56 protein-coding genes and 1 other RNA gene (2 of these 57 cut by a window edge) are annotated in these 56095 nt (G+C 54.8%); 32 read left to right on the top strand and 25 right to left on the bottom strand.

Annotated features, from left to right (window positions below):
- The 3 genes in view from pheS to N9C89_RS01975 are tightly spaced (at most 59 nt apart) and all read left to right on the top strand, a layout consistent with a single transcriptional unit that may run on beyond the window.
- Positions 1-639: the 3' portion of a phenylalanine--tRNA ligase subunit alpha gene (gene pheS, locus N9C89_RS01965; protein ID WP_263952151.1), read on the top strand. 435 nt of this gene lie to the left of the window's left edge; 639 of the gene's 1074 nt are visible here — the last part of the coding sequence; its start codon lies off the left edge, out of view; its stop codon occupies positions 637-639.
- Between the two features lie 49 nt (positions 640-688).
- Positions 689-3100 carry a phenylalanine--tRNA ligase subunit beta gene (gene pheT, locus N9C89_RS01970; protein WP_263952152.1) on the top strand — a complete coding sequence of 804 codons (2412 nt, stop codon included), beginning with the start codon at positions 689-691 and terminating at the stop codon, positions 3098-3100.
- 59 nt (positions 3101-3159) lie between these two features.
- Positions 3160-3609 carry a YtoQ family protein gene (locus N9C89_RS01975; RefSeq protein ID WP_263952153.1) on the top strand — a complete coding sequence of 150 codons (450 nt, stop codon included), beginning with the start codon at positions 3160-3162 and terminating at the stop codon, positions 3607-3609.
- 97 nt (positions 3610-3706) lie between these two features.
- Here the strand turns inward: N9C89_RS01975 and N9C89_RS01980 are convergent, their stop codons facing one another.
- Positions 3707-4906 (bottom strand): hypothetical protein, encoded by a 1200-nt coding sequence (locus N9C89_RS01980; protein ID WP_263952154.1) that lies wholly within the window; start codon positions 4904-4906, stop codon positions 3707-3709.
- Between the two features lie 198 nt (positions 4907-5104).
- Positions 5105-5833, bottom strand: a complete 729-nt coding sequence (locus tag N9C89_RS01985) for a glutathione S-transferase N-terminal domain-containing protein (protein ID WP_263952156.1) — start codon at positions 5831-5833, stop codon at positions 5105-5107.
- Positions 5834-5987: 154 nt separating this feature from the next.
- On the opposite strand from N9C89_RS01985, the gene mscL reads away from it, so the two are divergent.
- Positions 5988-6428 carry a large conductance mechanosensitive channel protein MscL gene (gene mscL / locus N9C89_RS01990; protein ID WP_263952157.1) on the top strand — a complete coding sequence of 147 codons (441 nt, stop codon included), beginning with the start codon at positions 5988-5990 and terminating at the stop codon, positions 6426-6428.
- 59 nt (positions 6429-6487) lie between these two features.
- Here the strand turns inward: mscL and ald are convergent, their stop codons facing one another.
- The gene (ald, locus tag N9C89_RS01995; protein ID WP_263952158.1) at positions 6488-7603 is read right to left on the bottom strand and encodes an alanine dehydrogenase; all 1116 of its coding nucleotides are present in this window, start codon (positions 7601-7603) and stop codon (positions 6488-6490) included.
- Between the two features lie 136 nt (positions 7604-7739).
- On the opposite strand from ald, the gene N9C89_RS02000 reads away from it, so the two are divergent.
- Together N9C89_RS02000 and N9C89_RS02005 are read left to right on the top strand one after the other, a co-directional pair.
- The gene (locus tag N9C89_RS02000) at positions 7740-8198 is read left to right on the top strand and encodes an Lrp/AsnC family transcriptional regulator (protein WP_263952159.1); all 459 of its coding nucleotides are present in this window, start codon (positions 7740-7742) and stop codon (positions 8196-8198) included.
- 62 nt (positions 8199-8260) lie between these two features.
- Positions 8261-8797 carry a hypothetical protein gene (locus N9C89_RS02005; protein WP_263952160.1) on the top strand — a complete coding sequence of 179 codons (537 nt, stop codon included), beginning with the start codon at positions 8261-8263 and terminating at the stop codon, positions 8795-8797.
- A gap of 92 nt (positions 8798-8889) precedes the next feature.
- Here N9C89_RS02005 and rpsU read toward each other — a convergent pair whose 3' ends face one another.
- On the bottom strand, positions 8890-9096 hold the full coding sequence (rpsU, locus tag N9C89_RS02010) for a 30S ribosomal protein S21 (RefSeq protein WP_263952161.1): 207 nt from the start codon (positions 9094-9096) through the stop codon (positions 8890-8892).
- Positions 9097-9210: 114 nt separating this feature from the next.
- On the opposite strand from rpsU, the gene N9C89_RS02015 reads away from it, so the two are divergent.
- Positions 9211-9915 carry a COQ9 family protein gene (locus N9C89_RS02015; RefSeq protein WP_263952162.1) on the top strand — a complete coding sequence of 235 codons (705 nt, stop codon included), beginning with the start codon at positions 9211-9213 and terminating at the stop codon, positions 9913-9915.
- Between the two features lie 15 nt (positions 9916-9930).
- Positions 9931-10920 carry an NAD(P)H-quinone oxidoreductase gene (locus tag N9C89_RS02020; protein ID WP_263953262.1) on the top strand — a complete coding sequence of 330 codons (990 nt, stop codon included), beginning with the start codon at positions 9931-9933 and terminating at the stop codon, positions 10918-10920.
- Here the strand turns inward: N9C89_RS02020 and N9C89_RS02025 are convergent.
- Positions 10913-11569: a ribonuclease T2 gene (locus N9C89_RS02025; RefSeq protein ID WP_263952163.1), complete on the bottom strand. Its 657-nt coding sequence runs from the start codon at positions 11567-11569 to the stop codon at positions 10913-10915. The two genes, N9C89_RS02020 and N9C89_RS02025, sit on opposite strands and share 8 nt — an antisense overlap.
- 139 nt (positions 11570-11708) lie before the next feature.
- On the opposite strand from N9C89_RS02025, the gene N9C89_RS02030 reads away from it, so the two are divergent.
- Positions 11709-12467 (top strand): DUF1013 domain-containing protein, encoded by a 759-nt coding sequence (locus N9C89_RS02030; protein WP_263952164.1) that lies wholly within the window; start codon positions 11709-11711, stop codon positions 12465-12467.
- 66 nt (positions 12468-12533) lie between these two features.
- On the opposite strand, the gene recR is transcribed toward N9C89_RS02030, so the two are convergent.
- From recR to N9C89_RS02060, 6 genes are all read right to left on the bottom strand, one after another.
- The gene (gene recR, locus N9C89_RS02035; RefSeq protein ID WP_263952165.1) at positions 12534-13130 is read right to left on the bottom strand and encodes a recombination mediator RecR; all 597 of its coding nucleotides are present in this window, start codon (positions 13128-13130) and stop codon (positions 12534-12536) included.
- Between the two features lie 3 nt (positions 13131-13133).
- Entirely contained in the window at positions 13134-13478 is a 345-nt protein-coding gene (locus N9C89_RS02040; protein ID WP_263952166.1) for a YbaB/EbfC family nucleoid-associated protein, read from the bottom strand.
- A gap of 58 nt (positions 13479-13536) precedes the next feature.
- A complete protein-coding gene (locus N9C89_RS02045) occupies positions 13537-15321 on the bottom strand; it encodes a DNA polymerase III subunit gamma/tau (protein ID WP_263952167.1) in 1785 nt (594 codons plus the stop codon).
- Between the two features lie 130 nt (positions 15322-15451).
- A complete protein-coding gene (gene rsgA, locus N9C89_RS02050; RefSeq protein WP_263952168.1) occupies positions 15452-16501 on the bottom strand; it encodes a ribosome small subunit-dependent GTPase A in 1050 nt (349 codons plus the stop codon).
- A gap of 167 nt (positions 16502-16668) precedes the next feature.
- Positions 16669-16767, bottom strand: an RNA gene (gene ffs / locus N9C89_RS02055) — signal recognition particle sRNA small type.
- Between the two features lie 103 nt (positions 16768-16870).
- A complete protein-coding gene (locus N9C89_RS02060; RefSeq protein WP_263952169.1) occupies positions 16871-18850 on the bottom strand; it encodes a bifunctional 2',3'-cyclic-nucleotide 2'-phosphodiesterase/3'-nucleotidase in 1980 nt (659 codons plus the stop codon).
- Between the two features lie 201 nt (positions 18851-19051).
- On the opposite strand from N9C89_RS02060, the gene nudC reads away from it, so the two are divergent.
- Together nudC and N9C89_RS02070 are read left to right on the top strand one after the other, a co-directional pair.
- The gene (gene nudC, locus N9C89_RS02065; RefSeq protein WP_263952170.1) at positions 19052-20014 is read left to right on the top strand and encodes an NAD(+) diphosphatase; all 963 of its coding nucleotides are present in this window, start codon (positions 19052-19054) and stop codon (positions 20012-20014) included.
- Positions 20015-20056: 42 nt separating this feature from the next.
- Entirely contained in the window at positions 20057-20533 is a 477-nt protein-coding gene (locus N9C89_RS02070; RefSeq protein ID WP_263952171.1) for an SRPBCC family protein, read from the top strand.
- Between the two features lie 29 nt (positions 20534-20562).
- Here the strand turns inward: N9C89_RS02070 and N9C89_RS02075 are convergent, their stop codons facing one another.
- Both N9C89_RS02075 and N9C89_RS02080 read right to left on the bottom strand, forming a co-directional pair.
- Positions 20563-20916 (bottom strand): VOC family protein, encoded by a 354-nt coding sequence (locus N9C89_RS02075; RefSeq protein WP_263952172.1) that lies wholly within the window; start codon positions 20914-20916, stop codon positions 20563-20565.
- A gap of 102 nt (positions 20917-21018) precedes the next feature.
- Positions 21019-21864 (bottom strand): prephenate dehydratase, encoded by an 846-nt coding sequence (locus tag N9C89_RS02080; protein ID WP_263952173.1) that lies wholly within the window; start codon positions 21862-21864, stop codon positions 21019-21021.
- A 120-nt stretch (positions 21865-21984) separates the two neighbouring features.
- Between N9C89_RS02080 and N9C89_RS02085 the strand changes: the two genes are divergently transcribed.
- The 5 genes from N9C89_RS02085 (at position 21985) to N9C89_RS02105 (ending at position 28394) form a co-directional block, all read left to right on the top strand.
- Positions 21985-22506 (top strand): c-type cytochrome, encoded by a 522-nt coding sequence (locus N9C89_RS02085; protein WP_263952174.1) that lies wholly within the window; start codon positions 21985-21987, stop codon positions 22504-22506.
- 170 nt (positions 22507-22676) lie between these two features.
- Positions 22677-24581 carry an extracellular solute-binding protein gene (locus N9C89_RS02090; RefSeq protein ID WP_263952175.1) on the top strand — a complete coding sequence of 635 codons (1905 nt, stop codon included), beginning with the start codon at positions 22677-22679 and terminating at the stop codon, positions 24579-24581.
- A 9-nt stretch (positions 24582-24590) separates the two neighbouring features.
- Entirely contained in the window at positions 24591-25688 is a 1098-nt protein-coding gene (locus N9C89_RS02095) for a microcin C ABC transporter permease YejB (RefSeq protein WP_263952177.1), read from the top strand.
- A gap of 1 nt (position 25689) precedes the next feature.
- Positions 25690-26796 (top strand): ABC transporter permease, encoded by a 1107-nt coding sequence (locus N9C89_RS02100; protein ID WP_263952178.1) that lies wholly within the window; start codon positions 25690-25692, stop codon positions 26794-26796.
- Positions 26793-28394, top strand: coding sequence for an ABC transporter ATP-binding protein (locus tag N9C89_RS02105; RefSeq protein WP_263952179.1), 1602 nt, complete (start codon positions 26793-26795; stop codon positions 28392-28394). The genes N9C89_RS02100 and N9C89_RS02105 overlap by 4 nt, the downstream gene beginning before the upstream one ends.
- Before the next feature lie 5 nt (positions 28395-28399).
- Here N9C89_RS02105 and hemN read toward each other — a convergent pair whose 3' ends face one another.
- A complete protein-coding gene (gene hemN / locus N9C89_RS02110; protein WP_263952180.1) occupies positions 28400-29755 on the bottom strand; it encodes an oxygen-independent coproporphyrinogen III oxidase in 1356 nt (451 codons plus the stop codon).
- Between the two features lie 64 nt (positions 29756-29819).
- Here hemN and fnrL point away from each other — a divergent pair, with 64 nt between their 5' ends.
- The gene (gene fnrL, locus N9C89_RS02115) at positions 29820-30566 is read left to right on the top strand and encodes a transcriptional regulator FnrL (RefSeq protein WP_263952181.1); all 747 of its coding nucleotides are present in this window, start codon (positions 29820-29822) and stop codon (positions 30564-30566) included.
- A 50-nt stretch (positions 30567-30616) separates the two neighbouring features.
- Here the strand turns inward: fnrL and N9C89_RS02120 are convergent, their stop codons facing one another.
- A complete protein-coding gene (locus N9C89_RS02120; RefSeq protein WP_263952182.1) occupies positions 30617-31456 on the bottom strand; it encodes a universal stress protein in 840 nt (279 codons plus the stop codon).
- Positions 31457-31642: 186 nt separating this feature from the next.
- On the opposite strand from N9C89_RS02120, the gene ccoN reads away from it, so the two are divergent.
- The 8 genes from ccoN to ccoS all read left to right on the top strand — a co-directional run bounded on the left by ccoN (position 31643) and on the right by ccoS (position 39556).
- A complete protein-coding gene (ccoN, locus tag N9C89_RS02125; RefSeq protein WP_263952183.1) occupies positions 31643-33238 on the top strand; it encodes a cytochrome-c oxidase, cbb3-type subunit I in 1596 nt (531 codons plus the stop codon).
- 13 nt (positions 33239-33251) lie between these two features.
- Complete coding sequence (ccoO, locus tag N9C89_RS02130) at positions 33252-33977, top strand: cytochrome-c oxidase, cbb3-type subunit II (protein ID WP_263952185.1); 726 nt, start codon at positions 33252-33254, stop codon at positions 33975-33977.
- 8 nt (positions 33978-33985) lie between these two features.
- A complete protein-coding gene (locus N9C89_RS02135; protein ID WP_263952187.1) occupies positions 33986-34180 on the top strand; it encodes a cbb3-type cytochrome c oxidase subunit 3 in 195 nt (64 codons plus the stop codon).
- Between the two features lie 2 nt (positions 34181-34182).
- On the top strand, positions 34183-35049 hold the full coding sequence (gene ccoP / locus N9C89_RS02140; protein WP_263952189.1) for a cytochrome-c oxidase, cbb3-type subunit III: 867 nt from the start codon (positions 34183-34185) through the stop codon (positions 35047-35049).
- A 258-nt stretch (positions 35050-35307) separates the two neighbouring features.
- Positions 35308-36741, top strand: coding sequence for a cytochrome c oxidase accessory protein CcoG (gene ccoG, locus N9C89_RS02145; RefSeq protein WP_263952191.1), 1434 nt, complete (start codon positions 35308-35310; stop codon positions 36739-36741).
- Entirely contained in the window at positions 36738-37205 is a 468-nt protein-coding gene (locus N9C89_RS02150) for a FixH family protein (protein WP_263952192.1), read from the top strand. Before ccoG ends, N9C89_RS02150 begins: the two co-directional genes overlap by 4 nt.
- Complete coding sequence (locus N9C89_RS02155) at positions 37202-39394, top strand: heavy metal translocating P-type ATPase (protein ID WP_263952194.1); 2193 nt, start codon at positions 37202-37204, stop codon at positions 39392-39394. Before N9C89_RS02150 ends, N9C89_RS02155 begins: the two co-directional genes overlap by 4 nt.
- A 3-nt stretch (positions 39395-39397) precedes the next feature.
- Positions 39398-39556 (top strand): cbb3-type cytochrome oxidase assembly protein CcoS, encoded by a 159-nt coding sequence (gene ccoS, locus N9C89_RS02160; protein ID WP_263952195.1) that lies wholly within the window; start codon positions 39398-39400, stop codon positions 39554-39556.
- A gap of 75 nt (positions 39557-39631) precedes the next feature.
- Here ccoS and N9C89_RS02165 read toward each other — a convergent pair whose 3' ends face one another.
- Positions 39632-41152, bottom strand: a complete 1521-nt coding sequence (locus N9C89_RS02165; protein ID WP_394358466.1) for a D-alanyl-D-alanine carboxypeptidase family protein — start codon at positions 41150-41152, stop codon at positions 39632-39634.
- Positions 41153-41519: 367 nt separating this feature from the next.
- Here N9C89_RS02165 and clpS point away from each other — a divergent pair, with 367 nt between their 5' ends.
- From clpS to hemF, 4 genes are read left to right on the top strand one after another with little or no spacing between them, the layout of a single operon-like run.
- Positions 41520-41864, top strand: coding sequence for an ATP-dependent Clp protease adapter ClpS (clpS, locus tag N9C89_RS02170; RefSeq protein WP_263952196.1), 345 nt, complete (start codon positions 41520-41522; stop codon positions 41862-41864).
- Positions 41865-41880: 16 nt separating this feature from the next.
- A complete protein-coding gene (locus tag N9C89_RS02175; protein WP_263952197.1) occupies positions 41881-42882 on the top strand; it encodes a class I SAM-dependent methyltransferase in 1002 nt (333 codons plus the stop codon).
- A 51-nt stretch (positions 42883-42933) separates the two neighbouring features.
- The gene (locus tag N9C89_RS02180; RefSeq protein ID WP_263952200.1) at positions 42934-43740 is read left to right on the top strand and encodes an SDR family NAD(P)-dependent oxidoreductase; all 807 of its coding nucleotides are present in this window, start codon (positions 42934-42936) and stop codon (positions 43738-43740) included.
- Positions 43741-43775: 35 nt separating this feature from the next.
- Positions 43776-44666 (top strand): oxygen-dependent coproporphyrinogen oxidase, encoded by an 891-nt coding sequence (gene hemF, locus N9C89_RS02185; protein WP_263952202.1) that lies wholly within the window; start codon positions 43776-43778, stop codon positions 44664-44666.
- Here the strand turns inward: hemF and hemE are convergent.
- Positions 44663-45694 carry a uroporphyrinogen decarboxylase gene (gene hemE, locus N9C89_RS02190; RefSeq protein ID WP_263952203.1) on the bottom strand — a complete coding sequence of 344 codons (1032 nt, stop codon included), beginning with the start codon at positions 45692-45694 and terminating at the stop codon, positions 44663-44665. The genes hemF and hemE overlap by 4 nt on opposite strands.
- Before the next feature lie 115 nt (positions 45695-45809).
- On the opposite strand from hemE, the gene hemC reads away from it, so the two are divergent.
- The gene (hemC, locus tag N9C89_RS02195; protein WP_263952204.1) at positions 45810-46757 is read left to right on the top strand and encodes a hydroxymethylbilane synthase; all 948 of its coding nucleotides are present in this window, start codon (positions 45810-45812) and stop codon (positions 46755-46757) included.
- On the opposite strand, the gene N9C89_RS02200 is transcribed toward hemC, so the two are convergent.
- Entirely contained in the window at positions 46754-48160 is a 1407-nt protein-coding gene (locus N9C89_RS02200; protein WP_263952205.1) for an FAD-binding oxidoreductase, read from the bottom strand. The genes hemC and N9C89_RS02200 overlap by 4 nt on opposite strands.
- A gap of 162 nt (positions 48161-48322) precedes the next feature.
- On the opposite strand from N9C89_RS02200, the gene N9C89_RS02205 reads away from it, so the two are divergent.
- A complete protein-coding gene (locus N9C89_RS02205; protein ID WP_263952206.1) occupies positions 48323-48991 on the top strand; it encodes a GntR family transcriptional regulator in 669 nt (222 codons plus the stop codon).
- A gap of 34 nt (positions 48992-49025) precedes the next feature.
- Here N9C89_RS02205 and N9C89_RS02210 read toward each other — a convergent pair whose 3' ends face one another.
- The 4 genes from N9C89_RS02210 to N9C89_RS02225 all read right to left on the bottom strand — a co-directional run bounded on the left by N9C89_RS02210 (position 49026) and on the right by N9C89_RS02225 (position 52761).
- A complete protein-coding gene (locus N9C89_RS02210) occupies positions 49026-50483 on the bottom strand; it encodes a TRAP transporter large permease (protein WP_263952207.1) in 1458 nt (485 codons plus the stop codon).
- Entirely contained in the window at positions 50483-51046 is a 564-nt protein-coding gene (locus tag N9C89_RS02215) for a TRAP transporter small permease subunit (protein WP_263952208.1), read from the bottom strand. Before N9C89_RS02215 ends, N9C89_RS02210 begins: the two co-directional genes overlap by 1 nt.
- Before the next feature lie 121 nt (positions 51047-51167).
- Complete coding sequence (locus N9C89_RS02220) at positions 51168-52196, bottom strand: TRAP transporter substrate-binding protein (protein ID WP_263952209.1); 1029 nt, start codon at positions 52194-52196, stop codon at positions 51168-51170.
- 151 nt (positions 52197-52347) lie between these two features.
- On the bottom strand, positions 52348-52761 hold the full coding sequence (locus N9C89_RS02225; protein WP_263952210.1) for an Hpt domain-containing protein: 414 nt from the start codon (positions 52759-52761) through the stop codon (positions 52348-52350).
- A gap of 248 nt (positions 52762-53009) precedes the next feature.
- On the opposite strand from N9C89_RS02225, the gene N9C89_RS02230 reads away from it, so the two are divergent.
- Positions 53010-53636, top strand: coding sequence for a response regulator (locus N9C89_RS02230; RefSeq protein ID WP_263952211.1), 627 nt, complete (start codon positions 53010-53012; stop codon positions 53634-53636).
- On the opposite strand, the gene urtE is transcribed toward N9C89_RS02230, so the two are convergent.
- The 3 genes in view from urtE to urtC are tightly spaced (at most 1 nt apart) and all read right to left on the bottom strand, a layout consistent with a single transcriptional unit that may run on beyond the window.
- Entirely contained in the window at positions 53633-54328 is a 696-nt protein-coding gene (urtE, locus tag N9C89_RS02235; RefSeq protein ID WP_263952212.1) for an urea ABC transporter ATP-binding subunit UrtE, read from the bottom strand. The genes N9C89_RS02230 and urtE overlap by 4 nt on opposite strands.
- Position 54329: 1 nt before the next feature.
- Positions 54330-55070 carry an urea ABC transporter ATP-binding protein UrtD gene (urtD, locus tag N9C89_RS02240; RefSeq protein ID WP_263952213.1) on the bottom strand — a complete coding sequence of 247 codons (741 nt, stop codon included), beginning with the start codon at positions 55068-55070 and terminating at the stop codon, positions 54330-54332.
- Positions 55067-56095: the 3' portion of an urea ABC transporter permease subunit UrtC gene (urtC, locus tag N9C89_RS02245; RefSeq protein ID WP_263952214.1), read on the bottom strand. It continues 204 nt past the right edge of the window; 1029 of the gene's 1233 nt are visible here — the last part of the coding sequence; its start codon lies beyond the right edge, outside the window — the gene reads right to left on this strand; its stop codon occupies positions 55067-55069. Before urtC ends, urtD begins: the two co-directional genes overlap by 4 nt.

Genomic DNA, 56095 nt, shown 5'->3' on the forward strand with positions numbered 1-56095 from the left:
CACCCCGCGCGGCAAGAGTTTGACACGTTCTATATGCACCGCGACGAGGGCGACAATCGCCCGCCGCATGTCCTGCGTACGCATACCAGCCCTGTGCAAATCCGCGCGATGGAGAAAACCGGCGCGCCGATCCGCGTTATTGCTCCGGGTCGCGTGTACCGCAGCGATTACGACCAGACCCACACCCCCATGTTCCACCAGATCGAAGGCCTTGCCATCGGCAAGGATATCTCGATGGCGAACCTGAAGTGGGTGCTTGAGGAATTCTTCTCGGCGTTCTTTGAGATCGACGGAATCAAAACTCGTTTCCGCGCGAGCCACTTCCCCTTCACAGAGCCATCCGCCGAAGTTGATATCCAGTGCAGCTGGGTCGATGGGCAGTTGCGCATTGGCGAAGGTGACGGCTGGATGGAAGTGCTTGGCTCCGGCATGGTTCACCCCAAGGTTCTTGAAGCTGCGGGCGTTGATCCGGAAGCGTGGCAGGGCTTTGCCTTTGGTATGGGGATCGACCGGATTGCGATGTTGAAATACGGCATCCCTGATCTTCGGGCCTTCTTTGAGAGCGACCTGCGCTGGCTTCGCCATTACGGGTTCTCGGCTCTTGATATGCCAACACTGGCAGGGGGGCTTTCCCGATGACATCTGCACAAACACCAATTTGCTTCGCATCTAACGGGAGCGCACGCGCATGAAGTTCACACTATCTTGGTTGAAAACCCATCTGGACACTGACGCCTCATTGGATGACATCCTCTATGCGCTGACCGATCTTGGCCTTGAGGTCGAGGAGGTTCATAACCCTGCTGAGCGGCTCGGCGATTTCACGATTGCCAAGGTTCTGAGTGCGGAGAAACATCCCGAGGCTGACCGCCTCAAGGTTTGTAATGTTCTGACCGATGAAGGCGAAAAGCAGATCGTCTGCGGCGCACCAAACGCACGCGAAGGCATCACCGTCGTTCTGGCAAAGCCGGGCATGTATATCCCCGGACTCGATATCACCATTTCTGTTGGCAAAATCCGTGGCGTTGAAAGCCATGGTATGATGGCCAGTGAGCGCGAAATGGAGCTTTCTGACGAGCATGATGGCATCATCGAGCTTCCAAGCGGTGAGGTTGGCGACCGTTTCGTTGATTATCTGGCCGAGCATGATCCCGCCAAAGTCGATGCGATGATCGAAATCGCGATCACACCAAACCGCCCCGACGCGCTTGGTGTTCGTGGTATCGCCCGCGATCTTGCCGCGCGTGGATTGGGTAAGCTGAAGCCCGCGCCCGAAGCTAAGGTTGAAGGCACGTTCAAAAGCCCGATTTCCGTAACAATCGATGAAGACACCCGCACTGACGGCTGTGAAGTCTTTATGGGACGGTTGATCAAAGGCGTGAAGAACGGTCCAAGCCCCCAGTGGCTTCAGGATTGGCTGACTGCGATTGGCCTTCGCCCGATTTCCGCACTGGTCGATATCACCAACTTCTTCACATATGATCAGAACCGCCCGCTCCACGTTTTTGACGCCGATAAGGTGAAGGGCAACCTTCGTGTACATCGCACAAAGGGCGGCGAGACTCTCATGGCGCTGGACGAGAAGGAATATACCTTCGACGCCGGAATGGTTGTGATCTCTGATGATGAAGGTGTCGAAAGTATCGGCGGTATCATGGGTGGTCTTGAAACAGGCTGCACAGAGGAAACCGTAAATGTCTTCCTTGAGGCCGCGGTTTGGGATGTTGTGCAGATTGCCAAAACCGGACGTGCGCTCAAGATCAATTCCGACGCGCGCTACCGCAACGAGCGCGGCATTGATCCCGCATTCAATCCAGTCGCTATCGAACTGGCAACTCAGATGATCCTTGATCTCTGTGGCGGCGAGCCAAGCGAGGTTGTCGTCGCGGGCGAAGTGCCGGACACAAACCGCGCCTATAAGCTTGATACTGACCGTGTTCAAAGCCTCGTGGGAATGGACATTCCAGCTGATACACAGCGTGAGACGTTGACAGCGCTTGGCTTCGAGCTTGATGGTGACATGGCGAGCGTTCCAAGCTGGCGGCCCGATGTTCAGGGGTCTGCTGACCTTGTGGAAGAGGTGGCGCGGGTTGCTTCGCTTACGAAGCTTGAAGGCCGTCCAATGGCGCGTGCGAGTGTTGGTGTTCCCGGTCCAATCCTGACGCCAATGCAGAAGCGCGAAAGCATCGCGCGGCGTACCGTAGCTGCACTTGGCTACAACGAATGCGTCACCTACAGCTTTATCGACAAAGATACCGCAGAGCTTTTTGCGGGCGGGTCGGACGCAACGATGTTGGCCAACCCGATTTCGTCGGAAATGAGCCATATGCGCCCCGATCTGCTGGCAGGGTTGCTTCAGGCTGCTGCGCGGAACCAAGCGCGTGGCGTTGCTGATCTTGCGCTCTTCGAAGTTGGCCCTGCTTTCCATGGCGGCGAGCCGGAAGAGCAGCATATTCAGGTCGCGGGCCTTCTTGTGGGCGCGACTGGCCCAAAGGATGTTCATGGTGAGCGTCGTACAGTTGATCTGTTCGATGCAAAGGCCGATGCCGAGGCTGTTCTGGCGGCTATCGGAGCGCCTGCCAAGGCTCAAATCCTACGCGGCAAGAACGCGTGGTGGCATCCTGGCCGCAACGGTAATATCTGTCTTGGACCCAAGAAAATCCTCGCGAGTTTTGGTGAAGTTCATCCGAAAACGCTGGAGAAAATGGGCGTCAAAGGCGCGGCTGTTGCCTTTACTGTCTACCTTGAGGAAGCACCGTTTAAGCGCAAATCCAAGGCCACACGTGCCGCTCTAGGTGCAAGTGATCTTCAAGCAGTTGAGCGCGATTTCGCCTTTGTGGTTGATACAGGTGTTGAGGCCGCAAGCGTGGTAAATGCGGCCGCTGGTGTGGATAAGAACCTCATCACAAACGTGCACCTCTTTGATCAGTTCACCGGAGAGACTGCGGAGCGTCAGATGGGCGAGGGCAAGAAATCCCTTGCGATCACCGTACGTCTTCAGCCGAAGGACAAAACGCTCAAAGAGAAAGACATCGAAGAGGTCTCTGCCAAGATTATCGCCAAGGTCGAGAAGGCTACGGGCGGCACACTTCGCGGCTAAACTAACTTCGGAATGCGCGGCACGGCGTTGCGCATTCCGCCAATGAGGGGGAAATCCAAATGATGCTAAACGTTTACCTATCCGGCGAGATTCACACTGATTGGCGCGATGAGATTATTGCAGGCGCCGAAGGGCTTGGCGTGACATTCAGTGCGCCTGTTACGGATCATGACGCCAGCGATGATTGTGGCGTTGCGATTATGGGCGAAGAGCCCAACAAATTCTGGCATGACAACAAGGGCGCAAAGCTCAATGCCATCCGCACCCGCACAGCGATCGAAGCGGCAGACATTGTTGTTGTGCGCTTTGGCGAGAAATACCGCCAGTGGAACGCGGCCTTCGATGCGGGATATGCCGCAGCATTGGGGAAATCGCTGGTCGTGATGCATGGCCCAGACCACCAGCACGCCTTGAAAGAAGTGGATGCAGCCGCCCTCGCAGTAACAGAAACGCCAGAGCAGGTTGTACAGATCTTGCGGTACGTGCTTTCTGGTGAATTGCCGAAGTAAGTTAAGTGGGCAGTTTGCCCGCTTTTCGACACACCAAAGCTTCAGGCGACACAAGAAATATCGGACATCGAGAAAAGCGGCCGAGTAGCGGTAAAGGCTATTCGGCAGGCACACCAAATATGACGATCATGGCGCAAAGAATTGACAATGCCATGAACGCCAAAGCTTTGTGTTTTTCCTCTTTTTGTTTCCGCGCATGCTCCCACGCGACCATGCATTGCAATGCGTAGAACAGAGCAAAAGCACGGCTCGCGAGCGCGATGACGGCATTCACGTCCAGCGATACGAGAATTGCAATGCCAACGCCTGAGATCAGCACATAACCATGCCGTGGATCGACTTTACCTCCGGAAATCTGCTCGATTAAGCCGGCGTCACCAAGGCTGTCGGCAACAGACGCGCTGAATTGGCTGGCCACTGCTGCAGCTGTGAGACTGAGGGGAAGTACCACAGCCACCGCGCCAGAGACTGTGATAATTGCAGCCACTCCGCTTCCTTTTGCAAGTTCCGACATCAGCGGCGAGAGCAGTATGAAAAAGGCGATATAGATTATCCCAGACATAATTTGCGCGATGCGCATGGCCTTTTGCCGAGTCTCGGAATCAAATTCATCTCCCATAAAGCGGGTGGTTTCAAAACCCTGTACGACGATCAACAAGCCAAGCAAGACCGGCAGTGAGCTCGCCTCTAATCGGCCAGGTGGAGGCCGGACCGACTGTCCATCGCCAATCAAAAGAACGGCATATACGGCGAGCGCAACCAGCAAGCCGGCAATGACCGACAAATTCAGCGCCGTGGCATAACGCTCGATCGAGCTCACCTTTTCAGCGCCGCCCGTCCAGCCAAGAAAACCGATCAACGCCACCAAGCCGATAGCTATTCCGTTTGCCACAAGTTCGTTCTGCACGTTCATCGATTGCAGAATGAAATGGCCGAGCAATGAAAGGTAATAGGCAACTGATATGAAATAAGCGAATGCCAGCACGATGTGGCTTAGGCTCTCGATGGATTGGAGCGCCTTATCCTTGGCGCTTCCAAGTGCAGGTTCGACATTGCGAATGTTGTAGCGGATTGTCCACCCAACGAGCATGGCAACCGCGATCAGAAGCGCCATTGCGGGTGCTGCATAGCCGCCAAATTCCCGCGCAAGCAGCGGCGCAGATACCAAAAAACCGCTGCCGATGATCGAGGCAAGAGGGGTTACTGTTGCGCGCCAGAGAGCTGATTTGGTGAAAGGCGCAAATAGCAGTAAAGCAATACTTATTGCGACGGTAGCACCGAAAATGATGGACGTCATGCTGTTCCGTTCCCTGAAGAAATTCCCACTAGTATGCTTGATTTTCAGGATGCTACAAATGCTAACGTGTTACAGGCGTCGATTGTTTGAATGAAATTGCTATTTCGTTGGTTTGGGTGGCCGACATTGAGCAGCCGGCGCGATGTGCAATAGGTCGTGAACCAAAAAGGGGCAGGCCGTCGCCCACCCCCTTCGAATTTAACTCGCAGGTTGCTTCAGACCTGCTTGAACGGCTGGACGCGCGAGGAAGCGTTCAAGATATGCAGTGACATTCGGGAAATCGTCGATACCTATCAGGTCTCCCGCTTCGTAGAAATCGACAACAGTGCGCACCCATGGTGCAACGGCGATATCCGCGATGGAGTAGGTGCCGGTGATCCATTCTTTGCCTTCAAGCTGCGTGTTCAGCACGCCAAAGAGCCGTTTCGTTTCATCCACGTAGCGGTCACGGGGGCGTTTGTCTTCAAACTCTTTGCCCGCGAATTTATGGAAGAAACCGAGCTGTCCAAGCATCGGGCCAAAACCGCCAACCTGCCAGAAGAGCCATTGCAGCGTTTCATAGCGTGCGGCGCCTTCGCGGGGCAGGAGCTTACCTTCGGTATCGGCCTTGTCGGCCAGATAGGTCAGGATCGCTCCGGTTTCGAACAGTCCAACTGGCGCGCCGTCCGGACCCGCGGGGTCGATTATCGCGGGGATTTTGTTGTTTGGATTGAGCGATAGGAACTCGGGCGAAAACTGGTCATTAGTCGCAAAGCTGACCTGATGCGCGTCATAGGGCAATCCAAGTTCTTCGAGGAGGATTGAAACCTTTACGCCGTTTGGCGTTGGAAGGGAGTAAAGCTGAATATGCTCAGGATTCTTCGGGGCCCATTTATTGGTAATCGGAAATTCGTCTAGTGAAGATTTGATTGGTGTTTGAATTGTCATTTGTCTGCTCCTTTGTCGGACCATGGACATATGCACCACACGCGCGTTTAAAAGGGGCTTCCCCTATGCGTTTTTCTGCTATCCAATATGCGTATACGCACAGAGATTTGTGCGTGGTGGTATTTTGACAAAGTTACAAAAGAGGGACGCGCAAATGTTAAGTGAATTCAGGGATTTTATCGCCAAAGGCAACGTCATGGATATGGCGGTCGGTATCATTGTCGGGGCGGCGTTTACGGCGATCGTAAAGTCTATGGTGTCCGATCTGATAAACCCTTTTATCGGACTGTTCCTTGGCGGCGCGGATTTCACCAACAACTTCATTATTCTCTCTGGTGGCGAAGAGGGCGTCGTCTATACCAGCCTTGAAGCAGCGCGCGAAGCAGGGGCTGCGGTGTTTGCCTATGGCGCGTTCATCATGGCGTTGATTAACTTCCTGATTATCGCTTGGGTCGTGTTCTTGCTTGTGAAGAGCGTAAATCGCATCAAAGAACAAGCAGCGAAAGAAGAAGAGGCCGCCGAAGAAGCGCCCGCAGGACCGAGCGAGATTGATCTTCTCAAGGATATCCGAGATTCACTGGCCAAGAAGGCCTAGTCATTATCTTAAATAAGAAAAGGCCCGCCTGTGTTCGCGGGCCTTTTGTATTTTTAGGGTCACTTCAGGGCAAGTGAGGGAGCGATAACGTCCATCCCGAGTGCCTTGCCAACTGCATAATACGTAAGCTTGCCGGCATGGACGTTCAGCCCGTTCAGCAAGTTTGGATCGTCAGCGCAAGCTTGTTTCCAGCCTTTGTCTGCGAGGTTCAGCAGGAATGGCAAGGTTGCATTGCCAAGCGCGATTGTAGAAGTGCGCGCCACAGCGCCGGGCATGTTGGCCACGCAGTAGTGCATGATGCCATCCACATCGTAAATCGGGTCTTGGTGGGTTGTGGCACGGCTCGTCTCAAAGCACCCGCCTTGGTCAATCGCAACATCCACGATTGCCGCGCCTGGCTTCATTTCGGAGAGTTGCGCTTTGGTGATAAGTTTGGGGGCCGCGGCACCAGGGATCAAAACCGCGCCAATGACCATGTCGGCCTGAGCAACAAGCTCAATAGTGTTTCCTGCATTGGCGTAGCTGGTTTTGAAGGTGCGGCCGAACACATCGTCAAGATACCGCAAGCGCGCCAGCGAACGATCAAGAACGGTCACATCCGCTCCCATGCCTGCTGCGACACGTGCGGCATGGGTGCCAACAACGCCACCGCCGATCACAACGACCCGCGCAGGGCCAACGCCCGGCACGCCGCCCATCAAGACGCCACGCCCGCCGTTGGCTTTCTGCAAGGTCCAAGCGCCGACCTGCGGTGCGAGTTTGCCCGCAACCTCGGACATCGGCGCGAGCAGTGGCAACCCGCCGGCGTTATCTGTCACAGTTTCGTAAGCAATCGCGGTGCAGCCGCTTTTCAGGAGATCGAGCGTTTGATCGGGGTCAGGCGCGAGGTGCAAGTAGGTAAAGAGGAGTTGGCCTTCGCGCAGCATCTTGCGCTCGACGGCCTGTGGCTCTTTGACCTTCACGATCATGTCCGCTTTGGCAAATACGTCGCTTGCGGCGCCTTCGATTTTTGCACCTGCGTCGATGTAATCTTGGTCCGAAAAGCCAGAGCCGAATCCGGCATTCGTTTCAACGATCACATTATGCCCGTGGGCGATGGCCTCGCGGGCGGCGTTTGGCGTTAGGCCAACGCGAAATTCTTGTGGTTTGATCTCTTTCGGGCAACCGATAAGCATGGGATTTTCCTCCGTTATGGTTCCCATCTTGAACGCGATTCCGTGCAAATGCTTACGTTTCTATGGGGGGGTAGGGCTGGATATCTGGTGAAATATTCGGCAAAGTGAAAACTTCTTCGTAGAAATGTGCGTGAACATGAAAATTGATGAAATAGATCGACGAATTCTGGACGTTTTGCAGCGACAAGGCAGGATCACAAACTCTGAGCTTTCCGAGCGCGTTAACCTCTCGCCTTCGGCGTGTCATCGACGTGTTCAGAACCTCGAGGAGGAGGGCTATATTCGCGATTATGTCGCCCTGCTTGATCCGCGCAAGCTTGGGCGGCCAACGACAGTGTTTGTCGAGATTACGCTCTCCGGCCAAGCGGACGAGACATTAGACGCGTTCGAAAAGGCGGTTGCGCTTGTTCCTGATATTCTTGAATGCCACCTCATGGCCGGAACTGCTGATTATATGCTCAAGGTTGTTGCCCGAGATACAGAAGACTTCGCACAAATCCATCGGCGTTATCTCGCGCGGCTGCCTGGTGTGACGCAGATGCAGTCAAGCTTTGCGCTTCGGACTGTGTTTAAAACGACAGCCCTGCCTGTGTGAGTCCTGATTCAATCTGATCTGTGGTATAATAGCTGTTCCTGAACCCTAGAAGGGGACACGCAATGCCAAGTTTAGAAAGATTTGTAGAACAATGTAGAGACGCAGTACGCAGCGGCGACGGTCGCAAAGAAGTCACGGAGATTTTGCGCGAATATTTGGCCGATGTTGACGGCGTTATGAAGGAGCTCGGACCACCAGAGAAGGCCGGATTGATGCCCCTATTTAAAGCGGATGACCTGACCATCATCAACGTAGTCTGGCAACCTGGAATGACAATTCCGCCCCATAATCATGAAATGTGGGCCAATATCGGTATCTATTCGGGTCGAGAAGACAACATATTCTGGCGACGTATCAAAGATGATCCAGACGGTCATATCGAGGCTGCTGGCGCAACGGCCCTTTCGGCCGGTGAGGTAGCGCCACTCGGCAAAGACATCATTCATTCCGTCACTAATCCGATTCCACGCCTAACTGGTGCAATTCATGTGTATGGCGGAGATTTCTTTGAAGCGGAGCGGAGTGAATGGGACCCGGAAGCGCTGGAAGAACGCAAGCTCGATATCGAAGCCCTGAAAGCGCGTTTCGCTGACAATTGAGCCGTGACAAAACAAAACCCCCGAGGACTGGCCGCGGGGGTTTAGAGAAACGGGAAATCCCGTCTATTCGCTAAGTGCGATCCGTAAGAAGCCTAAAGGCCGTTCTCACGTTGCAATTTCTTGCGAGCGAGCTTGCGGGAGCGACGAATTGCTTCGGCTTTCTCGCGTGCTTTCTTCTCGGAGGGTTTTTCGAAATGTTGCTTGAGCTTCATCTCACGGAAAACGCCCTCACGCTGAAGTTTCTTTTTCAGCGCACGAAGTGCTTGATCGACGTTGTTATCACGAACAGAAACCTGCATGTGGTTTTCACCACCTTTCTAAGTTTGAGTTTGCATAAAGTTGCAGGAAGTGGCCGTATAGCAAGCAATCATCTAAATGTCTACTCATGGCAGTAACCGAATGAGGAGCCGAGCATGTCGGGTGAAACAACCGGATTAAAAGAGCAACTTCTGGCCGCAGCGATCCCGCATGTGGTGTTTGATGGCTGGAGCGAAGCAACCCTCGCAGAGGCCGCCAAAGACGCGGGTGTTGATCCGGCGGTTGCTAAGGAACTCTATCCCAACGCGGGTGTTGATCTGGCGGCGGCGTTTCACAAGGCGGGCGATCAGGAAATGTTGCGCCGTATTGCCGAGGCCGACATGGCCGAGCTGCGGTTTCGGGATAAGATCGCTTTCGCGGTAAGGCTTCGGATTGAAGCGGTTGAAGATAAAGATGCCGTGCGTAAAGGCTCTGCACTTTTTGCCTTGCCGCAAAATGCAGGAACGGGAAGCAAGCTTGTTTGGGGTACCTGCGATGCGATTTGGAACGCATTGGGCGATACATCAGATGATGTGAATTGGTACACAAAAAGAGCAACTCTTTCAGGTGTTTACGGCTCTACTGTTTTGTATTGGCTTGGTGATGATAGCCCCGACAGCGCGGCGACATGGGCGTTTCTGGATCGGCGGATCGAGAATGTTATGCAGTTTGAAAAGCTGAAAGCCAATGTGCGCAAGCACCCCGTTTTGAGCCGCCTTTGGGCAGGCCCGGCAGCGGTTTTGTCGGGTGTAAAAGCTCCAAGAAAAGCGCGTACGCAAGATTTGCCCGGCACATGGGCACCGCAGGATACAACAGAGTAGAGACAGAGCATGACACTGCCCAAGACGATGCGCGCGGTCGAGATTTCTGAGCATGGCGGCCCAGATAAATTGCGCCTTACCCAACGGCCCGTGCCTGTTCCAGACGCTGGCGATGTGGTGATCCGGCTTGCCTATGCAGGCGTGAACCGGCCTGACGCACTACAACGCGCGGGGCTTTACAATCCGCCGCCAACCGCCAGTGATTTGCCTGGTCTTGAGGGGGCCGGAGAAGTTGTCGCGGTGGGGGCAGGCGTTTCGGGAATCGCTGTGGGTGATTCTGTTTGCGCGCTTTTACCGGGGGGTGGATATGCCGAATATGTGGTGACCCCTGCGGCGCATTGCCTTCCTGTTCCTTCTGGATTGGGTCTGCGCGAGGCGGCTTGTTTGCCGGAAACTTTCTTCACTGTCTGGAGCAATGTGTTCATGCGCGGCGGCTTGCGAGCTGGAGAGCGGTTCTTGGTACATGGCGGCAGTTCGGGCATCGGCACAACCGCAATTCAGCTGGCCAATGTCTTTGGTGCGCGGGTGTTTGCAACTGCTGGAAATGCAGAGAAATGCGCGGCCTGTGAGAAACTCGGCGCGGAGCGGGCGATCAACTATCGTGACGAGGATTTCGTAGAGGTGATGCGCGGCGAGGGTGGCGCGGATTTGATCCTTGATATGGTTGGTGGCGACTATATCAACCGAAATATCAAATCACTGGCCGAGGACGGTCGCCTTGTTCAGATCGCCTTTTTGCAAGGCTTCAAAACCGAAGTGAACATGATGCCCGTGATGACGCGGCGGCTAACACTAACGGGAAGTACGCTGCGTCCGCAGAGCGATTTGGCCAAGGCGCGTATCGCAGAAGACCTTTGCAACAAGGTTTGGCCGCTATTGGAAAGCGGCCGAATTGCGCCTGTGATGGATTCGGAGTTTGCACTGGCGGAAGCCGAAAAGGCGCACGAACGAATGGAGAGTTCGGCCCATATCGGCAAAATTGTGCTGAAGATTGACGCTACCTAAGCGGGGCCATCAACGCGTCGTCTTGCGTGCAATCGCGAAGAACATCCATCCCGCAGGTCCGCGGCTCTAGGGTCTTGGTCAGGCAGATGCGCGCTTCCTGTATCTGCCCTGCTTTACAGGTGATTGTTATCATATCGGATGTGAGCTGGGGGTTGGCTTCAAGAAATGCCTCCTCAACAACGCGTGCGGGGAGCTTTACTGTGCGCGGCAATTTCCGCAGGACTTCGGGGCGGTTTATACTGTCATAAGCCTCTCTCGCCATTGAGAAATAGCTGTCCGAAGGCTTTCCCGCACAGGTGCCGTGCTTCTTCCACTGGTACCACGCAAGGCCGGAAGTCCCCATGATATCTGCCATTTTTGCTGTGTCTGCACGGCTTGGTGGGCGATGCGCGGTTTGGCAATACTGCGGCCAACCTTCTTCAAATTGCGGCCAAAGCCCGTGCAAAATCCAGCCGAGTTTTGTTTCCTCGTCCGCGCGCGGTTCGCATTGTGGGCTATCGCGGTCGTCTCCTTCACGTAGGCACCAATTTGGTGACCAACTCAGTGACAGGATATAGTAATGAAACTCGCCCGCTGCGTTACTGTCCGCCTTGGCTGTGTGTGCTGCTGGTATTATCCCGAACAGGAGCAGGATCAGGAGATTGCGCATTTACTCTTTCCTCTTCGCTTCAAGCGCACTATATACGGATCAAGTTCCCCGACAACGAGAGCCCGCCCGAATAAGGGTTGCCCATTTCAGGGCGTAGGGAAGGCGTGTTTTTCGGGAAGAGTATTGAAGGAGATGCATCATGGCCAAACCGATTATGGCGCGCGCAACAGCAGTCTGGCTTGTGGACAACACAACGCTGACGTTCAAGCAGGTTGCAGATTTCTGTGGCTTTCACGAGCTTGAGGTTCAGGGCATCGCCGATGGCGACGTGGCCGCAGGCGTGAAGGGCTTTGACCCGATCGCTAACAACCAGCTCACCGCAGAAGAAATTCAAAAGGGCGAAGCCGATCCGCTGCACAAACTGAAGCTCAAGGTTTATGCAGCCGCTGCTGGCGAGGAAAAGCGCCGTGGTCCGCGCTATACGCCGCTGTCCAAGCGTCAGGACCGTCCTGCGTCTATTCTTTGGCTGGTGAAGTTCCACCCAGAGCTTACAGACGGTCAGGTTTCCAAGCTTGTCGGTACAACCAAGCCAACAATTCAGGCAATTCGTGAGCGGACACACTGGAACATTGCAAACATCCAGCCGATCGACCCTGTTGCGCTTGGCCTATGTAAGCAAAGCGAGCTTGACCTTGCTGTTCAAAAGGCCGCCGCCAAACGCGCCAAAGAAGGCGACGTGATGTCGGATGATGAGCGCCGCAAGCTTGTCTCTACTGAGCAGAGCCTTGGTATGGAAGCCGAGCCACGTATTCCAACCGCGATTGAAGGTCTTGAGACTTTCAGCCTTTCTGGTGATCCACGCGAAGATGACGAGGCCGATGAAAAAGAAGAGAACCTGCCAGATGCAGATGCGTTCTTTAACCTGCCTGAAAGCGGCACGGACGACGAGCAGCCTTAATCAGGTTGCCAATGCAAAAGAATTGACCCCGTTCCATCTGGAGCGGGGTTTTTCTTTGGCTGGTGATCAGAATGATTTTCGTGCGTTCAGAGCGGCCTGAATAGTTCCGTCGTCAAGGTAATCCAATTCGCCGCCAATCGGCACGCCCTGCGCAAGTGAGGTAACAGTCACGTCGCCGAGTTGATCGGCGATATAATGCGCGGTTGTCTGGCCATCGATTGTGGCGTTGAGGGCAAGGATCACTTCGGTGATACCTTCGTCCGCAATCCGCGACACCAGCTTGGGAATGCGCAGTTCGTCCGGCCCTACCGCATCAAGGGCAGAGAGCGTTCCGCCAAGAACGTGATAACGCCCCGCAAATGCTTTGCCGCGCTCCATTGCCCAAAGGTCAGCCACATCCTCGACCACACAGATTTGACCGGTGGCGCGTTTGGGGCTTGTGCAGATGTCACAGATATCTTCGGTGCCGATATTGCCGCAGGTTACGCATTCGCGCGCGGTTTCGGAGACCGTTTGCAGCGCCTGGGCAAGCGGGGCCATCACAAGGCCACGCTTTTTGATCAAGTGTAGCACCGCACGTCGGGCCGAACGCGGCCCCAACCCTGGCAGTTTTGCCATGAGGTCGATCAGATGTTCGATGTCGCGGGTGCTGTTTTCTGTCACGGTTTAGAACGGCAGCTTCATATCGGCCGGAAGGCCAAGACCTTCGGTGAGTTTTGCCATTTCCTGCTGTGTCCGCTCTGCGGCTTTAACCTGAGCGTCTTTGATAGCGGCAAGGATCAGGTCTTCGACGACCTCTTTCTCGTTCGGGTCAAAGATTTGCGGGTTGATATCAAGGCCGGTGAGTTCGCCCTTCGCGGTTGCTGTTGCTTTGACAAGCCCCGCGCCGCTTTCGCCAGTGACAGTGATCGAAGCAAGGTCTTCTTGCATCTCGCCCATTTTGCTTTGCATGTCCTGCGCAGCTTTCATCATCTTGGCCATGTCGCCCATGCCGCCGAGACCTTTGAACATTGTATTTCTCCTTATTCCGTTGCCCCCGAGATAGGGGCCTGTGAGGCGGGGTGCAAGGCTATTGGTCCTCGAAAGGATCCCATTCGTCCTCAACTTCGGCCAGCGAAGATTCCGCCGCTTCTTTTGTGATTTCTTCGAGAGTACGGATCTTGGCGATCTCCGCACCAGGGAATTTGGTGAGCACCGCCTGAACCAGCGGGTGCGCCTCGGCCTTGGCTTTGGTTTCAAGCTCTTTGGCGTCGCGGACTTGCTCTATCGTCGGCGCGCCGCCTTCGTTCACCAATGTAACCGCCCAACGAACGCCCGTTAGTGCGCGAAGTTTTTGGCCGAGCCGTTGGGCAAGGTCTCGCGGTGCATCATCGGTTGGTTGGAACTCGATGCGGCCGGGAGAGTAATTCGCAAGCTGTATGTATTTCTCGATCTCGACCTTCAGCAATCCATCGCGGCTTGCACTGATAAGGTCCACGACCTTCCGGAAGCTGCCGTAATGCGCAAGTGCTGCTTCGGGCGAATTATCCGTAACTGCGCCGCCGCCTGCAATCATGCGGGTTTCGCTGCCCGCAGAGGAAGGCGAGACAGCTTGAGTTGCGCCAGCGTTGGTTGGTGCGCCATTCGAGATTGCGTGGCCGCCACCGCCACCGCCACCGCTGGGCGGGAAGCTTGGCGCATCATAGACCTGTTTCATCAATTCGCCGAATGTCGGTAGGTCTGCAACATGAGTCAGACGGATCACGGCCATTTCGGCGGCCATCATCGCGTTGGGCGCGGCGGAAACCTCTTCAAGTGCTTTCAAGAGCATCTGCCACATCCGCGTCATCACGCGCATGGGGAGCTTTTCGGCCATGGCCTGCCCTCGATTGCGCTCGTCCGGCCCGACGGTTGGGTCTTCGGCGGCTTCTGGGGTGATCTTAATCACGGAAACCCAATGAGTGATCTCCGCCAAATCGCGCAGAACGGCCATCGGATCGGCACCATCGGCGTATTGGCCTGATAGCTCCGCGAGGGCAGAGGCCGCATCACCGCGTACGATCATGTCAAAAAGATCAAGCACCCGTCCACGATCGGCAAGACCCAACATTGAGCGTACCTGATCGGCGGTGGTTTCACCTGCGCCATGCGCAATCGCCTGATCCAAAAGCGAGGTCGCATCCCGCACAGAGCCCTCGGAGGCGCGCGTGATAAGCGCGAGTGCGTCGTCGGAAATCTCGGCACCCTCTGATTTTGCTATTTTGCGCATCAGTGCGATCATCACTTCCGGTTCGATCCGGCGCAGGTCAAACCGCTGACAGCGAGACAGAACAGTTACCGGAACCTTGCGGATTTCGGTTGTCGCAAAGATGAATTTCACATGCTCTGGCGGCTCTTCGAGGGTCTTGAGGAGCGCGTTAAACGCACTCGTCGAGAGCATGTGCACCTCGTCGATGATATAGATTTTATAGCGGGCAGAAGCGGCGCGATAGGCGACGCTTTCGATGATTTCGCGAATGTCGTTGACGCCCGTGCGGCTGGCGGCGTCCATCTCCATCACGTCAACGTGGCGGCCTTCCATGATGGCAACGCAGTGCTCGCATTCGCCGCAAGGCTCTGTTGTCGGGCCGCTTGTGCCGTCCGGGCCGATACAGTTCATCCCTTTTGCAATAATCCGCGCGGTGGTGGTTTTCCCCGTGCCGCGAATACCGGTCATGATAAAGGCTTGCGCGATCCGGTCCGCTTCAAATGCGTTTTTGAGGGTGCGGACCATGGCGTCTTGGCCAACGAGATCGGCAAAGACTTCAGGGCGGTATTTCCGCGCCAGAACCTGATATTTACTGCCGCTTTGCTGACTGGCTTCGCTGTCGCTCATGGAACCCCCGTTTGTGTCGAATGCAGGTTAAAGGGGTGGCCGTTGAACGTCCAGCGCCGTGATGGAAATTTGTTTACAGCAGGCGGATTGGCCTCCGCGTATTCCATCGGAGGCCATAGGCGAAAAGACGTTAATCGCCGCGGTATTTGCGGTGTTTAACTTTCTTCACGTCTTTGACCATGCGCGCAAAGTCTTTGCCGCGCTTGCGGGATTGGGCGATTGTTTCGCTTTGATGGGCATCCTCTCGCTGTAGCTTGCGCCAACGCTCCAGCCGATCCGCGTCAAGTTCACCACGTTCAATCGCCGCCCGCACCGCGCATCCCGGCTCGCTTTCATGAGCGCAATCGCGGAACTTGCAGTTCTCTGCAAACTCAAGCACATCCTGAAAAACTGCGTTGATGCCATCTGCGGCTTCGAACAAACCGAACTCCCGCATGCCTGGTGTGTCCACCAGCCAGCCACCGCCATCAATGCGATGCAGCGACCGCGCCGTTGTGGTGTGGCGGCCTTTGGCGTCATCCTCGCGGATGTCGGAGGTTGCTTCACTTGTGCCTGCAATGCCGTTGGTGATCGTGGTTTTGCCCACACCCGAAGAGCCAAGAAGGGCAATGGTTTCTTTTGGGCCACACCAACTCATTAACCGTTCTAGGTCGGCGGGGTCTTTGGCATTGATAGGGATCGCAACTTGGCCAAGAGAGAGCTTCTCGGCGCGGCGCACATAATCTGCGCCGTTGTCATCCGTTTGATCCGCCTTCGTGATGACGATGATCGGGGTCGCGTTGGCTTCGAACGCCATCGAAATGAACCGCTCAAGACGCGCTTCGTTGAAATCCGCGTTGCAGGACGTGACGATGAACAGCGTATCGACATTGGCCGCCACAAGCTGTTCGCGCAATTCGGGCCCTGCGGCGCGGCGTGATAAGTGTGATTTGCGATCAAGTACACGGATGATGCGATCCGCATCCGCTTCGACGAGTATCCAGTCCCCCACGGCAACATCGCCGGAGGTGATCTGTGCGGAAAAGACGATGAAATGTGCGCCGTCAGCATCAAGTGCCGTTAGGCTACTGCGGTGTACTTCGGATACGCGCATGGGGCGCGCGCCCGCGTCTTCGTCGGTGAGTTGCGATTGGAAATGATGCGACCATCCAAGATCGGAGAGAGTGTTTTCTTCAGACATTTTGAATCCCGTTTCGGGCAGTTGCTTTACTATAACGGCAACCGCTCACGAAGTGTGAGGTAAAGATTGGGGAAAAGCGGCGGCCCCGCGTCAGCGCGCGAAGGCCCGGAGGCATGTAACACTCATGAAAAATGGCCTCCTTCTGAAAGTTGCTCATGTCTGAACTTAGGTGAGAGATTGGACATCGACCCAAACGGTACTCGTTACGGCTGCTTCCTTCCGGACCTGACCGAGTTGGCGAGGCGTTCGCCCGCGCCAACCTCTCGACCCACCAGATAGTCCGAGTCGCGACGTTATTCAAGCCCTGTCGGTGGTCGGAAAAAGGGCGGCTTGCGCGCCGCCCTTTGCATTTTTCGTTTGAATTAAGCTTCAGAGCGTGATGCGGAAGCGTGCAAAACCGTCTGGTCCGTCGCCTGCGGCCTCAATGTTCAGCGTGGTCAGATCATCGAGGTAGTCTTTGGCCTTTGGTCCGGTATCAAAGAGTACGCTGGTGTCGGCGAGTGGTTTGAACGACCAGTTGCCATCGGCGGAAGGGTTGATCGTTCCCTGTTCGACGATATAGCGCACGATGACGTCGCGGTTGGTGTCTGGCCCTTCGAACACGATGGTGTCGCCCTTCGCTCCAGGGAAATCACCGCCGCCGCTTGCGCGGTAGTTGTTGGTGGCGATGATGAACTCCTGATCTGGCGTGACAGGTGCGCCATCATATGAGAGGTCAACGATGCGGTTCGCATCTGGCGCTTCAAGCTCGCCTTTCGGGCCGTATTTCGATGGCTGCGACAGGTCAATCTGATAGCTCACACCGTCGATCACATCGAAGTTGTAGCTCGGGAACTCGGGGTTGAGCAGAACCTGATCCGCCTTGCCAGCCTCGACTTGGTTGAACATTCCCGCAGAGCGCTCGAGCCAGTCTTTGAGTTGCGCGCCCGTTACCCGAACCGCGCGGGCGGTATTCGGATAGAGATACAGGTCGGCCACGTTTTTGATTGCAACGTCGCCAGCGGGAACGTCGGTGTAATACTCTGGCCCGCCGCGACCACCCGCTTTGAATGGAGCGGCAGCCGAAAGTACCGGAAGCCCTTCGTGCTCGGTGCCCTTCAGCATCTCTTCGATATACCATTTCTGGGCAATAGAGACGATCTGAACCGAAGGGTCATCCGCCACTAGCGCGAAATAGCTGTGAAGCGGTGCGCTGGTTTTACCAACCGCACGACGAACATAGGCGAGGGTCTCTTCGTGGTCCTTGGCAACAGAGGCCAGCACGAAATCCTGACTTTCCACAAGCGGGGTGATTGAGCGGTCTTCGTTGCGTTTGGAAATCGGGCGGGCTTCGCTCGCGCTGGCCGCGACTTTCCACTCGCCGCCCGAATTTTCGAGCATGAGGTCAATTACGCCAAGGTGGCTTCCCCAGAAGCCGCCCATTGCTGCGGGCTTGCCATGAATAGTGCCCTTTTCGGCGTCGACACCTGCAAACCCTTCATAGCGCGAGCTGGGGAATACAAGGTGGCTGTGGCCGGTCATGATCGCGTCGATTCCCTCGACTTGGGCCAGCGGCACGGATGCGTTTTCCATAAGTTCGGTTTCATCTGCAGACCCGATGCCGGAATGGCTCAGCGCGATGATAATGTCGGCTCCAGCCTCTTTCATTTCCGGCACATAGGCGCGAGCAGCTTCGAGGATGTCGCGGGTCGAGACATTGCCCTCTAGATGACGGCGATCCCAGTTCATGATTTGAGGTGGCACAAAGCCGATCATACCGATCTTGATCGAATGCTCCGCGCCTGCGCCGTCTGTCACCATGCGGTCAAGGATCACGTAAGGCTTGAGCAGCGTTTTATCCTCGCGCGGAGAAGCGCCACGCTCTGTTACCACATTGGCCGACACAATCGGGAAGTTCGCCCCCGCTAGAGATTTCATCAGGAAATCAAGGCCGTAGTTGAATTCGTGGTTGCCAAGCGTAGAGGCATCAAAGCCAACTGCATTCATCGCCGCGATAACGGGGTGCATATCTCCTTCGGCCATGCCGCGTTCATATGCGATGTAATCGCCCATCGGGTTACCTTGTAGGAAATCTCCGTTGTCGAGCAGGATCGAGTTTGTTGCCTCGTTCCTGATATCCACGATGTGTGCGGCCGTACGGGCAAGGCCAACTGTATCTATCGGTTTGTCCGAATAGTAATCGTATGGGTACACATGAACATGCAGGTCAGTCGTTTCCATAATCCGCAAATGCGCTTGATTTGACGCTGCATGTACGGAGTAGGGATGGAGTGTAAGCACTGTTGTTCCTGCGGCGGCGCCAGCGAGAAAATGACGCCGGCTAAGGGGTGTTTGTTTTGTGTATGTCATGAAAATTCTCCCGAAATGTGGACTTCAAATATCGGGTGAGCATGACACGGAAATAACAATTCTCAAAATTGGGCGACTACCGCAATCAACTTTAAGTTGTGCATACGCTATTTTGTTCAACTATGATTATTCTGCAACGTCTCTTGTCATTCCTGATGCGAGACACGATTGTACCGCCGAACTGACAGGAGCAAGCGGGCGGTGAAAATCTCAGAACAGGTCGTATTTGGCGGCTCCAAACTTGACCGTGCCGCTCAATTGCGCGCGGACACAGATAAGCTTGAGGCGCTTCGTGCTAAGGGTGATATCCTTCCAATATGGCGCGGCAAAGTTTTGGTGCATGAGGATGCGCGGGGAGCGGCGCTTCGGCTTGAGTGCGGGCATCCGTTTCTTGAGAACAGCACTGGGGAGTATCTGTTCCTTGGGCTTGAAGGAGACCGCGCGATCTTCGCAACCGATGTTTCTTCATGGGAACCTGAGCAGCAAGATCTTGCCACAGTTGGTGATAATTTCGATGCCAGCGAGCAGGCATGCACACCATGTGGTGAGGGCGCGATCCTTGCCGAGTTACGCGCGATCATGTCGGTTTTAGACCCGCGTTCCGCTGAATTGCTATCAACAGCTAAGGCGCTGTTGAACTGGCACGCGAGCCACAAGTTTTGCGCAAAATGTGGGGCGCCTTCGGTTATGGCAGTGGGCGGCTGGCAACGGAACTGTCCGGCTTGTTCCGCGCCGCATTTTCCGCGCACCGATCCCGTCGTGATTATGTTGGTGACGCGCGGCAACAAACTCTTAATTGGCCGCAGCCCGTTTTGGCCGGAAGGGATGTATTCAACACTTGCCGGATTTGTCGAGCCAGGAGAGCCGATTGAGGCCGCCGTGCGCCGCGAAGTCTTTGAAGAAACCGCCATTCGCGTCGGTCGCGTTGATTATCTTGCCAGCCAGCCGTGGGCGTTTCCGTCCTCACTCATGATCGGATGTCACGGGTTCGCCGAGAACGAAGACATCGTTATCGATCCTGTTGAAATCGAAGACGCCCGTTGGGTCACGCGCGAGGAGATGGCGGCGATAGTTGCCGGCGAAAACGCGGAAATCTATGCGCCGCGTGTTGGGTCGATCGCGCATTTCATGATTGTAAATTGGCTTGCAGACAGGCTGGAATGACGCAAAAAAGGCACGCAATAGGGTTGGAACGCGAAGGTCGCCATGAAACTTGAGAGCCGAGAAGATATCGAAGCCCCCTTGAGCGTTGTTTTTCAGGCCGTTTCAGATTTCCCTGCGTTTGAGCGTCTTGCGTTTCGGCGGGGAATCGATGTGGGTGTCGAAACAGGTGATCCCGAGAAAGGCGAACCTGAGCGGAGCTGGGATGCCAAGTTCAATTATCGCGGGCGCGATAGGCGGCTTAAGGCAGCTTTGGTGCGTATTGACCCTGCGCAGGGGTATCTTGTGAATGGCGCTGTTGGTGGGCTTGAAGGTGACATGATCATTGATCTGGTCCCCTTGTCGCGAACACGCACAAGGCTCACTGTCTGTGTTGATACACGCGCCAAGTCGCTAACTGCACGGCTATTGCTACAGACTGCAAAGCTCACACGAGCCAAAATTTATCGCCGCTTTAGAAGGCGTGTTGGTCAGGTCGCGCAGGATATCGAAGATCGATACAACGCGATGTCACCTTCTTAGCTGCGTAAGCGGGTCAGAGAAGTATGCGCTCAAGTCGTGTGTGACAAAATGTTGAGGCTCTTGCCAGTTGGGTCTGTAACAAAAAACCGCCGAACGCCCCATGGCTCATCAGTTAGGTCATAGACGATGTCAAAGCCCAACTCCTTGGCGCGGGCAAATGTGGCGTTAACGTCATCAACTTCGATGGATAAATCCGGAACGGGAGCACCCGAGCCGCCTTCGTTCATCAAGCTGATTTGAGGCGAACAGTGTTCGTCGGTGCCAAGCGTGATGATCCATTCGAAATCCATCAGCACAGTTAGGTCGAATAGCTCTTTATAGAAGGTTTGCACCTTGCTCGGCTTGTCTGTTTTGATGTTTGCAACGATCCGACGGACTGCCATATGCGCCTCCTGTTCGCCGTAACATAGAGACTTGCGTCATTAATGGAAACGCCGCTGCCGCCAAGCCACAGTGGGCAATTTGGTTGCGCGGCGTTTGCGTTGCTATCCGTGGGTCTGGTTGCGGCGCGGATCGGCAGGGAACACCCCCATCAAGCCGATGTGGTCCGTGAAATAGTCCAGCTCCTCAAGTGCAAGTTTTACGTTGCGATCGTCGGGATGGCCTTCGATCTCGGCATAAAACTGTGTCGCCGTGAATTTGCCGCCGACCATGTAGCTTTCAAGCTTTGTCATGTTGACGCCGTTGGTGGCAAATCCGCCCATAGCTTTATAGAGCGCAGCAGGAATGTTGCGGACGCGGAACACGAAGCTCGTAATCATCCCGTGTTTGCCGCGGCGGGTTAGGTCGGCCTCGCGCGCCATAATTAGGAATCGCGTGGTGTTGTTGCCCTCGTCCTCGATGTTTCGAGCCAAAACATCCAGCCCGTAAATCTCCGCAGCCAACTCACTTGCAAGCGCGCCCTCGGCAGGATCGCCAAGAGAAGCAATCTCGCGCGCGGCGGCGGCATTATCCGACCAGTTCAGCGTGTCGATGTCATTGTCGCGCAAAAATGTGCGACATTGGCCAAGCAAAATTCCCATCGAGCGGACGCGCTTCACATCCGCAAGTTTGGTTCCGGGCAGCGCCATGAGGTTGATGTTTACCCGTACAAAGGCCTCGCCGATGATTTGCAGCCCGCTTGATGGGAGCAATGAATGAACATCGGCTACGCGCCCGTAAGTGGAGTTCTCAACCGCAATCATGCCCAAATCAGCGTCGCCACGGCGCACCGCTTCGATGGCAGATTGGAAGGTCGGGCAGGGCAAAGGCTCGTAATCGGGGCGTGATTCCCGGCAAGCCTGATGCGAATAAGCACCGGGTTCCCCCTGAAATGCGATACGTTTTGTCATAAAACAGGGTCTCCGGGGCGGTTTTCCTAAAAAGGGCGATTGGTCGCGGTAACTACATCTTGCTCTTTGCATATGGAAGGGGCTACACATCGACAAACTTCGATCGAGATGGAACGCGACATGTTCGACACAATGACTATGACTAAAATTCTGGGCGCATTTTGTGGCGCTCTTCTTTTCTTCCTTCTTGGGAGCTGGGCTGCGGAAGCGCTGTATCACACTGGCGGTGGCCATGGTGACGATCACGCTGCACAGGGTTACCTGATTGAAACCGGTGGCAGCGACGTTGCCGAAGTTGCCGATGACGGCCCGACCTTCGAAGAGCTGCTTGCTACTGCTGACGCAGGTAAAGGCGAAAAAGTCTTCGGCAAATGTAAGGCGTGCCACAAAATCGAAGATGGCGCGAACGGCACAGGCCCACACCTCTATGGTGCTGTTGACCGTGACATCGCTTCGGTTGCAGGCTTCTCCTATTCCGACGTCCTAACAGGCATGGAAGGAAACTGGACACCTGAGGCGCTCGACGGCTTCCTTGAGAATCCAAAAGGCTATGCACCAGGAACAAAAATGGGCTTCTCTGGTTTGAAAAAGGCCCAAGACCGCGCCAACCTGATTGCGTATATGCAAACAATCGGCGGCTAAGCTGCTGAACAATTGATCTGATTTTGGGCTGTTTCCGCTGGGAGCAGCCCTTTTTCGTGTTTATCGGCAAAAACACGAAGTGTTCACGTATTCTCAACTTGAATGTTTGCCGATGGTAATTAGGCTATCCCAAACGCTACATAAAAAGAAACGCGTTCGGAGGAGAGAACATGTCCAAGCCAAGTGCAGTTGCCAGAGTAGTCCCGAAAACAAACAGACTTAGGCAGTTGGAATTCTGGACATTCGTAGTTGCCAGTTTGGTTGCTCTTCTTGGCGCGGCTTTTGCGCAGGCCGATGAAAAGGTCATTTCCTCCTACGGCGTTTCGACTTTTGGTGAGTTGAAATATTCAGCCGACTTTGAACATCTCGATTATGTGAACCCAGACGCCCCGAAGGGCGGGGAAATGTCGCTCGCTGTTGTGGGCAGCTTTGACTCCATGAACCCATATTCGCGCAAAGGGACGGGCGGCGCACTGTCGACCGTAATGTATGAATCGCTGTTAGCAGGAACAGCCGACGAAATCGGAAGCTCCTATGGGCTTCTTGCTGAACGGCTCGAATACCCAGAGGATAAGGCCTGGGTTGTGTTCCACATGCGCCCAGAGGCGAAGTTCTCCGACGGCACGCCTGTAACGGCGGATGACGTATTCTTCGTTTACAACCTTTTCCTAAAGGAAGGGCTGACCTCTTATCGCACGATCCTCGCCAAGCAGGTTGAATCCGCCGAAGTTCTTTCACCGCATTCGATCAAGTTCACCTTTAAGGACGGAATCGAAAAGCGCGATGTTATTGAGAACGTAGGCGGCCTTCCGATTTTCAAAGCGGCTTGGTTTGAAGAAACCGGCGCTATTCTCGATGAGAGCCGCCTTGAAACACCTCCAGGCTCTGGCCCTTACATGCGCGCGGATATGGATGTTGGCCGTCGGCTTGTATACGAGCGGAACCCAGATTATTGGGGTGCGGATTTGCCGATCAACAAAGGCCGAAACAATTTCGATCGAATTCGCATTGAATATTTCGGTGACCAGACAGCCGCGTTCGAGGCATTCAAATCAGGCGTTGTTCATTTCCGCAATGAAAACTCTTCCAAACAATGGGCAACGGGATATGATTTTCCGGGCGTGAAGAATGGCAATGTTGTTCAGGCTGAGCTTCCTGACGGCAATATCGCCTCTGGTCAGGCATTTGTATTCAACTTGCGTCGTGAAAAGTTTCAGGACATCCGTGTCCGCGAAGCAATTGGCCTGATGTTCAATTTCGAATGGTCCAACGAAACGCTGTTTTACGGGCTCTATGCACGGGTGAATTCCTTCTGGGAGAACTCCGAGCTTCAGGCCACAGGTTTGCCCGAAGGCGAGGAATTGGCGCTGCTCGAGCCGATGCGCGATATTTTGCGCCCTGAAGTGTTTGACGACGAAGTGCCGATGGCGCCTGTCTCTGGAAGTCGACAACTTGATCGCACCAACCTGCGCCGCGCCTCACAACTCTTGGATGAGGCTGGCTGGGTTGTTGGCAATGACGGTTTGCGCCGCAACGCACAGGGACAGACGCTTGACGTTGAATTCCTCGAGCGCTCTCCGACCTTTGATCGCGTGATCCTGCCCTATGTCGATAACCTCAAAAAACTTGGTGTGAATGCCTCGCTCAATCGCGTGGATTTCCCGCAGTTTTCCGAGCGGCGTCAGACGTTTGATTACGATATTATCACGTCGCACCTTGGCGGTGGATACGAGCCGGGCGATGGCCTAGAGCAGCGTTGGGGCAGCGAAACAGCAGAAGTTTCGATTTTTAACCCAACCGGTTTCAGTAGCGAGGCGACGGATCGGCTCATCGACATTATCAAGGCGGCCAAAACCCGCGAGGAGCTGCATGTTGCGGTCCGCGCGCTTGATCGTGTGTTGCGGGTTGAGCGGATTTGGGTGCCAGAATGGTACAAAGACGTTCATACGATTGCCTATTACGATAAGTACGCCTATCCCGAAGACCTGCCGCCCTTTGATTTCGGATACCTCGACTTCTGGTGGCAGGACGCCGAAAAGGAGGCCAAGCTCAAGGCCTCGGGCGCGCTGAAATAGGGAACCACAATGGGCGCTTACATACTCCGAAGGCTCTTGCTGATTATTCCGACGTTGTTCGGGATAATGGTAGTGAACTTTACGCTCGTTCAATTTGTGCCTGGCGGGCCGATTGAACAAATCCTCGCTGAACTCGAAGGGGAGGGCGACGCATTTGCAACCATCTCTGGCGGTGGAGGAGACGCGGGGTTTCAGGAATCCGACGTCGGCGGGGGCTTTGAGAGCAAGTACATCGGAGCACGAGGTTTGCCGCCCGAAGCAATCGCAGAGCTAGAGCGGCAGTTCGGCTTTGATAAACCTCCGGTCGAGCGCTTTTTCAGTATGATGTGGAACTACATCCGCTTTGATTTTGGCGAGAGTTACAACCAAGACAAACCAGTTCTTGAACTTGTGAAAGACAAGCTGCCCGTTTCAATTTCGCTTGGGCTTTGGTCCACTCTGATTGCTTATTGCATTTCCATACCGCTTGGAATTCGCAAGGCTGTACGGGACGGAAGCTCTTTTGATACTTGGACAAGTGGCTTGATCATCGTCGCCTATGCGCTTCCAGGTTTCTTGATTGCGATACTTTTGATCGTTCTGTTTGCAGGGGGCTCCTATTGGCAGATCTTCCCGCTGCGTGGGCTCGTATCTGACAATTGGGCCGATTTGAGTTGGCCAATGAAAATCGCGGATTACTTCTGGCATATGGCGTTGCCGATTATCGCCAGCACCATTTCTGCCTTTGCGGGCCTTACGCTCCTGACGAAGAACAGCTTCCTTGACGAGATCCGCAAACAATATGTCATCACGGCCCGCGCCAAGGGGCTTTCGGAAAGCCGTGTGCTGTATGGCCACGTATTCCGCAATGCTATGCTGATTGTGATCTCGGGTTTTCCAGGGCTGTTCATCAGTATCTTCCTTACCGGCTCTGTTATTATCGAGACCATATTCTCGCTTGACGGTCTTGGCCGTCTCGGATTTGAGGCCGCCGTTTCACGCGACTATGCGGTGGTGTTCGGCACGCTCTTCTTCTTCGGGCTTATTGGCCTCGTGATCGGCATCTTGTCGGACTTGATGTATGTGTTCGTCGATCCGCGCATCGACTTTGAATCGCGGGGAAGCTGACGTGAAACTTTCTCCGCTTAATCAACGCCGCTGGAGTAACTTCCGCCGTAATAAACGCGCGTTCTACTCGCTTATCATCTTCTCGTTCCTCTTCATTGCGTCGTGCTTTGCTGAGTTCATTGCCAACGATCGCCCGATCCTCGTGAAGTATCAGGGCGAATATTACATGCCGATCTTCAAGTTTTATCCCGAAACGCAATTCGGTGGCGATCTTCCGGGCGAGGCGGATTATGCATGGGAAGGGCAGGAATGCCTGATTGCAACGGGCGGGAATATTGACTGTTTCGACCGCCCCGAAGAGCTTATCGAAGACGCCAAGGATGGTGTGATTGATGGCGAGAAAATCGATCGTGGTTGGATGATCTGGCCGCTTATTCCGAACAGCTACAGCAACCCCGTTGATCGCCCGGGAACCGCACCGTCACCGCCAGATAGCTACAACTGGCTCGGTACAGACGACACCAAGCGCGATGTGTTAGCGCGAGTGATCTATGGTTTCCGGCTCTCGGTATTCTTTGCGCTGATTGTAACTGGCGCTTCCTCTGTGCTCGGTATTATTGCTGGTGCGGTTCAGGGGTATTTCGGCGGGCGTACAGACCTCATTTTCCAGAGGCTTTTGGAAATCTGGGGCGCAACGCCGAGCCTTTACGTGATTATCATCCTGTTCTCGATACTGGGGCGAAGTTTCTGGCTTCTTGTCTTTGTTTCGGTGCTGTTTGGCTGGCCGGCGCTGGTTGGCGTGGTGCGGGCGGAATTCCTGCGCGCGCGCAACTTTGAATATGTCCGCGCCGCCAAGGCGCTGGGCGTGTCAAATCGTGTGATTATGTTCCGCCATATGCTACCCAATGCGATGGTTGCGACGCTGACGCTTCTGCCGTTTATCATTACGGGAGCGATTGGCGGTCTGGCGGGGCTTGATTTTCTTGGCTATGGTTTGCCACCTTCGGCACCATCTTTGGGTGAATTGACCCAGCAGGCAAAACAGAACCTACAAGCGCCATGGTTGGCGTTCACGGCATTCTTTACCTTTGCGATTATGCTGTCGCTTTTGGTCTTTATCTTTGAAGGCATCCGCGATGCGTTTGACCCACGGAAGGTGTTTCAATGACAAAATGCGCGCTTGAGGTCAAAGACCTGCGGATCAGCTTCCGTCAGGAAGGCGTAAGCAAAGAAGCCGTGAAGGGGGTCTCTTTCCACGTTGATGAGGGCGAAACCGTGGCTCTTGTGGGGGAGTCCGGCTCTGGTAAGTCCATCACTGCGCTGTCCACGGTATCGCTTTTGTCGGATAACGCAGAAGTGAGCGGCTCCGCGAAGTACCTCGGCAGCGAAATGATTGGCGCGAGCGAGAAAGAGCTTCGCCGCGTGCGAGGCAATGATATCAGCTTCATTTTCCAAGAGCCGATGACCTCTCTCAACCCGCTTCACACCATTGAAAAGCAGCTTACCGAAGGTATTTTGCTCCATCAGGGAAAAACAGGTGACGCGGCGCGCGACGCGGTTATTGAGCTGTTGACCAAGGTGGGTATTCACGACCCAGAGAGCCGGTTGAACGCATATCCGCACCAGCTTTCCGGCGGGCAACGTCAGCGTGTGATGATCGCGATGGCGCTTGCGAACGGGCCAGAACTCCTGATCGCGGACGAACCAACAACCGCGCTTGATGTGACCATTCAGGCCCAGATCCTAGAATTGCTTGCGGACCTCAAGAAAAGCGAGGGGATGAGCCTTTTGTTCATCACCCACGACCTTGGCATTGTGCGCAAGATCGCGGATCGTGTGTGTGTGATGAAGGATGGCGAGATTGTTGAAACTGGACCGACGCTAGAGATTTTTGACAATCCGCAACATCCCTATACGCAAATGCTTCTGAATGCGGAGCCGAGCGGCGCACCGGAGCCTGTTGCGCCTGATGCGAAAACGTTGGTGCGGACGGATGATCTGCGTATTTGGTTCCCGATCCATCGCGGTCTGCTCAAGCGCACGGTGGGCCATGTAAAGGCGGTGAATGCAGCGAGTATTTCGGTGCGTGCGGGCGAAACGCTGGGGATTGTGGGCGAATCCGGCTCTGGCAAAACGACGCTGGCGCTGGCGATTATGCGGCTCATTCAGTCGGAAGGCGGTATCGAATTTGATGGCCGCGCGATTGATGCGCTCAAGAGCCGCGATATCACCCCGCTGCGTAAGGATATGCAGATCGTGTTCCAAGACCCGTTCGGTTCGCTTTCGCCGCGAATGACAGCGGGCGAGATTATTGCAGAGGGGCTTGCGATCCATGACGTCGGTAAAGGACGCGACCCGCGCGAATTGGTGCAGGACATCATGCGCGAGACGGGGCTTGATCCGGCAACGATCGATCGTTACCCGCATGAGTTCTCCGGTGGGCAGCGCCAGAGGATCGCGATTGCACGCGCTATGATTTTGCGTCCCAAATTGGTTGTGCTGGACGAGCCGACAAGTGCGCTTGACCGTACCGTACAGCAGCAAATCATTGCGCTCCTGCGCGAGTTGCAAAATCGTTATCAGCTTGGCTACCTGTTCATCAGCCACGACCTCAAGGTCGTGCGCGCCTTGAGCCACAATGTTGTGGTGATGAAGCAGGGTGATGTTGTAGAGGCCGGCACGCGGGAGCAGATTTTCGACAATCCGCAGACCGAATATACGCGCACGCTCATCAAGGCGGCCCTTGACCTGAACGTCGCGCGATAATCGTTTTACACGGCGGAACTATGGCCGGTTTTCGAGAGTTCGTAGGCGTCAAAGCCGCGTGCAATCACCCGTGTCAACGGACGAGTGGATGGTGGAACCTCAAGACGTCCGTTCTTGTAGCTCACAACATCGCTAAACTGTGCGGCAACCGGAGCGACTAGCTTCTCAACCTCTGCTTTGGCTAACCCGCGCTCGGAAGCAATTTCGGCGGCGTCGACCACGAAATCACACATCAAAGCTTCGATCAGACGCGCGCGGAGTTTGTCTTCGGCGGTAAAGCGATGCCCGCGCTTGGTGGAGAACCCGCCCGCGCGAATGGCGGCTGTGTGTTGCGATGTGGCAGAAGCGTTTTGCGCATAACCCTGCGGGAACTTTGAAATTGACGAAGCGCCAAGCCCGACAAGAACTTCAGAAGTGTCCTCGGTATAGCCTTGGAAGTTGCGGCGCAGGCGCCCTGCTTTCTGGGCAATGCTCAAACTATCGCTCGGTAGCGCAAAGTGGTCGATACCGATTTCATCATAGCCGTCCCATTTAAAGAGCTTCTGCGCGGTTTCAAACAACCCAAGCCGTTGCTCGGCGCTTGGCAGCGCTTCTTCTGGGATCATGGTCTGACGGCGCGCCATCCATGGAACGTGGGCATAACCGTAGAGCGCCACGCGATCAGGTGCGAGCGAGAGAAGCTTCTGGACGCTTTCGGTGATTTTCTCGGGAGTCTGATATGGCAGGCCATAGAGAATATCGGTGTTGAGCGACTTCACGCCACGCGCGCGAATCGCGTGAACGGCTTCGGCGGTAAGCTCGTAACTTTGCTCGCGTCCGATGACTTTTTGAATTTCAGGATCAAAATCCTGCACACCAATAGAAGCGCGGTTCAGGCCTGCGGCGGCAAGGGCATCAAGGCGCGCACCGTCGATTTCGTTAGGGTCGATCTCAACCGAAAACTCGCCATCCTCAGCAAGAGGCGCAACGGAATAGATTGCCTCGGCCAGTTCTGTCATCATATCGGGTGCCAGAAGCGTTGGCGTGCCGCCGCCCCAATGCAGTCGCTCAAGAGTGACGCCTTCTGGAAGGCGGGAGCGCAGAATCTCGATCTCGGCTTTGAGCGTTTCAAGATAAGCGCGTACAGGCGCATCCGATGATGTGCCTTGCGTACGACAAGCGCAGAACCAACACAATCGACGGCAGAAAGGCACGTGGATATAGAGCGAAATCTGACCACCTTCGGGGATCGCACCAATCCAATCTGCAAACAGATCAGGCCCAACATTCCCCGCGAAATGCGGTGATGTCGGATAGCTTGTGTAGCGGGGGACACGCGCGTCAAAAAGGCCGTGTCGGGCAAGTTGTATATTCGTTTCCATGCGGGTATCTATAGACCCCGTTAAGGTCACATACTTTGACACATATCAATTACCGGACGTCTTAATGTTTGCACCTGACCTGACGAAAAACTTCAATAAATGCGGCGATTGCCCCATTCGGAAGCGCGCGGTTTGTGCACACTGCGAGACCGAAGAACTCATTCTGCTTGAAGAAATGAAGTACTACCGCAGCTTTGAAGCTGGCCAAACGGTGGTATGGTCTGGTGACCGTATGGATTTTGTGGCGTCGGTGGTGTCTGGAATTGCCTCGCTAACGCAAACGCTCGAAGACGGGCGCACACAGATGGTCGGGTTGCTTCTGCCTTCAGATTTTGTCGGTCGCCCAGGGCGCGATTCGGCGCCTTATGATGTGGTGGCAACAACCGATCTTGTGATGTGTTGTTTTCGTAAGAAGCCGTTTGAGGAACTAGTTTCGACCACTCCGCGTGTTGCGCAGCGACTCTTGCAAATGACGTTGGACGAGTTGGATGCCGCGCGCGAGTGGATGCTATTACTTGGCCGCAAAACCGCGCGTGAAAAGATCGCCAGCCTGCTGGCAATTATCGCCCGCCGCAACTCGATGCTTGCGACCCAGACCGTTGGCGATTCGATGAGCTTCGACCTGCCGCTTACGCGAGAGGCAATGTCCGACTACCTCGGACTTACACTCGAGACAGTAAGCCGCCAGATTTCCGCTCTGAAGAAAGACGGTTTAATCGAACTTCAAGGCAAGCGTCACATCATTGTGCCGGATTTCCAAAAGCTGGTGCTTGAGTCCGGTGATGACGCCGACGGTGGATTGCCGATCTAAACTCGCGCGATGAGTGCGGGCGGGCAATTTCTTGCCCGACCCAAGCGTGATTAGTGACGCATGAAGACCGGAACTTCTGCGTTTTCAAGCATATAGCGGGTTGCGCCGCCCAAGACTGCTTCGCGGAAGCGCGAGTGCCCGTAGGCGCCCATAACCAGCATGTCTGCGTTCTGGTCACTGATGTGACGCAGCATGATATCCCCGACGCGAGGCATCGATTTTGCCAGAACCGAGATTTCGGCATGGATGCCGTGTCGAGACAGCAGTTGTGAAAGCAACCCGCCGGGGTCGGAACGGTTTGGCCCGTGTGTTGGCGGATCAATCACGGCGATATTCACTTGGTCGGCCTCGAGCAAAAACGGCATTGCAGCGCGAACCGCGTTAAGCGCCTCAACGCTTTCGTTCCAGCCGATCACAACATTCTTCGGCGCGCCGAGAGCTTTGGGAGCATCTGGCACAACGATTATTGGCGCGTTCCCTTCAAACAGGGCGGCTTCGACCAAACCTTCGTCTACGCTGTCGCGCGCCTCACCATAGGGTTTCGGCAATACAACAGCATCCGCGAATCGCGCGCGATGAGCAGCAACGCGATTGAGTCCGGAAATTTGAACGACGGCTTGTTCTGCGGCCCAAGGGAAAGTCTCGCCCTCAAGGCGTTTGCGCGCCCATTCGTCAACTTCCTTGGCATCCGCGCTGGCGCGCTCAATTGTCTCTTGTTGAATAAGAGCGTTGGCGCCGGCGTAGTAATATCCCGTTTGGGTGCGGTCTACGCCGAGGTTTAGAACATCGAGATGAGCCTCGTTCTGATTAGCCAATGCACAGGCATAATCGAGCGCAGCTGCGCATGTGGCTGGGGCTGAGGCAATACAGAGAATTGATTTATACGACATAAATGTCTCCTTCATTCTGTCTGCAAAATATAAAATTTGCTTTTGTGTCACATTGACCTCGATCAACCAATACTATGGTAAAAATTGACATGGATCAAAGCGAGTGAGTACGCTCGCAAACATACCGAGATCAAAGAACGCACCCGAGCGCTAGAATCGCGTCGGGAAAGGACGAAGGGACACAAAATGTGGGACTATCTTAAGCTGATCGTGCTTGCGCTCGTGACGGTACTTGCCGCCATAGCCGCAAACTATGCACGTGATTTTGCATATCAGGTGCATGCCATACTGGTCATGCTTGTCGCGGGGGGGCTGTTTTTGTGGTCCGTTCGCAAAACCGGCGATCCAAAACCGCCAACCCCGACCGGTTATATGGACGGTGTTATCCGGGCAGGCGCGATTGCCACGGTGTTCTGGGGTGTCGTCGGTTTTTTGGTCGGTACGTTCATCGCGTTTCAGCTTGCTTTCCCTGTCCTGAACTTTGATTGGGCCCAAGGATACGCCAACTTTGGCCGTCTTCGCCCGCTCCATACATCGGCGGTTATTTTTGCCTTTGGTGGCAACGCGCTGATTTGTACAAGCTTTTACGTTGTTCAACGTACGTCTGCCGCACGTCTTTGGGGTGGAAATCTGGCGTGGTTCGTTTTTTGGGGGTACAACCTATTTATTGTTCTCGCCGCGACGGGCTACCTTCTCGGTGCTACCCAGTCCAAAGAATATGCAGAGCCTGAGTGGTATGTAGATATCTGGCTCACAATCGTTTGGGTTGCCTATCTTGTGGTGTACCTCGGCACGATTATGAACCGCAAAGAAAAGCACATCTATGTTGCGAACTGGTTCTATCTCGGCTTCATCGTCACTGTTGCGATGCTTCACATCGTCAACAACCTGAGCCTCCCGGTTTCGATCTTCGGTTCGCGCTCGGTACAGCTCTTTGCTGGTGTTCAGGATGCGATGACACAATGGTGGTACGGCCACAACGCGGTGGGCTTCTTCCTGACTGCGGGCTTCCTTGGCATGATGTACTACTTCGTGCCGAAACAAGCAGAGCGCCCTGTGTACTCTTACAAGCTGTCGATCATCCACTTTTGGGCGCTGATCTTCCTGTATATCTGGGCTGGTCCACACCACCTTCACTATACTGCGCTGCCGGAATGGGCTTCGACACTCGGTATGGTCTTCTCGGTCATTCTCTGGATGCCAAGCTGGGGTGGTATGATCAACGGTCTGATGACGCTGCAAGGCGCATGGGACAAACTCCGCACCGACCCGATTATCCGCATGATGGTTGTGTCGATCGGTTTCTACGGCATGTCCACTTTCGAAGGTCCGATGATGTCGATCAAAGCTGTGAACTCTCTCAGCCACTACACCGACTGGACTATCGGGCACGTGCACTCTGGTGCGCTTGGCTGGAACGGTATGATCACCTTCGGTGCGCTCTACTATCTCTTCCCGAAACTGTGGAACAAAACCGGTCTCTATAGCCTCAAGCTTGTTAACTGGCACTTCTGGCTGGCGACAATCGGTATCGTTCTCTATGCGGCGTCCATGTGGGTCACCGGCATTATGGAAGGTCTGATGTGGCGTGAAGTTGATGCGCAAGGCTTCCTTGTGAACGCTTTCGCCGACACTCTCGGACCGAAGTTCCCGATGTTGGTTGTGCGTGGCCTTGGTGGGGTTCTGTTCCTCGTTGGCTCGCTGATCATGGCCTATAACCTTTGGATGACTGTTGCGAAAGGCGAGCCTAAGCCCGCCGCCGCAATGGCACCGGCAGAATAAGGGGGATTCAGAAATGGGAATTCTCGACAAACACAAGTTTCTGGAAAAGAACGCAACAGCCCTTCTGGTCGGCAGCCTCTTGGTCGTGTCGGTCGGGGGGATCGTGGAAATCGCTCCGCTGTTCTATCTGGAAAACACGATTGAAGACGTTGAAGGCATGCGTCCTTACTCTCCGCTCGAATTGGCGGGCCGCGAAGTTTACATTCGTGAAGGGTGCTATGTCTGTCACAGCCAGATGATCCGTCCAATGCGCGACGAAGTAGAGCGTTACGGACACTATTCTCTGGCAGCGGAAAGCATGTATGACCACCCGTTCCAGTGGGGGTCAAAGCGGACGGGGCCAGACCTCGCTCGTGTCGGCGGCCGCTACTCGGATGAGTGGCATGTCGATCACCTGCGCGACCCTCAATCGGTTGTGCCGGAATCGATCATGCCTAAATACGGCTTCCTTGAAGACAAGCTTCTTGACGGCAAATACATCGGTGACCTTCTAAAAACTCATAAGATGGTTGGCGTGCCTTATACCGAAGAGATGTTGGAAAATGCGCAGGCCGACTTCATGGCCCAAGCTGATCCGGATAGCGATTACGACGATATGCTCGAACGCTATCCCGGCGCGCAGGTACGGAACTTTGACGGCAAGCCCGGCGTTTCCGAAACCGACGCGTTGATCGCCTATTTGCAAATGTTGGGGACATTGGTTGATTTCTCGACCTTTACACCCGACCCAACCCGCTAGGAGGCACCATGTATAGCATCCTACGTGAATTTGCAGATAGCTGGGTCTTGCTCCTGATGTTCCTCTTCTTTGTAGGGGTGTTCGTCTGGGTATTCCGTCCCGGTAGCAAAAAGGTTCATAGCGATACGGCAGATATACCGTTCCGCCATGAGGATTCTCCGCTGGCCGATGCGCCGCAAAACGCCCAGAACAAGGAGGCGTGAACATGTCAAAGAAACCTGTCAAAAAACAACACGAAGATCCGGAAACAACAGGCCACTCCTGGGATGGGATCGAAGAGTTCAACAACCCGCTTCCGCGTTGGTGGCTCTGGACTTTTTATGCCACGATCATTTGGGGCATTGCCTATACCATCGCCTATCCGGCATGGCCGCTTGTGAACAAAGCAACTCAGGGGGTTCTTGGGTATTCCACTCGTGAAGAAGTTGCCAAGGATATCGCATCCTTTAACGAGGCGAACGCGGAAATCCGTGCCAAGCTCGTTTCAACCGACCTAACTGAAGTTGAAAACGATGCTGACCTGACACGCTTTGCAACGGCTGGTGGCGCCGCGGTATTCCGCACATGGTGCGCACAGTGTCACGGCTCTGGTGCGGCTGGTGCGGTTGGATATCCGAACCTGCTGGATGATGACTGGCTCTGGGGGGGTGATATCGAGGCGATCTATGAAACTGTCGCCCATGGTATCCGCAACGAAGACTACGACGATGCGCGTTACTCCGAAATGCCCAAGTTCGGCGAGATTCTCGAGAATGAGGAAATCGAACAAGTGGTTGAATATGTGCTGTCCATCTCTGGGCAGGAACATGACGCAACGCTCGCTTCCTCTGGAGCGGTTGTCTACGAAGATAATTGCTCTGCATGTCACGCAGAAGATGGCACAGGTGACCGAAGTCAAGGCGCACCGAATCTGACTGATGCAATCTGGCTTTACGGTGGTGATCGTGAGTCCCTTACGGACACTGTCGTAAACGCTCGGTACGGGGTTATGCCTGGTTGGTCTAATCGCTTGTCCGAAGCAGATATTCGCGCCGTCTCCTTCTACGTCCACAACTTGGGCGGCGGCGAATAACAACAAGTTCCGGAGGGAAACCTCTGGTTGGTGCCGACCGCCCGTCCTGTTCGCGCGTTTCCTGGGGGTTGGCACCAAAAAAACTAAGTGGCGGAGCTCTGTCCTGGGCTTCGCCACTTTTTTGTCTGCGGCCAAGCGGCGCATGCACGACCTGTCGCAGGGACAATTCGGAAATCCCGTGAAACTTTGATACACATCAAGGAAGTTCCACGTGATTCAACCCACGAAGGCAACGCGAAACAGGACAATGGAGGCGCTATGAGTGCGTCAGAAACACCACCGAAGCTCTATGCAGCTCACGAACCGGTATTCCCGAAGCGGGTTTACGGCACATTTCGAACACTGAAGTGGTGGATCTTGGCGGTAACGCTTGGAATCTACTATTTACTTCCGTGGATTCGTTGGGATCGTGGCGATAAGCTGCCCGATCAGGCTGTTTTGGTTGATCTTGCCAATCGGCGCTTCTTTTTCTTCTGGATCGAGATTTGGCCGCACGAGTTCTATTTCGTTGCGGGGCTGCTCATTATGGCGGGCCTTGGGTTGTTCCTGTTTACCTCGGCGCTTGGGCGCGTGTGGTGCGGATATGCATGCCCGCAAACGGTCTGGACAGACTTGTTTATCCTTGTCGAGCGCTGGATCGAGGGCGACCGAAATGCGCGCGTACGCCTTTGGAATGCAAAGTGGGACCTGCGAAAAATCAGGCTACGGCTGTTTAAGTGGGTTGTCTGGCTGTTGATTGCGGTCGCCACAGGGGGCGCATGGGTTTTCTACTTTACTGACGCGCCGCAATTGGCCGTTGATCTGGTTACGTTGAACGCGCACCCGATTGCCTACACGACCATTGTGATTCTCACGCTCACTACCTTTGTGTTCGGTGGCTTCATGCGCGAGCAGGTCTGTATCTACATGTGCCCTTGGCCGCGTATTCAGGCGGCGATGATGGACGAAGACACATTGGTCGTTGCCTATCGTGAGTGGCGCGGAGAGCCGCGCGGCAAGCACCGCAAGAAGCAAGACCCAGAGGCGGAGCCGTTGGGAGACTGTATCGATTGTATGGCTTGCGTGAATGTATGCCCCGTTGGCATCGATATCCGCGATGGTCAGCAAATGGAGTGTATCACGTGCGCGCTGTGCATCGATGCCTGCGACGACATCATGGACAAGATCGGTAAGCCACGCGGGCTCATCGATTACATGGCTCTTAAGGATGAGGAAGCCGAACGCGCAGGCGAAGAGCCGCGCAACATATGGAAACACATCCTGCGGCCGCGCACGCTTCTGTACACAGGGCTTTGGTCTGCTGTGGGGTTCGCGCTGGTGTTTGCGCTGTTTATTCGCAGCGATATCAACATCACCGTTTCCCCTGTTCGAAACCCGACCTTCGTAACTCTTTCTGACGGGTCGATCCGCAACACATACGATGTGCGGCTCCGCAACAAACACGGCGAGGATCGAGACTTTGCGATGTCGCTGACCAGCGAAGAGCAGCTTGAACTTTCGCTGGAAGGGGAAGATGATCTGACTGTTCGGGTTCCTGCGGACTCAACGTTCCTTCAGCGCGTCTATGTCACTGCGCCGAGTGGAACACAGGCAACAACAATGCAATCCGCTCCTCTGCGGCTTTGGATCACAGATGTTGTGAATGAAGACAGAGCCTCAAAAGACACGGTATTCAACGGAAACGCAAAATGACCAAACAACGCGAAATCACAGGACGACAGGTCTTTTTCTTTGTATCGGGCGCTTTTGCGATTGTGATCGGTGTGAACCTGACGCTCGCTTATAATGCCGTCAAAACCTTTCCAGGACTGGAGGTTAAGAACTCCTACGTGGCGAGCCAGCAATACGACGAGGTGCGCGCTGCGCAAGAGGCGCTGGGCTGGACGGTTGAGCCGACCTATGCAGATGGCGTGCTTGAGCTTGCGGTAACTGATGCAGACGGCGCGCCGGTTGAGGTTTTGAACCTCAGGGGCATTCTTGGGCGCGCGACGCATACGCGGCAGGATATGACACCGGAATTCACGTTCGCCAACGGCGTATACAGCACTCCGGTTGAGCTTGATCGTGGGAACTGGAATTTTCGGATGCAGGCAACTGCGCCGGATGGAACGCCCTTTCAGCAGCGCGTTGTCATTCACGTAAGAAAGCAGAAATGAGTGACCTGACAGCAAATTCGTCGGCGTGTCCGGCCTGCGTTGTTGCTCCTGCCGCAACCGAGGTTGCAGCGCGGGTGGATGCCGCTGCGCCTGCGGGTGCGATTTTGCTGTCGTTGCCGACAATCCATTGCTCAGCCTGTATCTCCTCTGTTGAACGTACCCTAAACGCGATGAGCGGCGTGAATTCTGCGCGTGTTAATCTCACATTAAAGCGGGCATCGGTTGAGGCTGAACCATCTGTCGGGATTGATGACCTGACAACCGCGCTGGAAAACGCCGGTTTCGAAGCTCATGAACTGGATGCGAGTGCCATCGCCGCCACCGAAACCAACAAGGCGGGCCGTGATCTTTTGATGCGGCTTGCGGTTGCTTTCTTTGCGTCGATGAATGTGATGCTTTTGTCCGTTGCAGTTTGGTCCGGTGCCGAAGATGCCACGCGGGATATGTTCCACTGGATATCTGCTGCGATTGCCTTTCCGGCCATTGGCTTCTCTGCGCAGCCGTTTTTCAAAAGCGCATGGGCGGCGCTCTCCAAGAAGCGGATGAACATGGACGTGCCGATTGCCTTGGCGATCGCGCTCGCGCTTGGAACGTCTCTCTATGAAACGGCCCATTCGGGCGAGCATGCCTATTTTGACGCGGCGCTTACACTTACCTGCTTCCTTCTTGCGGGCCGCTACCTTGATCACCGCACGCGCGCGGTTGCACGATCCGCCGCCGAAGAACTTGCTGCGTTGGAGGTGCCGCGTGCTTTGCGGATTGTCCTTGGCCCGAATGGCGAAAAGATCGAAGAAACGGTTCTTATTTCTGACCTTACCAAGGGTGATCTGCTTCTTGTTAAGCCTGGTGGTCGAATGCCGGTGGACGGTGAGGTTGTTGAAGGGAAAAGCGAGCTTGATCGTTCGCTGCTGACCGGTGAAACGCTTCCTGCCTTTGTTGAGCAGGGGCAGTTGGTTAGCGCGGGAGAGGTGAACCTGACGGGCCCGCTTGTGGTTCGAACAACGGCATTCGGGCGCGATACGTCCCTGCATCGGATGGCGGACCTTGTTGCGATCGCTGAAAGTGGCCGCAATCGATACACGTCACTTGCCGATAAGGCCGCCAAACTCTATGCGCCCGGTGTGCATATCCTTGCGGGGCTTTCGTTTATTGGCTGGTATATCTTTACCCAAGACATGCGCACGGCGATCAACATCGCGGCGGCTGTTCTTATTATCACCTGTCCCTGTGCGCTTGGCCTTGCTGTTCCTGCGGTGACAACGGCGGCTTCTGGGCGGCTTTTCAAACGTGGCATGCTCATCAAGCACGAGACAGCATTGGAGCGATTGGCTGAGGTGAAGTCGGTTGTTTTTGACAAAACCGGTACGCTGACCAATGGCACGCCTGTTTTCCTCGACGAGGGCCAAAACGCCAATGATCTCGCGGTTTCCATCGGTCTTGCCAAGGCATCAGCTCACCCGCTTGCGCAGGCATTGGTCCAAACAGATAAACCAGCGGCATTGATTGACGAGATCAAAGAGGTTCCTGGCTATGGAGTTGAGGGCCAGTGGAATGGGCAGCGTGTTCGGCTGGGTCGCGGCGCTTGGGTTGGGGCAACGGATGAGAGTTTTGAAGGCCCAACCACATGGCTTCGCATTGGAGAAAATGCTCCAGTTCGGTTCGGTTTCCGCGATACGCTGCGCACCGGTGCACGCGAAGCAGTGAGCGAGCTATTGGCGCGCGGTGTGCCTGTCCACCTGATCTCTGGGGATACCAAGCCTTCGGTAGCAGCACTTGCACGTGAGCTTGGGATAACCAATTGGCAAGCGGGCGTTTTGCCCGAAGAGAAGGCCGGATATATCAACGACCTCTCGCAATCCGGCCCTGTGTTGATGGTTGGTGACGGTTTGAACGACACTGCTGCGCTCGCAGCGGCGCATGTCTCGATATCACCAGCGTCTGCTTTAGATGCTGCACGAGTCGCTTCGGATATCGTTTTGCTTGGAAGTGACCTAAGCTCGTTGCCAGAAGCGCTTACGACGGCACAGAAGTCGACCAAACGGATCAGAGAGAATTTCCGAATCGCAACGCTGTATAACTTCATCGCAGTGCCAATTGCCGTCGCAGGGCTTGCAACTCCGCTTGCTGCTGCGCTGGCAATGTCGCTTAGTTCGATCACCGTTTCACTAAACGCGCTACGTCTTAGGTAATCCATGGAAATTCTCGCCTACCTCATCCCGATCTCGCTTGGCCTTGGAGGTCTTGGGCTTGCGGCGTTCTTTTGGGCGCTGAAGCACGGGCAATTCGATGATCCGAAAGGCGATGGTGCGCGTTTTCTCAACGATGATTGGGACGACGATCCGCGCCCCTAAGCACCAATTAAGCAGCGTAAAACGAAAACGGCACCCCGTGAGGTGCCGTTGCTCATAAGTCTAATGCGTTTAGGTTCAGGAAGGTGAAATCACCGAACACTCAGTGTTGCGCGCGGCGAGGCGGCGACAGGCAAGCTCGGCTGCCTCGCGGGACATGCCCGTGAAATTAGCTTCAAAGCCTTTGCTTGTTTTCACGGCCTTGCGATCCGTTCCGTCAAGCGTTGCCAATTCGCGCAGCGCGGTTTTCAACAACGCACGTTCGGCGGCATAGCGCGACGCATAGTTGCCCACATTCACACCCCAGAACTTTTCTGACGTGTTAGAGATTTTGGTTACGATTACGGGCGTGTCGTCAATCTCGTGCACTTCGGGCGTAACAGCCGCGAGAAGGAGAGTTTCCTTGATGGCTTCTTTCTCGTCAGGGCGTACGGCTGGCGGCAGAATCTCGGCGATTTGGGACGCTTCGATAGTTTCTGCTTTGGTGACTTCCGGGCGCGGCTCTGGTGTTACGACTGCGGTGCTGCCGTCGGCAACGACAATTGCTTCCTGAAGCGCATCCTGAATCGTTGTTTTAAGACTTGCTGCTGCGGACTCTGACGGCGGTTCAACCTCAAGATTGGCAGCTATCGCGAGTGTTGGACGGGGGAGGGGGCGCATACTCTTTGAAACGGCTGTCACCAAACGAATGGTTTTGCCGGTTGCGCCTTCGGCAACCTTGGTGCCCGCATTACCCACATAAGCAGGAGGGCGAGGCTTCCGAACCGCTGCGCGTGTTGGCGCGCGTTTGAACCCCATATCGAGAAGCTCGGCAACGCGCTTGTTCCGAGCCGCTGTGGAGCTGCCGCCGAACATAGTTGCGATGATGCGCTCTTCTCCGCGTTGAGCGGAGGACACAAGGTTAAAGCCTGCAGCGCGTGTGTATCCTGTTTTGATACCGTCGGCGCCGCGATAGGCGGCAAGGAAGCGGCGGTTTGTGTTGTAGACAGCCTTGATCCCAGCATCGGTCGAGCGGCGGGAGAACAGGTTGTAGTACTCGGGGTAGTCATAAAAGAGATGACGCCCAAGTGTTGTCATGTCTCGCGCGGTCGAGAGGTGGCCGGATTCAGTAAGGCCGTGCGCGTTCTTGAACGTAGTTCGCGACATACCCAAGGCTTTGGCGGTGCGATTCATCCGTCGAGCAAACGCTGCCTCGCTGCCTGATACCGCCTCGCCAAGGGCAGTCGCCGCGTCGTTTGCCGATTTAACGGCAGCGGCGCGTATGAGATACCGAAGGGCAATACGTTGCCCTGCCCGCAGACCCAGCTTGGAAGGGGGTTCCGCGGCGGCTTTTTTCGAAATTCTGATTTTCTGATCAAGGTCCAATTCACCGTGCTTAACGGCTTCAAAAACAATGTAGAGCGTCATCATCTTGGTCAATGACGCGGGATGCAATCGAGTGTCAGCATTTCGCGAATGCAGAACCTCACCGGTTCGTGCATCCATGACCATCGCCGCATAAGGCGCGGCCAAAGCCGGAATTGTACCGATCAGGGTGGCGCACAAGAATGCCGCCACCAATACTGTGTTTTGGACGAACTGCCCGAGCCGTGTTCGCACGTCGGCCTCGCTATTTTAACTGCCTCTTGCCGCCGATTTTTCGGCTGACATTTTTTGTAATTGCAAGAATCGTAACACACGGGATTCACTTGGAGAAACTCTTTTTTCAGAACAGTTGAATCGCTGGTGAAAATTTGTAACAGGCTTGATTTAGTGGCGCCTTGCCGCTCAACCGCTACATGTGTCCATGCTGGCGGGGTGAATGCCGAATATTCGGGAAATAGGCGGAATTTTGGGGGCGTTGCTCTAGAAAAAAGGTTGATATTTTATTCAATTTTGGTCGAGCAAACGGCGCCTTCCCCTTTTCACCAGCGGTAGAGGCTCTATATAATCTGCCTACACGTGAATTGGATTGCCTAAAACGTCGATGGAATTTTTTACCACATATATGATGGCCGACGACGACGCACCCGAAGATGGTGACGCCGGAGTTCTGACAAAGACAGTACAGAAGACCGCTCGGCCTCCGATGTATAAAGTACTGCTGCTGAATGATGATTACACGCCGATGGAGTTTGTGATCTACATTTTGGAGCGGTTCTTTGGCGTGTCTTCGTCGTTGGCGTATGAAATCATGCTGACGGTCCACAAAAAGGGCATTGCTGTGGTCGGAGTGTTTTCCCACGAGGTGGCGGAAACCAAGGTTGCGCAAGTAATGGACGCTGCGCGCCAGAATCAACATCCGCTGCAATGCACGATGGAAAAGGAATAGGGGCGCGGCCCCCGTTATGCAAAATCAACGTATCACATTGAGCCTTGAGGGGGGCGGGTTGTCCCTTCCCGAAGAGGGGCAGATTCTCGTTTTCAACGCAACGCCCGAGAGCGATCTCGATAGCTTGCCTAAAGAACGTGTTGTTGCGGTTCAGGGTTTCAAGCCGGATTATGATGCCTTGGCGGGCGCTGGATATTCAGTTGTTACCGCACCTGAGGGCACCTATGCGATGGCGATTGTGTTTCTTCCCCGTGCAAAGGCGGAAGCGCGTGCGATGATCGAGGCCGCAACACGGTTTTGCCCAGATGGCCTCGTTGTCGTCGATGGCCAGAAAACAGATGGAATTGACGGTATCTATAAGGCCTGTCGCAAGGTAGCCGACTGTTCATCTGCGTTTTCAAAATCCCATGGCAAAACCTTTTGGTTTCCCGCCGTGCACGCCTTTGAAGATTGGGCCGCTCCGCAAGATCCCACCGAAGTTGCGCCAGGATTTGTTACGCGTCCCGGCGTGTTTTCTGCGGATGGCATTGATCCGGGTTCCAAAATTCTGGCGGATCTATTACCGGAAAAACTGGGTGCTGATGTAGCAGATTTTGGCGCGGGGTGGGGCTGGCTTTCTGCTCAGGTTTTGACCAGAGAGAGTGTGAAATCGCTGCATCTGGTTGAGGCCGATCATGCCGCATTGGAATGCGCGCGTGAAAATATCGCCGACCCACGCGCCGAATTCCATTGGGCCGACGTAACGCGATATAAAAGCCTGCCGGCGTTTGACACGGTCGTAATGAACCCGCCGTTTCATACCAGCCGAGCTGCCGATCCTGCGATTGGGAAGGCATTTCTCGCTGCTGCTGCGCGTTTCCTGAAACCGCGTGGGCACCTTTGGGTCGTGGCCAATCGGCACCTGCCATACGAAGCTGACCTGAATGAACTTTATCGCAATGTCGAAGAAGTCGGCGGTGATAATCGGTTCAAGGTTTTCCACGCCAGCCAACCCGCGCAGAAAACTCGCAACATCTGATAATTCTGCTAGTCTCCACCGAGAATCGGGACCGAACCAAGAGGCGCCAATATGTCATTTTCGATTGCCGGAAAAACAGCCATCGTTACCGGAGCTGCCAATGGCATTGGCCTCGCGGTTGCCCGCCATTTCGAGCAAGCCGGCGCGAACGTAATGTTCGCTGATGTTGACGATGAGGCGCTTGAGGCCGAGCTTGGCGATTTGCCGGATGATGGCCCTGTGCGCTTTTTCGCCGGAGATTTGCGAAAGAAGCTGACGATCGCCAATTTGCTTTCGGCCACAATCGATGCATTCGAGACGATCGACATTCTCGTCAACGGTAGCCGCCAAACGATGGTGTCATCGCCGCTAAATCCGCTGGATGACGGCGTAAGCAAGCTCCTAGAACAGAACTTGATGACCTCGCTTCGCCTGAGCCAAGCTGTAGCAAAGCGCATGATTAAACAGGCTAAAGAAAGCGGACAGGAAGAAGGCTGCATCGGATCGATCATCAACATGTCGTCGATCTCTGCGCAGCGCATTCATCCTGAATTGCTCGCCCATTCGATCAGTTCAGCCGCGGTGGACCAGATGACACGCGGACTTGCTGTAGCCCTTGCGCCGGAGCGTATTCGGGTCAATTCCGTTGCTTTCGGTAGCGTCATGAGCGCAAGCCTTAAAAAGACACTTAGAGAAGATACCGAGCTTCGCGACGATATCATCGCCCACACGCCGCTCGACCGGATCGCAAGTGCTGCCGAGATCGCCGAGACATTCCAATTTTTGGCCAGCGATGCGGCGGAATTTATGACCGGCCAGATCGTAACACTCGATGGGGGGCGTTCGCTCCTCGATCCAGTGACCTCATTCGCACATTAAACGGCGGGGTTTGCCCGCGTCTGAAGAGTTTCGTTATGGACATGATGACCGAAGAAAAACGCCGTGCGGCAACGTGGTTCCGCACCTTGCGAGATGAGATTTGCGCCGCTTTTGAGCAATTGGAAGAGACGCAGGAAACCGGCCCATTTGCTGGGAATCCAGCTGGAAAGTTCGAGCTTCGTGAAACGAAACGCACAGCGGATGACGGCTCTGATGCGGGTGGTGGCCTTATGTCCGTTATGCGCGGTGGTCGTGTTTTCGAAAAGGTTGGCGTAAATATTTCCGAGGTTTACGGCGAACTTGGCGAGCGCGCGCAAACGGCAATGGCCGCACGTAAAGGGTTTCCTGAAATGAAATCCGATCCACGGTTCTGGGCGTCGGGAATTAGCCTTGTTGCGCATATGCAAAACCCGCATACGCCCGCCGTTCACATGAACACGCGCATGTTCTGGACGCCACATGGCTGGTGGTTCGGGGGCGGTTCCGACCTCAATCCATGTATCGAATATGACGAGGATACCGCGAGCTTTCACGCCGCACAGAAAGAGCATTGCGACCGTCACGATTCCGCTTACTACCCGCGCTTTAAAGAATGGGCGGACGAATATTTCTATATCCCGCATCGCAAACGAGCACGCGGCGTTGGCGGTATCTTCCTTGATGATCACAATACTGGTGATTGGGAGGCGGATTTTGCCTTCATCCAAGATGTTGGCCGCGCGTTCCTCGCGGCTTTCTTGCCCGTCACTGAGCGCCGCCGCAATACGCCTTGGGCAGAAACCGACAAAGACGCGCAGCTTGTGCATCGCGGCCTCTATGCGGAGTACAATCTCGTTTACGACCGCGGAACGAAATTCGGCCTCGAAACCGGACATGATCCCGAGGCCGTATTGATGAGTCTGCCGCCGCTGGCCAAATGGGTTTAGCCGCGCAACGCCTTTAGCATGACATCGACATTTGCGGGATCCGCGTCCGGTGTGATCCCGTGGCCGAGGTTAAAGATATGCGGCCCGTTCCCGAGCGCCTCTTTGATGCGTTTTGTCTCTGAAATCAGTTTGTCGCCCCCTTCGACCATAAGCTTTGGGTCAAGATTGCCCTGAACGCAGCTATCCGGCTGTAGCACCTTGGCCGCCCATTCCAGATCAACCTTCGTATCAATTGCCAAGCATTGCGCGCCGACGGCTTTGGCGAACCCTTCGTATGCTGGCCCTGCTTCACGCGGGAATGCGATGATCGGCACGTTAGGGTAGCGTGCATTTAGTGCCTGAATGATCTTTTTGGCAGGGAGCAGAGCGAAATCGTGAAAGTCCTGACCTTTGAGCGATCCAGCCCAGCTGTCAAAAATCTTAACGACCTCGGCACCCGCTTCGATCTGTTTTGCGAGATATTCGATGGTTCCGTCTGTGATGAGGTCGATCAACTGCTGAAACGTTGCGCGGTCGGTGTCTTTGAGCGCGTGAGCTGGCCCCTGATCTGGCGTGCCACGCCCAGCGATCATATAGGTTGCAACGGTCCATGGCGCCCCTGCGAAACCAATAAGCGTGGTTTCTTTGGGTAGTTCGGACTTCAGGATTTTCAGCGTTTCATAGATCGGCGAAAGGGTTTCGTGGATGGCTTCCACACCGCCCAATGCGTTGAAATCACTTTGGTTTGTTATGGTAGAAAGCCGTGGGCCTTCTCCCGTAACGAACCAAACTTTCGCGCCGAGCGCTTGGGGCAGTAGAAGGATATCGGCAAAGAGGATCGCGGCATCAAACCCATATCGGCGAATGGGCTGAAGCGTGACTTCGGCGGCAAGTTCGGGGTTGTAGCAAAGCGACAGGAAATCGCCAGCTTCGGCCCGAGTAGCGCGATATTCAGGCAGGTAACGCCCCGCTTGGCGCATCATCCAAACCGGTGGTACGTCCTGTGTTTCGCCAGCCAATGCCCGAAGCAGCTTCTTTTGTTCCGCCATGTTTCGCCCTTCCATCAAATCTCTGCAGTCACCTTTCGCGTTGAGGCTCTGATGTCAAGGTGTGCGGCGAATCTGACCTATTGTCAGGCGGATATGCCGCGCGTAAACACGGGGCATGACACATGCACTCCCTTCTCCCGACGCCCCCCTTAAAATCGGCACGCGTGGTTCGCCTTTGGCTCTTGCACAAGCGCATGAAACACGTGCGCGCCTGATGGCGGCACATGATCTTCCTGAAGAGGCCTTTGAGGTCATTGTGATTAAAACCACCGGTGATCGGGTACAGGATCGCGCGCTACGTGAAATTGGCGGCAAGGGGTTGTTTACCAAAGAGATCGAAGAGGCGCTGCTGTCGGGCGGGATTGATATCGCGGTTCACTCGATGAAAGATATGCCTGTGGAACAGCCAGATGGGCTGGCTCTCACGACCTATCTTCCCCGCGAAGATGTGCGCGATGCGTTCATTTCACCCGAGTTCAACGGATTGGCCGACTTGCCAAATGGCGCGGTTGTTGGCACGTCCAGCTTGCGCCGACATGCGCAGCTCAAACAGGTGCGCCCTGACCTTGAGGTTGTTGAGTTTCGTGGCAATGTGCAAACGCGTTTGCGCAAGTTGTCTGAAGGCGTCGCGACGTGTACGTTTTTGGCGATGGCGGGCATCAACCGTTTGAAAATGAACGAGGTTCCTGCAACGCCAATTGATGTGAACGATATGCTCCCCGCTGTTGCACAGGGTGCAATTGGCATCGAGCAACGGCAGGATGACAGCGCAGTCTCCGAGCTTCTTCAGCCCATTCATGACGCGCCAACAGGCCAACGCCTCGCCGCAGAGCGAGCATTTTTGGCCGAGCTTGACGGGTCTTGTGAAACACCGATTGCTGGGCTTGCAGAACTTGGTGGTGCGAATATCCGTCTTCGTGGTGAGATTATCCGCCCCGATGGAAGCGAGAGTATTTCCGGCGAGATCTCTGGCCCAATAGTGGACGGTGCATCTCTTGGTCGTACTTTGGCCAAACAGTTGCGCGAACAAGCGCCCGCTGATTTCTTTGATTGGCAGACTTAGGGAAGCAGCTTCCCAGGGTTCATGATGTTCTGCGGATCAAGCGCCTGCTTGATCGCGCGCATGGTTGCAAGAGCGACCGGATTCTTGCGCCGCGACATAGAAGCAAGCTTGGATGCACCAATGCCATGTTCGGCAGAGAAAGCCCCGCCAAGTTCCTGAACAACATCCTCTACGGCTTCGGTGATCGCGTCATGGCTGACATGCGCGCTTTTGCTTGGCCACACGGTATAGTGAACGTTCCCGTCCCCCAGATGGGCCACGGGTAAGGCATCAAATGCGGGATCAAGCGCTGCCATCCGCGCTTCGATTCGTTCAAGGAATGCGGCAACCTTATCAAGTGGAACCGAGATGTCGTGGTTTACAAATGGCTGCTTGTGAAAGGCTAATTCGGCCGCTTGCTCTCGCCGCTCCCACATTTCGCGCCGTTGGGCCTCATTCTGGGCAACAGTCGCATCAAGGATTGCGCCATTTTCGATCATCTCGCCAAGGATCGTTTCAACCATCGCGACAATTGGGATTTCACCGGCCTCATCCGGCTTCGTATCGCGCGGGGCGGTGGCGCCTACTTCGAGCATGATGTTGACTGGATAGGTGGTTTCAAAGGGCGGACGGGCCTGTGGAAATAGCTCTGCGTGGAGGTCCATGTAACGGGCTGGCATGTATTCAAATGCCTCAACAGCGCCACCGGTCTCTTTTTGGATTTTGTTCAAAAGCTCAAGGGCAATGGATAGGTCGGACAGGGCAACCATGGCTGTTGCGAATGCGGCCGGTGTTGGTGTGAGTTTCAGTGTCGCAGCGGTAATGATACCGAGCGTGCCTTCGGCCCCGATGAATAAATCCTTGAGGTCGTAGCCGGAGTTGTCTTTGTGAAGTTCCGTCAGAAGATCCATGATCTCACCCGATGGCAATACGACCTCTAGTCCAAGGCAGAGTGCACGCGTATTTCCGTACCTGACCACGTTGGAACCGCCCGCATTCGTGGCCAGATTCCCGCCGATTGTGGCCGAACCTCGCGCCCCGAACGTGAGCGGGAAGCTTAGCCCATGCTCGGCGACGGCGTCATGCAAATTGGCCAGAATGACGCCCGCTTCAACTTCGGCAAGGCGGGCTTCAGTGTTGATTTTGCGCACGCGATTTAACCGCTCAAGAGAGAGTAGAACCGCACCTTCAGAGTAGGTTGCTCCGGTGAGGCCGGTGTTGCCGCCGATCGGGATCAACGGCGTTTTGGTTTTCGCCGCAATCTTGACGATCTCGCTCACCTGTTCTGTTGTGTTTGGCCGCACAACACAAAGCGCATCACCCTTGTATTTGTTTGTAAAATCAACGGAATACCGCAATGTGTCTTGTCCGGTTAGAACATGGTTCTCGCCGACGATTGATTTAAAGAGCGGCAGTGATTCCATTGCGGTTGATCCTTTTTGGTTTGCGGCGGATTGTTGCGTAAAAATATCGTGATGACCAGTGTTTGAAGGCCATTAATTCGCTTGCCAGAGGCTGGTGTCTTTTTGCTGGATCAGGCATAATGCATACATTGGAAACTTATCATTGCGAGCAGGAAAGACTCTGTGTCTGAAATCAAGCAAACACGCGTAACCGATGCCTATAACCGGCTTAAGGAAGAGATTCTGACAAACCGGATGCCGTCTGGGTTTCAAGCGCCTGAACCAGAGATTGCCGAGCTTCTTGGCATGAGCCGTACGCCTGTTCGCGAGGCGCTCATAAAACTTGAAGCAGAGGGGCTCGTTCAGCTTATTCCGCGCCGTGGTGCACGGGTTCTTCCCGTATCCACCGAGGATATGGCCGAGATTTACGAAATCCTAACGGCGCTTGAGCCCGAAGCGGCGGCTGCGCTTGCGCGTCGACGCCCTGGCAAAGACGAGCTTGCCGGAATGGAAGCCGCGACACAGGAGATGGAAACCGCGCTTGAAGCGGGTGATCTTGAAGCGTGGGCCGATGCAGATGACCGTTTCCATCGGCTGTTGCTTGAACTTCACGGAAACAAGCGGATGCTCGGGATGGTTTCGCTCTTGTTTGATCAGGCCCACCGCGCACGGATGGTGACTTTGCGGCTGCGCGAAATTCCCAAAAACTCCACACGGGTTCATCGCGACATCCTCGAAAAAATTGCCGAGGGCGATGATGTTGGCGTAGCGGAGCTCTTTCGCGAGCATCGCAAAGATGCTGCGCGTGAGCTGCTTGATATTCTTGAAAAGTTTCGGCTGCCGCGTCTTTAAACACGGCAGGCTTTCCCCTCTTTAGGTCCCCATCCTAGTCGAGGAGTACGCGTGGCAGCCACAGCGCAATTTCTGGGAAACGCATCACCAAAGCCAGACCTGTTAGCTGCAACAGGACGAATGGGATGATTCCCGCGTAGATTTCCTGAATTTTGACCGATTTCGGCGCGACCGCTTTGAGATAAAACAAAGCGAAGCCAAACGGCGGTGTCAGGAAGCTGGTTTGCAGGTTTACCGCGAGGAGAATTGCGAACCAGTAGGTCATTTCGAATTTGCTCACGTGATCGCCAAAATCCATTTGGGCGATGATCGGGGCAAATACGGGCAGCACGATTAGTGTGATTTCAATCCAGTCAAAGAAGAAGCCCAGAATGAACACGATCCCCATAATCAGGAACAGCAGCCCCCATGCGCCAAGTCCGAGCGAGTTGACGAGGTCGATCACAAGATGATCGCCACCGAGCGCGCGGAATACATAAGAGAACAGCGTTGCACCGATGAATATCCCGAAGATCATCGCGTTGGTCAGCGCAGTACTTTCCACAACAGTGGCGACTGTTTTGTAATAGGATTTTAGCTCTGCCCAGAACGAACGTTTTGGGGCTTCGAAAACATGGTCCGTTGGTTCGAGAGAAAACTCCTGAATTCCCACAGATGGCAGGACAACAAGGTTGATGAACCCGAGGAGCAATGCCCCAAACGCGCCAACCCCTGCCGCTTCAGTTGGGGTGGCAAAGCCACCAAGGATCGAGCCAAGAACCATACCGATCAAGATAACTGGCGGAACAAAGCTACGGATCACCATCCAGAACACACCCCAACCCGTTTGGGGCCCGAGCATACCATCGAGACGCGGCGCGAGCTTTGGATTCATCCAACACCGCACAACGATATAGATCACATAGAAACTTGCGAGCATGAGGCCGGGGAAGACCGCGGCCACGAACAGGTTTCCAACCGACCGCGACAGCAGATCAGCCATAATCACCAGCATAATCGACGGCGGAATCAGGATGCCTAGCGTACCCGAAGCGGCGATTGTGCCTGTCGCGAGGGAGTGGTCGTATTTGCGTTCAATCATAACCGGCAGTGCAAGCAGAGACATCATGATGACGCTGGCACCGATGATGCCGGTTGTCGCCGCAAGGATCGTCCCCATCAATGTCACCGCAAGCGCGAGCCCGCCCGGAACGCGCCGCAACAACACTTGAAGGCAATTCAAGAGATCACGTGCGATACCCGATTTTTCAAGCATTGTTCCCATGAAGATAAACATGGGGATCGCCGTGAGGATCAGGTTGGTCATGATGCCGCCGAATATCCGGTTGGGCAAAAGCATGAAGCGAACAAAAGCGAATTCGCCTACGAGGATGCCGATAAAGCCGAAGGCCAAACCGACACCGCCAAGAATGAATGCCACAGGGAAGCCCGTAAAAAGCAAAGCCCCAAGGGCGACGAACATGAAAATAGGTAGTAAATCGACAAGTACCATTAGTGGCCGCCTCCAAGAAGATTGGCTTCTTCATCGGGCGTGAGTGCGCCGCGGAGGCCTGCGAATGATTTGATGAGCTGCGAGATTGAGGCCAGCGCCAAAAGGATAAACAGGACCAGAAGACCAGCCTTGAGAATCCACAGGTTTGAGAGCCCTGTTTGGGAATCTGAAATCTCTCCGGACAGAAAGGAGCGCGTCATATAGGGCCATGCAATCCAAACGCCGACCGCCGTATAGGGCAGCAAGAAACAGAGGTTGCCGAGGATTTCGATGCGGTATTTGGTTTTGTTGGAAAAACCGTCGCGCAGTAGGTCAATGCGCACATGGGCGTTGCGGGTATAGGCCCAGCCAACGCAAAACACGATAAGGAAGCTATGCAGCCAGTATTCGGACTCCTGAAGCATTGTCGATGTGAAGCCGAAGAATTTGGGAACACCGAAATAGCGGGTCACGACGTCGTAGCAGACAACAAAGACAAGAACTGCGCCAAGCCATCCTCCTACTGTTGCGAAAAACTTGAGTATTCGATCAATTGATCTACTGACGGCGAGAAGACCCTGCATGGCGATATTCCTGTTGTTTCGAGGCGATCTTGATGTCGACTGAATGGATTGGGTGTGTTTTCACACTTCAAAGGCCCAACCGTAAAACTACGGCCGGGCCAATGATTTTCTTCGGTCTAGATCAGTCTAGGTAGCCGAGGTCATTCCAAGCTGCGTATTCTGCGCGGAATGCTTGCAGGCTGTCCCAGGCTTTCTGGAAGTCAGGGTTTGCAGCCGCTTCTTCGGCAACCACTTCATCCCAAGTTGCCTGAAGAGTCTCGAGAATTGCAGGATCCCACTGGTGGATTGTCACACCGTGGCCCTCGATCTCCGCAAGTGCTTTGCCTTGAATCGCTTCGCCTTCGGCAAGCTGGGTCGCGACGTTGGCGCGGCATGCCGTCTGGATGATACCACGCTGTTGATCTGTCATGCCTTCCCATTTCGCGAGCGAGATCAGAAGCTCTTGGTTGGTGGACTGCTGGTGCCAGCCTGGGAAGTAGTAGTGTTTCGCAATGTTATAGAAACCGAGGTTCAAATCGATCGCAGGCATGGAGAACTCGGTCGCATCAATTGTGCCGCGCTCAAGGGCCGGATAGATATCGCCACCCGCCAGAAGCTGTGTGTCGACGCCGAGTTTCTGCATTACCTTCGCACCGAGGCCGAAGAAGCGCATCTTGAGACCCTGAAGATCCTCTACGCTGTTGATTTCTTTGCGGAACCAACCGGACGCTTCCGGCGCGATGATGCCGCAAACTTGCCCGTGAATGCCATTGGCGTGGTAAACTTCATTCATTAGATCTTCGCCGCCGCCGTACCACATCCAAGCGAGGTACTCACCAGCAGCTGGTCCAAACGGAACCGCAGCAAAAAGGTTCAGAGCTGAGTTTTTGGAACCCCAGTAACCTGAAACCGACCAGCCCGCGTCCACGGCGCCAGATGAAACAGCGTCAAAGATTTCGAGCGGCGGAACAAGCGCGTTGGGCTCGAAGAACTCGACCTCGACCTCGCCGCCAGAGATGAGATTCACAGTGTCCTGGAAGCGCACGCCGGCCTGACCCAGCTGGATCAAAGAGCCGGGGAAAGTCGATGGCATGTTCAGTTTTACGCCGTCAGCCGAGGCGGCAGACCCAAGCATTAAGGCAGCCGTTGCTGCCGTTACGATAGTTTTCATTATTATTCCTCCCTGTTGGTTGCCGTAATTTCTTGGAATCACGGGCACACAAAGAATGTATGCATTAAAAAATCCACAGTCAAATATACAATTGCATTTTGGACATTTGAATGGACGTCACGGGAGCGAAATGATGGCGTTGAACGAGGGATTAGTTTTCAGAGTTAGAGGCCGCAGCGCGAAACTCTAAAGAAGAGATTTGCATTAGACCTCTGAGAAGGGCGGCCAATTCGACGAAGCAAACCGTGCCCTGCGAATGATAGTCTTGCTCTAGCGCCAACACTATCGCGCGGAGGCGTCGCAACCCGAAAGTCGCGGCTGCGCCAGATGCCTGATGTAGATCGCCGCGCATGGGTGTCAGTTCGTTTAGGTGGAGAACGCTTTCTAAGCGAGTGCTGAGTGCTTCGATTTCGCTCGTGAATTCGCTCACAAGGAACACCGCACGCTTTTCTCCAAGAAGCTCCACAAACTGCGCCACGACAAGCGCGTCAAGCACTGGAAGATGAGTAGCCTTAGCAATGGCAGCTTCCAGCGTGGCATGCGCAGCCTGATGCTTTGGGTCCATCCGAAGCCTCTGTTCGTGTGTTAATCGCGCAATAGGATGCAGCTTGAGGCATTTCTATTTCGTTAAGTGGGAGCGTCTCATTGGTATAGGACAACGACGCGAAACAGAGCGCTCTCATGCGCACGATATGCCCATTAGCTTTCTGTTAAATCCTTTGGCCCACAATAGGGCAAGGTAAGCTCTACGTTCGGGTAAAACAGCTCTTCGTTTGGGCGCAGGTTGTGCCAAATGGTCATAATGGAAATGCGATGTCACACGGTGAAAGACTGAAATTTCTGGTTGCAGATGACCATGATCTCGTGCGTGAAGCCATCGGCTCTTTCATCGAGTCCGAGGGAGGTGTTGATGTCGTTTTGGCCGCCGATCTGAATGATACGCTTGCGTTGATCAAAGAGAGCGGGCCTTTTGACCTTGTCCTGCTTGACTACAACATGCCTGGAATGCACGGGCTTGAAGGTCTGAAAAACGCGCTTGCCGCAAACCAGCAGAAACCGGTGGCGATCCTGTCAGGCTCAGCTACTAAAGCAATTGCAGAAGAGGCGATTGAAAAAGGGGCCGCTGGGTTTGTTCCAAAGACGCTTGGATCGAAATCAATGGTGATGGCAGCAAAATTCATGGCCAGCGGAGAGGTGTTTGCCCCCTTCAATTTCATGCAAAACCAGAGCGATCCGGAGGCAGGGTACGCATATCTCACGCGGCGAGAGCATCAAGTCCTCAAGGGCATCGCCGCAGGGAAATCTAATAAGGAAATCGCCCGTGATTTTGATCTACAAGAAGTCACCGTAAAGCTGCACGTCAAAACCCTGAGCCGAAAGCTCGACGCGCGCAATCGTACGCACGCCGCAATGATCGGTAGGGATCGCGAGTTGATTTAGACCGAGACAGATTTCATCAGTTCAGATTTTTTCAGCTCTTTCTTTGAGCCAGCCAGAGAAACCGAACCACGTGTCAGAACGCAAAAGTCGTCTGCGAGGTCATAGGCAAAGCTGAAGTACTGCTCGACGAGGATGATCGCCATGTCACCCTGATCACGCAGGAATTCAATGACGCGACCAATTTGCTGAATGATGTTGGGCTGAATGCCTTCAGTCGGCTCGTCCAGCAACAGAAGCTTAGGCTTGGTAATAAGTGCGCGTGCGATGGCAAGCTGTTGCTGCTGTCCGCCGGAAAGGTCGCCGCCGCGCCGCCCTTCCATCTCTTTAAGGACGGGGAACAGCTCGAAAATGTAATCCGGAACGTGATGCTCTGATTTTGGCAAGCAGGCATAGCCAGTCTCGAGGTTTTCTCGCACTGTCATCAGTGGGAAAACATCGCGCCCCTGAGGAACATACGCAACGCCTTTATGCGCTAGGACATTCGCAGGTGGTTTGCCAAGCTCCTCGCCATTGAGGCGGTAGGTGCCGCTGGTGCGCTGATGAGTGCCGGAAATGGCCTTGAGCAGGCTTGTTTTCCCGACGCCATTCGTCCCCATCACGCAGGTGACTTTTCCAACGTCCGCTGTGAGGTCGATCCCATAGAGGATTTGCGATCCGGAGTAATGCAGGGTGAGGTCTTTGATTTCCAGCATGTTATCGTCCCAGATATACGTCGATGACGTCTTGGTTTGCAGTCACGTGGTCAAGGCTGCCTTCGGCCAAAACCGATCCTTCGTGCAGTACGGTCACTTTGCAATTTAGCCGCCGAACGAACTCCATGTCGTGTTCAACAACAACGACAGCACGGGTTTTGGCAGCTTCCTTAAGGATATCGGTGGTTTGCTCACGTTCGGCGAGCGTCATACCGGCGGCAGGTTCGTCTACGAGGAGCAGGCGCGGCTCCTGAGCGAGGAGCATACCGATTTCGAGCCACTGTTTCTGCCCGTGGGAAAGCTCGCCGGAAGTGCGGTGAATTTGCTCGGTTAGCCCGATTTGCTCTGCCAGTTCTTCAACACGTTCGGTATCGCGCTTTGACTTGCGATAGAACAATACCGACCAAGGCTTGCGATCCTTTTTCAGCGCCATGAGCAGGTTGTCAAATACGCTTTGGTCTTCGAACACGGTCGGGCGCTGGAACTTTCGCCCTACGCCTGCTTGGGCGATTTTGGCTTCCGACATCCGTAGGAGCGACACGGATTTCTCACCAAACAGAACGCGGCCCTCATCTGGGCGGGTTTTGCCGGTTACGATATCCATAAAGGTCGTTTTGCCCGCACCGTTCGGCCCGATCACGGCGCGCAATTCGGCATCCGCAATCTGAAAGGAAAGGTTGTTGATGGCGCGGAACCCGTCAAAGGTTACGGAAACGCCGGATACTTCAAGAAGTGTGCTCATTCGTCAGCCTCCTTCTCACGCAGGGAGCCCATATCGGGGCCGAGGTCTGCGCCGTGGCGGTTTGGGGCATGCCGCCCGGTGTAGAGATCGAATAGTCCACCAATACCGCGTGGGGCAAAGAGTGTGACGGCAACAAAGGAGAAGCCAAGCAACACGAGCCACCAATCGACCCATTGGATTGTATAGAAGCCAAGCGGGATGTCAGGTGCTTGCCCGCCCGTGAACCATGTCGACAGAAGCGAAACCAGTGCCGCGCCGATCACGGCGCCATAGAGACGCCCGCGACCGCCGATAGCCACCCAAACTGCGAGGTAGATGGACGCGATTGGCGCCATTTCACCAGGGTTGATGATACCGGCCTGTGGGTAATAGAGCGCGCCAGCAATGGCGGCGATAACAGCGGTCAATGTAAAGACGAAGAGTTTGTACCCCTCAACCGAATACCCAAGGAAGCGTACGCGCGCCTCATCATCGCGGATACCGCGGATTACGCTTCCAAACTTACCCGAAACCACCCAAGCGGCGAGCATATATCCTAGGCCGAGCGCCAGTGCCGAGGCCCAGAAAAACCAAAGCGATACGGTGCTTTGCGGAACATCGTCGAGGCCGGGAAGGTTTTGCAAACCCGAGAGTCCGTTGTTGCCGCGCAGCCCGCTTTCGTTCTGGAAGAGGTAGAGCGAAAGCGCCAGTGTCATGGCCTGCGTGAGGATCGAAAGGTAAACACCTGTTACGCGGCTGCGGAAGGCGAGCCAGCCGAAGACAAGCGCGAGTAGGCCAGGAACAAGTACGACGAAGGCCAGTTGGATCGTAAGGCTGTCAGCGAAACTCCAGATCAACGGGATATCGCTGCCGCCGACCACGCCGAAGATCTGGTTGCCGATAGCATCCGAGATTTCTTGGGCAGTCGGTGGAATTTCAGCCTCGGCCAATGAGTTTGCGACGATTAACTCGGTACGGGCATACATCAGCCACATCCCGATCATATATCCGCCAAGCCCGAAGAAGGCGAAGTGGCCCAGAGACAA

The sequence above is a fragment of the Halocynthiibacter sp. SDUM655004 genome (assembly GCF_026015885.1).
Taxonomy (GTDB): Bacteria; Pseudomonadota; Alphaproteobacteria; order Rhodobacterales; family Rhodobacteraceae; genus Falsihalocynthiibacter; species Falsihalocynthiibacter halioticoli.

Excerpts from the sequence above, each read along its gene's own strand:
- pheT (WP_263952152.1), top strand. The coding sequence starts at position 689 with ATGAAGTTCACACTATCTTGGTTGAAAACCCATCTGGACACTGACGCC.
- N9C89_RS01975 (WP_263952153.1), top strand. The coding sequence starts at position 3,160 with ATGATGCTAAACGTTTACCTATCCGGCGAGATTCACACTGATTGGCGC.
- N9C89_RS01980 (WP_263952154.1), bottom strand. The coding sequence starts at position 4,906 with ATGACGTCCATCATTTTCGGTGCTACCGTCGCAATAAGTATTGCTTTA.
- N9C89_RS01985 (WP_263952156.1), bottom strand. The coding sequence starts at position 5,833 with ATGACAATTCAAACACCAATCAAATCTTCACTAGACGAATTTCCGATT.
- mscL (WP_263952157.1), top strand. The coding sequence starts at position 5,988 with ATGTTAAGTGAATTCAGGGATTTTATCGCCAAAGGCAACGTCATGGAT.
- ald (WP_263952158.1), bottom strand. The coding sequence starts at position 7,603 with ATGCTTATCGGTTGCCCGAAAGAGATCAAACCACAAGAATTTCGCGTT.
- N9C89_RS02000 (WP_263952159.1), top strand. The coding sequence starts at position 7,740 with ATGAAAATTGATGAAATAGATCGACGAATTCTGGACGTTTTGCAGCGA.
- N9C89_RS02005 (WP_263952160.1), top strand. The coding sequence starts at position 8,261 with ATGCCAAGTTTAGAAAGATTTGTAGAACAATGTAGAGACGCAGTACGC.
- rpsU (WP_263952161.1), bottom strand. The coding sequence starts at position 9,096 with ATGCAGGTTTCTGTTCGTGATAACAACGTCGATCAAGCACTTCGTGCG.
- N9C89_RS02015 (WP_263952162.1), top strand. The coding sequence starts at position 9,211 with ATGTCGGGTGAAACAACCGGATTAAAAGAGCAACTTCTGGCCGCAGCG.
- N9C89_RS02025 (WP_263952163.1), bottom strand. The coding sequence starts at position 11,569 with ATGCGCAATCTCCTGATCCTGCTCCTGTTCGGGATAATACCAGCAGCA.
- N9C89_RS02030 (WP_263952164.1), top strand. The coding sequence starts at position 11,709 with ATGGCCAAACCGATTATGGCGCGCGCAACAGCAGTCTGGCTTGTGGAC.
- N9C89_RS02040 (WP_263952166.1), bottom strand. The coding sequence starts at position 13,478 with ATGTTCAAAGGTCTCGGCGGCATGGGCGACATGGCCAAGATGATGAAA.
- N9C89_RS02045 (WP_263952167.1), bottom strand. The coding sequence starts at position 15,321 with ATGAGCGACAGCGAAGCCAGTCAGCAAAGCGGCAGTAAATATCAGGTT.
- rsgA (WP_263952168.1), bottom strand. The coding sequence starts at position 16,501 with ATGTCTGAAGAAAACACTCTCTCCGATCTTGGATGGTCGCATCATTTC.
- N9C89_RS02060 (WP_263952169.1), bottom strand. The coding sequence starts at position 18,850 with ATGACATACACAAAACAAACACCCCTTAGCCGGCGTCATTTTCTCGCT.
- N9C89_RS02070 (WP_263952171.1), top strand. The coding sequence starts at position 20,057 with ATGAAACTTGAGAGCCGAGAAGATATCGAAGCCCCCTTGAGCGTTGTT.
- N9C89_RS02075 (WP_263952172.1), bottom strand. The coding sequence starts at position 20,916 with ATGGCAGTCCGTCGGATCGTTGCAAACATCAAAACAGACAAGCCGAGC.
- N9C89_RS02080 (WP_263952173.1), bottom strand. The coding sequence starts at position 21,864 with ATGACAAAACGTATCGCATTTCAGGGGGAACCCGGTGCTTATTCGCAT.
- N9C89_RS02085 (WP_263952174.1), top strand. The coding sequence starts at position 21,985 with ATGTTCGACACAATGACTATGACTAAAATTCTGGGCGCATTTTGTGGC.
- N9C89_RS02090 (WP_263952175.1), top strand. The coding sequence starts at position 22,677 with ATGTCCAAGCCAAGTGCAGTTGCCAGAGTAGTCCCGAAAACAAACAGA.
- N9C89_RS02095 (WP_263952177.1), top strand. The coding sequence starts at position 24,591 with ATGGGCGCTTACATACTCCGAAGGCTCTTGCTGATTATTCCGACGTTG.
- N9C89_RS02105 (WP_263952179.1), top strand. The coding sequence starts at position 26,793 with ATGACAAAATGCGCGCTTGAGGTCAAAGACCTGCGGATCAGCTTCCGT.
- hemN (WP_263952180.1), bottom strand. The coding sequence starts at position 29,755 with ATGGAAACGAATATACAACTTGCCCGACACGGCCTTTTTGACGCGCGT.
- fnrL (WP_263952181.1), top strand. The coding sequence starts at position 29,820 with ATGTTTGCACCTGACCTGACGAAAAACTTCAATAAATGCGGCGATTGC.
- N9C89_RS02120 (WP_263952182.1), bottom strand. The coding sequence starts at position 31,456 with ATGTCGTATAAATCAATTCTCTGTATTGCCTCAGCCCCAGCCACATGC.
- ccoN (WP_263952183.1), top strand. The coding sequence starts at position 31,643 with ATGTGGGACTATCTTAAGCTGATCGTGCTTGCGCTCGTGACGGTACTT.
- ccoO (WP_263952185.1), top strand. The coding sequence starts at position 33,252 with ATGGGAATTCTCGACAAACACAAGTTTCTGGAAAAGAACGCAACAGCC.
- N9C89_RS02135 (WP_263952187.1), top strand. The coding sequence starts at position 33,986 with ATGTATAGCATCCTACGTGAATTTGCAGATAGCTGGGTCTTGCTCCTG.
- ccoP (WP_263952189.1), top strand. The coding sequence starts at position 34,183 with ATGTCAAAGAAACCTGTCAAAAAACAACACGAAGATCCGGAAACAACA.
- ccoG (WP_263952191.1), top strand. The coding sequence starts at position 35,308 with ATGAGTGCGTCAGAAACACCACCGAAGCTCTATGCAGCTCACGAACCG.
- N9C89_RS02150 (WP_263952192.1), top strand. The coding sequence starts at position 36,738 with ATGACCAAACAACGCGAAATCACAGGACGACAGGTCTTTTTCTTTGTA.
- N9C89_RS02155 (WP_263952194.1), top strand. The coding sequence starts at position 37,202 with ATGAGTGACCTGACAGCAAATTCGTCGGCGTGTCCGGCCTGCGTTGTT.
- ccoS (WP_263952195.1), top strand. The coding sequence starts at position 39,398 with ATGGAAATTCTCGCCTACCTCATCCCGATCTCGCTTGGCCTTGGAGGT.
- clpS (WP_263952196.1), top strand. The coding sequence starts at position 41,520 with ATGGAATTTTTTACCACATATATGATGGCCGACGACGACGCACCCGAA.
- N9C89_RS02175 (WP_263952197.1), top strand. The coding sequence starts at position 41,881 with ATGCAAAATCAACGTATCACATTGAGCCTTGAGGGGGGCGGGTTGTCC.
- N9C89_RS02180 (WP_263952200.1), top strand. The coding sequence starts at position 42,934 with ATGTCATTTTCGATTGCCGGAAAAACAGCCATCGTTACCGGAGCTGCC.
- hemF (WP_263952202.1), top strand. The coding sequence starts at position 43,776 with ATGGACATGATGACCGAAGAAAAACGCCGTGCGGCAACGTGGTTCCGC.
- hemE (WP_263952203.1), bottom strand. The coding sequence starts at position 45,694 with ATGGCGGAACAAAAGAAGCTGCTTCGGGCATTGGCTGGCGAAACACAG.
- hemC (WP_263952204.1), top strand. The coding sequence starts at position 45,810 with ATGACACATGCACTCCCTTCTCCCGACGCCCCCCTTAAAATCGGCACG.
- N9C89_RS02200 (WP_263952205.1), bottom strand. The coding sequence starts at position 48,160 with ATGGAATCACTGCCGCTCTTTAAATCAATCGTCGGCGAGAACCATGTT.
- N9C89_RS02210 (WP_263952207.1), bottom strand. The coding sequence starts at position 50,483 with ATGGTACTTGTCGATTTACTACCTATTTTCATGTTCGTCGCCCTTGGG.
- N9C89_RS02215 (WP_263952208.1), bottom strand. The coding sequence starts at position 51,046 with ATGCAGGGTCTTCTCGCCGTCAGTAGATCAATTGATCGAATACTCAAG.
- N9C89_RS02220 (WP_263952209.1), bottom strand. The coding sequence starts at position 52,196 with ATGAAAACTATCGTAACGGCAGCAACGGCTGCCTTAATGCTTGGGTCT.
- N9C89_RS02225 (WP_263952210.1), bottom strand. The coding sequence starts at position 52,761 with ATGGACCCAAAGCATCAGGCTGCGCATGCCACGCTGGAAGCTGCCATT.
- N9C89_RS02230 (WP_263952211.1), top strand. The coding sequence starts at position 53,010 with ATGTCACACGGTGAAAGACTGAAATTTCTGGTTGCAGATGACCATGAT.
- urtE (WP_263952212.1), bottom strand. The coding sequence starts at position 54,328 with ATGCTGGAAATCAAAGACCTCACCCTGCATTACTCCGGATCGCAAATC.
- urtD (WP_263952213.1), bottom strand. The coding sequence starts at position 55,070 with ATGAGCACACTTCTTGAAGTATCCGGCGTTTCCGTAACCTTTGACGGG.